Annotated in this window: 40 protein-coding genes and 1 tRNA gene (1 of these 41 running past the window's edge); 19 read left to right on the forward strand and 22 right to left on the reverse strand. The window is 38.7% G+C overall.

From position 1 onward, the window contains the following. From K5G00_RS10565 to K5G00_RS10590, 6 genes are all read right to left on the reverse strand, one after another. Positions 1-614 (reverse strand): sulfatase-like hydrolase/transferase (locus tag K5G00_RS10565; RefSeq protein ID WP_238766130.1); only part of this gene is annotated, 614 nt, incomplete at its 3' end. A gap of 45 nt (positions 615-659) precedes the next feature. Then, a complete protein-coding gene (locus K5G00_RS10570; protein WP_238766131.1) occupies positions 660-2,030 on the reverse strand; it encodes a sulfatase-like hydrolase/transferase in 1,371 nt (456 codons plus the stop codon). A 74-nt stretch (positions 2,031-2,104) separates the two neighbouring features. After that, a complete protein-coding gene (locus K5G00_RS10575) occupies positions 2,105-3,865 on the reverse strand; it encodes a RagB/SusD family nutrient uptake outer membrane protein (protein WP_238766132.1) in 1,761 nt (586 codons plus the stop codon). Between the two features lie 11 nt (positions 3,866-3,876). After that, the gene (locus K5G00_RS10580; protein WP_238766133.1) at positions 3,877-7,239 is read right to left on the reverse strand and encodes a TonB-dependent receptor; all 3,363 of its coding nucleotides are present in this window, start codon (positions 7,237-7,239) and stop codon (positions 3,877-3,879) included. Between the two features lie 128 nt (positions 7,240-7,367). Further along, positions 7,368-8,357 (reverse strand): FecR family protein, encoded by a 990-nt coding sequence (locus K5G00_RS10585; protein WP_238766134.1) that lies wholly within the window; start codon positions 8,355-8,357, stop codon positions 7,368-7,370. A gap of 142 nt (positions 8,358-8,499) precedes the next feature. Further along, the gene (locus K5G00_RS10590; RefSeq protein ID WP_238766135.1) at positions 8,500-9,036 is read right to left on the reverse strand and encodes an RNA polymerase sigma-70 factor; all 537 of its coding nucleotides are present in this window, start codon (positions 9,034-9,036) and stop codon (positions 8,500-8,502) included. A 357-nt stretch (positions 9,037-9,393) separates the two neighbouring features. Here K5G00_RS10590 and K5G00_RS10595 point away from each other — a divergent pair, with 357 nt between their 5' ends. The 7 genes from K5G00_RS10595 to K5G00_RS10625 all read left to right on the forward strand — a co-directional run bounded on the left by K5G00_RS10595 (position 9,394) and on the right by K5G00_RS10625 (position 15,467). Continuing rightward, on the forward strand, positions 9,394-10,332 hold the full coding sequence (locus K5G00_RS10595; protein WP_238766136.1) for a serine hydrolase domain-containing protein: 939 nt from the start codon (positions 9,394-9,396) through the stop codon (positions 10,330-10,332). Positions 10,333-10,807: 475 nt separating this feature from the next. Next, positions 10,808-11,362 (forward strand): GNAT family N-acetyltransferase, encoded by a 555-nt coding sequence (locus tag K5G00_RS10600; RefSeq protein WP_238766137.1) that lies wholly within the window; start codon positions 10,808-10,810, stop codon positions 11,360-11,362. A 22-nt stretch (positions 11,363-11,384) separates the two neighbouring features. Then, positions 11,385-11,996 (forward strand): GNAT family N-acetyltransferase, encoded by a 612-nt coding sequence (locus tag K5G00_RS10605; protein ID WP_238766138.1) that lies wholly within the window; start codon positions 11,385-11,387, stop codon positions 11,994-11,996. Between the two features lie 61 nt (positions 11,997-12,057). Continuing rightward, a complete protein-coding gene (gene rsgA, locus K5G00_RS10610) occupies positions 12,058-13,131 on the forward strand; it encodes a ribosome small subunit-dependent GTPase A (protein WP_238766139.1) in 1,074 nt (357 codons plus the stop codon). Between the two features lie 370 nt (positions 13,132-13,501). Continuing rightward, positions 13,502-13,888 (forward strand): DUF2255 family protein, encoded by a 387-nt coding sequence (locus K5G00_RS10615; RefSeq protein WP_238766140.1) that lies wholly within the window; start codon positions 13,502-13,504, stop codon positions 13,886-13,888. Positions 13,889-13,910: 22 nt separating this feature from the next. Further along, on the forward strand, positions 13,911-14,906 hold the full coding sequence (locus tag K5G00_RS10620; RefSeq protein WP_238766141.1) for an alpha/beta fold hydrolase: 996 nt from the start codon (positions 13,911-13,913) through the stop codon (positions 14,904-14,906). 189 nt (positions 14,907-15,095) lie between these two features. After that, positions 15,096-15,467 carry a hypothetical protein gene (locus K5G00_RS10625; protein ID WP_238766142.1) on the forward strand — a complete coding sequence of 124 codons (372 nt, stop codon included), beginning with the start codon at positions 15,096-15,098 and terminating at the stop codon, positions 15,465-15,467. Between the two features lie 39 nt (positions 15,468-15,506). Here the strand turns inward: K5G00_RS10625 and K5G00_RS10630 are convergent, their stop codons facing one another. From K5G00_RS10630 to K5G00_RS10640, 3 genes are all read right to left on the reverse strand, one after another. After that, positions 15,507-17,171 (reverse strand): nucleoside kinase, encoded by a 1,665-nt coding sequence (locus tag K5G00_RS10630; protein ID WP_238766143.1) that lies wholly within the window; start codon positions 17,169-17,171, stop codon positions 15,507-15,509. Between the two features lie 162 nt (positions 17,172-17,333). Next, positions 17,334-20,213: an excinuclease ABC subunit UvrA gene (uvrA, locus tag K5G00_RS10635; RefSeq protein ID WP_238766144.1), complete on the reverse strand. Its 2,880-nt coding sequence runs from the start codon at positions 20,211-20,213 to the stop codon at positions 17,334-17,336. Positions 20,214-20,439: 226 nt separating this feature from the next. Beyond that, a complete protein-coding gene (locus tag K5G00_RS10640; RefSeq protein ID WP_238766145.1) occupies positions 20,440-21,366 on the reverse strand; it encodes a lytic transglycosylase domain-containing protein in 927 nt (308 codons plus the stop codon). Between the two features lie 826 nt (positions 21,367-22,192). Between K5G00_RS10640 and K5G00_RS10645 the strand changes: the two genes are divergently transcribed. The 8 genes from K5G00_RS10645 (at position 22,193) to K5G00_RS10680 (ending at position 34,248) form a co-directional block, all read left to right on the forward strand. Continuing rightward, positions 22,193-25,336 (forward strand): SusC/RagA family TonB-linked outer membrane protein, encoded by a 3,144-nt coding sequence (locus K5G00_RS10645; RefSeq protein ID WP_238766146.1) that lies wholly within the window; start codon positions 22,193-22,195, stop codon positions 25,334-25,336. A 23-nt stretch (positions 25,337-25,359) separates the two neighbouring features. Continuing rightward, on the forward strand, positions 25,360-26,838 hold the full coding sequence (locus tag K5G00_RS10650; RefSeq protein ID WP_238766147.1) for a SusD/RagB family nutrient-binding outer membrane lipoprotein: 1,479 nt from the start codon (positions 25,360-25,362) through the stop codon (positions 26,836-26,838). A 91-nt stretch (positions 26,839-26,929) separates the two neighbouring features. Beyond that, positions 26,930-27,754, forward strand: coding sequence for a glycerophosphodiester phosphodiesterase (locus tag K5G00_RS10655; protein ID WP_238766148.1), 825 nt, complete (start codon positions 26,930-26,932; stop codon positions 27,752-27,754). Positions 27,755-27,765: 11 nt separating this feature from the next. Next, on the forward strand, positions 27,766-28,848 hold the full coding sequence (locus tag K5G00_RS10660; RefSeq protein ID WP_238766149.1) for a hypothetical protein: 1,083 nt from the start codon (positions 27,766-27,768) through the stop codon (positions 28,846-28,848). A gap of 234 nt (positions 28,849-29,082) precedes the next feature. Then, positions 29,083-29,718: a DNA-3-methyladenine glycosylase family protein gene (locus tag K5G00_RS10665; RefSeq protein WP_238766150.1), complete on the forward strand. Its 636-nt coding sequence runs from the start codon at positions 29,083-29,085 to the stop codon at positions 29,716-29,718. Positions 29,719-29,829: 111 nt separating this feature from the next. Then, on the forward strand, positions 29,830-31,011 hold the full coding sequence (locus K5G00_RS10670; RefSeq protein WP_238766151.1) for an RHS repeat domain-containing protein: 1,182 nt from the start codon (positions 29,830-29,832) through the stop codon (positions 31,009-31,011). 41 nt (positions 31,012-31,052) lie between these two features. Beyond that, entirely contained in the window at positions 31,053-31,529 is a 477-nt protein-coding gene (locus tag K5G00_RS10675; protein WP_238766152.1) for a hypothetical protein, read from the forward strand. A gap of 100 nt (positions 31,530-31,629) precedes the next feature. Further along, entirely contained in the window at positions 31,630-34,248 is a 2,619-nt protein-coding gene (locus tag K5G00_RS10680) for a TonB-dependent receptor (protein ID WP_238766153.1), read from the forward strand. Between the two features lie 93 nt (positions 34,249-34,341). Here K5G00_RS10680 and K5G00_RS10685 read toward each other — a convergent pair whose 3' ends face one another. The 9 genes from K5G00_RS10685 to K5G00_RS10725 all read right to left on the reverse strand — a co-directional run bounded on the left by K5G00_RS10685 (position 34,342) and on the right by K5G00_RS10725 (position 48,432). Then, positions 34,342-36,456, reverse strand: a complete 2,115-nt coding sequence (locus tag K5G00_RS10685) for a M56 family metallopeptidase (RefSeq protein WP_238766154.1) — start codon at positions 36,454-36,456, stop codon at positions 34,342-34,344. A gap of 78 nt (positions 36,457-36,534) precedes the next feature. Further along, positions 36,535-36,897: a BlaI/MecI/CopY family transcriptional regulator gene (locus tag K5G00_RS10690; protein ID WP_238766155.1), complete on the reverse strand. Its 363-nt coding sequence runs from the start codon at positions 36,895-36,897 to the stop codon at positions 36,535-36,537. A 370-nt stretch (positions 36,898-37,267) separates the two neighbouring features. Further along, the gene (locus tag K5G00_RS10695; protein WP_238766156.1) at positions 37,268-40,555 is read right to left on the reverse strand and encodes a VPS10 domain-containing protein; all 3,288 of its coding nucleotides are present in this window, start codon (positions 40,553-40,555) and stop codon (positions 37,268-37,270) included. Positions 40,556-40,725: 170 nt separating this feature from the next. Continuing rightward, positions 40,726-43,479, reverse strand: a complete 2,754-nt coding sequence (locus K5G00_RS10700; RefSeq protein WP_238766157.1) for a glycoside hydrolase family 78 protein — start codon at positions 43,477-43,479, stop codon at positions 40,726-40,728. Between the two features lie 109 nt (positions 43,480-43,588). Continuing rightward, on the reverse strand, positions 43,589-44,338 hold the full coding sequence (locus K5G00_RS10705) for a LytR/AlgR family response regulator transcription factor (RefSeq protein ID WP_238766158.1): 750 nt from the start codon (positions 44,336-44,338) through the stop codon (positions 43,589-43,591). A 6-nt stretch (positions 44,339-44,344) separates the two neighbouring features. Beyond that, entirely contained in the window at positions 44,345-45,394 is a 1,050-nt protein-coding gene (locus tag K5G00_RS10710) for a sensor histidine kinase (protein WP_238766159.1), read from the reverse strand. 9 nt (positions 45,395-45,403) lie between these two features. Continuing rightward, a complete protein-coding gene (locus K5G00_RS10715) occupies positions 45,404-46,111 on the reverse strand; it encodes a LiaF transmembrane domain-containing protein (protein WP_238766160.1) in 708 nt (235 codons plus the stop codon). Between the two features lie 96 nt (positions 46,112-46,207). Continuing rightward, on the reverse strand, positions 46,208-46,582 hold the full coding sequence (locus tag K5G00_RS10720) for a LiaF transmembrane domain-containing protein (RefSeq protein WP_158864386.1): 375 nt from the start codon (positions 46,580-46,582) through the stop codon (positions 46,208-46,210). Between the two features lie 149 nt (positions 46,583-46,731). Continuing rightward, the gene (locus K5G00_RS10725) at positions 46,732-48,432 is read right to left on the reverse strand and encodes a glutamine--tRNA ligase/YqeY domain fusion protein (RefSeq protein WP_238766161.1); all 1,701 of its coding nucleotides are present in this window, start codon (positions 48,430-48,432) and stop codon (positions 46,732-46,734) included. A 117-nt stretch (positions 48,433-48,549) separates the two neighbouring features. Here K5G00_RS10725 and folB point away from each other — a divergent pair, with 117 nt between their 5' ends. From folB to K5G00_RS10740, 3 genes are all read left to right on the forward strand, one after another. Further along, the gene (gene folB, locus K5G00_RS10730) at positions 48,550-48,909 is read left to right on the forward strand and encodes a dihydroneopterin aldolase (RefSeq protein WP_238766162.1); all 360 of its coding nucleotides are present in this window, start codon (positions 48,550-48,552) and stop codon (positions 48,907-48,909) included. Between the two features lie 194 nt (positions 48,910-49,103). Then, positions 49,104-51,323 carry an LruC domain-containing protein gene (locus tag K5G00_RS10735; RefSeq protein ID WP_238766163.1) on the forward strand — a complete coding sequence of 740 codons (2,220 nt, stop codon included), beginning with the start codon at positions 49,104-49,106 and terminating at the stop codon, positions 51,321-51,323. Between the two features lie 425 nt (positions 51,324-51,748). Next, positions 51,749-51,819: transfer RNA gene (locus K5G00_RS10740), tRNA-Cys, on the forward strand. A 37-nt stretch (positions 51,820-51,856) separates the two neighbouring features. On the opposite strand, the gene K5G00_RS10745 is transcribed toward K5G00_RS10740, so the two are convergent. After that, the gene (locus K5G00_RS10745; protein ID WP_238766164.1) at positions 51,857-54,307 is read right to left on the reverse strand and encodes a DUF5686 and carboxypeptidase-like regulatory domain-containing protein; all 2,451 of its coding nucleotides are present in this window, start codon (positions 54,305-54,307) and stop codon (positions 51,857-51,859) included. A 203-nt stretch (positions 54,308-54,510) separates the two neighbouring features. Between K5G00_RS10745 and K5G00_RS10750 the strand changes: the two genes are divergently transcribed. Then, positions 54,511-55,266 (forward strand): lysophospholipid acyltransferase family protein, encoded by a 756-nt coding sequence (locus K5G00_RS10750; RefSeq protein WP_238766165.1) that lies wholly within the window; start codon positions 54,511-54,513, stop codon positions 55,264-55,266. On the opposite strand, the gene K5G00_RS10755 is transcribed toward K5G00_RS10750, so the two are convergent. The 3 genes in view from K5G00_RS10755 to K5G00_RS10765 are tightly spaced (at most 42 nt apart) and all read right to left on the reverse strand, a layout consistent with a single transcriptional unit that may run on beyond the window. Next, complete coding sequence (locus K5G00_RS10755; RefSeq protein ID WP_238766166.1) at positions 55,263-56,612, reverse strand: APC family permease; 1,350 nt, start codon at positions 56,610-56,612, stop codon at positions 55,263-55,265. The two genes, K5G00_RS10750 and K5G00_RS10755, sit on opposite strands and share 4 nt — an antisense overlap. A gap of 5 nt (positions 56,613-56,617) precedes the next feature. Beyond that, entirely contained in the window at positions 56,618-57,259 is a 642-nt protein-coding gene (locus K5G00_RS10760; RefSeq protein WP_238766167.1) for an O-methyltransferase, read from the reverse strand. A 42-nt stretch (positions 57,260-57,301) separates the two neighbouring features. Further along, positions 57,302-57,671, reverse strand: the final stretch of a protein-coding gene (locus K5G00_RS10765; protein WP_238766168.1) for a hypothetical protein. The gene runs 809 nt beyond the window's last position; the window shows 370 of its 1,179 coding nt (coding positions 810-1,179); its start codon lies beyond the right edge, outside the window; it ends in the stop codon at positions 57,302-57,304.

The following is a 57,671-nucleotide window of genomic DNA, read 5'->3' on the forward strand; positions in this document are numbered from 1 at the left end:
TCCAGAAATCCAGAAGCTTCTTTTACCATTAAATCCGGAAAATAATCGCCGGGGTAAAAAATTTCTTCTCCGTTGCGATATAAATCATGCCGGTTGGGGCCGTTCCAGTAAAAAAAGTGCGAATAATTATCGATGCAACCAACAAAATGGCCAAAGGAATAATCAAAACCCTGGGCATTGGGTTGCTTATCTTTAGCATGCCCCAAATGCCATTTTCCGATGTGTGCAGTTTTGTATCCGGCATCTTTAAACATTTCGGCAATCGTGTACTGGCTACCTGGCATTCCGGCTTCCAGGCTGCGCGGACTTACATTTCCCGGTACGCCTGCACGCTGTGGTGTTTTTCCCGTGAGTAAGCCGGCTCTTGAAGGAGAACAAATGGGAGCGCCGTAAAACTGAGTAAATTTAATGCCGCTTTTTACCAGTTTATCCATATTGGGAGTGAGTAAATCCGTTGCACCAAAACAGTTTAAATCAATCGCACCCTGGTCATCGGTGTAAATTAGGATAACGTTAGGTTTGGAACTCGTTTCAGTTTCCGCACAATGTAGTTGATTGGAAAGAAAAAATACGATAGCTATAATAGTTGACCTTAGATAGATTTGTCTCATCATTTTTACTTTTGAGATTATTGGTTCTCCTGCTAATATAAAATATATCTATGGTTTGAACTCAACATCATTGTTTTTAAATGGAAATTCCTTTTCTTTTGAATCAAGAACTTTTTCAAACTTTTTTTTGATATTTTTCTCCTGATTTGTTGGTGAAACGATCGGATTTTTTTCATCCGGATCATTCATTGTATTGTAAAATTCACCGTTTTGATAAAGCTTATAGTATTCGTTCAAAACCCATCTATTGCTTTTAAATCTTCCCCATCTCGGGCTATAATGGATAAAAACTTCTTCCTTACTCGTCTTTCCATCTGTTTGGTTTATGACGCTAAAAAAACTTTTCCCATCCGTGTAATATGATGCAGGATTAAGTTTTGCCACATCTGCAATTGTTGGAAGAATATCAGTAAAATCAACCAGACCGCTAAATACCCTTCCTTTTTTTATTTTTGCAGGCCAGGAAACAAACAAGGGAACATGATTTCCCGTGTTTAAAGAGGAGCCTTTGCCACCTGTAACCTCCTTATCAACTGTTTCTGTTATAATTGAGGGATGTGTACCATTGTCGCCGGTAAAAATAACAATCGTATTATTCGCGATACCGGAATCTTTCAACTTATCTTCAATTTTTGAAACGACCTTATCTACGTAGCCGACCATATCATCAAAGTAGGCTGTACTTTTTTTATACCGATCCCCAAACTCGTTCCATTCAGGAGAATCCGGTGTTGGTACAAATGGATCGTGTACCAATACCATTGGGTAATACACAAAAAACGGGCGTTCCTTATTTTCATCAATAAAATCACAAATAAAGTCGCTAAAAATATCCGGCCCGTAAGCATCTTTTAATCCTTCTATCTCTTCTCCATTCCTTATGATCAAAGGATTGGCGTATCGTTCTCCTTCCGCGCCGGTTTTGTTTAATTGCCAAAGACAATATTCATCAAAACCAAAGTGTTGCGGCCTTGACAAATCCTGGTTCCCGGGCAAATCATGATAAATTCCATTTAGTTGCCATTTCCCGGCAATGCAAGTATTATATCCGGCATCTTTCAGATAATTCCCAAAGGTTTTCTGATCAGGGTTCAGATAACCAAAGTATTCATAATTTCGATAATTATACTTTCCTGTCATTATTTTAACCCTTGAAGGAGTACACAATGGTTGTGAAAAACAATTGGTAAAACGAATACCATTGTCTGCAAGCCGATCAAGGGTTGGGGTTGAATAATCCAAAGATCCATTGCAACCTAAACACTCGTATCCCATATCATCTGCCATAATAAGAATAATATTGGGAAGAGGATTTGATGCATCCTCTTTAATATCAACAATTTGCCCGCTGCTTAATTTACCCAATAAAATGAGAAGTCCTATTATTCCAATTCGAATTTTAAAATAGAAATTGCGCATAACACCTATAAATGATTCTGAGAATTGATGCAGATACTTCAAATTGCGGCACCTGCATCAATCTTTATTACGTACTAATATCCGGGATTTTGTTCCAAAACGGCACCCGTATTTTTTTCAATTTCACTGTAGGGTATCGGCCACAAATTTTGATGTTCTCCGTAAGTATTCCCAACAACCGGATTTGCCAATTTTGTTCGTTCAACCAATTTTCCTAAACGGGTTAACGTTAACAATCTGAATTCTTCAACATATAATTCTCTCATCCTTTCATCCAGGATATAGTCAATATCCACATCGGCAGAACTGACATCAGGCGCATTTGCCCTGCTTCTGACAACATTGATATCATCAGCGGCACTGCTTTTATCACCTTTCCCCAGGTATGCTTCCGCCCGTAATAGATAGGTTTCAGCCAATCTCATTTTATATTCATTCCTATATGTTTTTCCGGATGGTCCGGTGATAGAGGTTATTGAACCGGGTACAGTTTGATCCGCAATCCACAAATCATCTGGATGATCGCCCATGGAGGCAGCTTTTGCCGGTATGGGAAAGAAATTTCGCACTGTATCATTCCATGTTTTCAAAGGTATTGGTACATTATCTGCCATCACCCATTGCCCGTTATATTCTGAAGCCGGATTATTCACTTTAACATCACGAATTATGTTATACGAGGCATTTCTTATATCTTCCTGGTAACCACTTTCATCCCAAATGGTATGGTAAAAATATTCAGTAAGTCGGCATTTTCCTCCCGGACGCCCACCGTAATAAGTATTTGGAGTGGGAATTAGTTTTGCGTTAGTACCATCAGAGTTGGGAATTGTAACCTGCCAAATTCGGGGACAAAAATTGACTTCCAGCGGTACTCCCCCTGGTTCTCCGCCATCAATATTATACTCATACGGCAAAACCCACAAGGCTTCCGTATTGCCTGAAGAACGGTTTTGATTCCCTTTTCGAAACAAGTCCCAATATACATCTCCGCCCGATGCCCATGGCATATCAGGGTTAAACGCATCGTTTACACGTGTACCAAACCGTTCTGTCATTAATGTTGTAGCCGGACTATCAATTACTTTACTTGCAGCTTCAATTGCCCCATCCCATTGTTTTAAAGAAATATATACTTCGGATAATACCTGCCAGGCAACCAAATCACTGATTCTGTAATCATCCACCGATTCAATATCACTGAGATTTTCTGTGGCAAACAATAAATCAATAACACATTGCTGGTATACCTCATCTCTTGAAGCTCTTACATAATCTCTTTTGGGTTCTACAGTCTCCTGTAAAACAATCGGGACTCCTCCATATAAATCAGCCAGCATTTTGTGCATATAGCCCCGAAAGAAATAGGCTTCGCCCAGCACTTTATTTTTTTGTTCTTCAGTTAATTCATTCTCCTCTGACTGAGCCCTGCCAATAATAACGTTTGCATCATAAATGATCGCATAAGCGGGTCCCCAGAGCGCATTATACACAAAATCACTATTGGGGTTTAGCAAGGATGCAAAATCAGTATTTGCACCGGCATCATGATTATAAAAGACGAGATCGGTTGCCTGCATCATTACCCTGGGAGCTACCAGCGCATTTGCACTACCATAAAATTCATTTCTGAATTTTGTATATAATCCAATAACGGCAGCATTATAGTGTTCAAAAGTCACAAATGAATTTACGGGTGATAAAAAATCCAACGGCTTCTCTTCAAGAAAATCGTTTTCATTGCATGACATCAGGTTGAAAACAACAAGTAGCAATAAGAATTTTTTAACAGTATTCCGGTAATTTTTGATTAATTCAAAATATTTATTTTTCATAACGTTCAATTTTAAAAGGTTAGTTCAATTCCAAATGAATAACTCCTTGTTACCGGTCTTCCCCCCATAGTGATACCTTGACCTGTTTCAGGGTCCCAACCTGGCCATTTTGTGATAGTATAAAGATTTTTACCATTAAAATATAATTTCAAATTCTGGATCTCAATTCTCTTAAGAAACTCACTGTCAAAATTGTATGACAGCATTACATCCTGGAGGCGAATAAAGGTTCGGGGAATGTATGGTGACGCCTGAAGACCGGAAGGCACACTTATCAATAGTTTTTGATACTTGGCATTGGGATTTTCAGGCAACCAGTAATCCAGTCCACTCGGAAAAGTTCTGGTATATAACATCTGTGAATTAACTGCATTAAAACCAGTCATATTATCAGTACCTAAATAATAATTGTCATTCCCTACTACTGAATTGATAAAAAAAGTAAGTAACCAGTTTTTGTACTTTACTTTGTTATTCATCCCCAATCGAAATAAAGGATCCGTAGTTCCAATAATTTTTCTGTCGTCGGGAGTTATGGTTTCATCGTCATCCTGATTTATTATTTTATAACTACCTAAGGTTGCGGTAGACGGAATATCATCATCCATTTGCCATAAACTGCCATCTGTTTCATAAGTGTATATCGCATTTAGTGACTCCCCAATAAACAATCCCTCTGAAACTAAATCATCTTCAACCCCATCTCCATTATCATCTCTCCCAAGCAATTCTTTAAGTTCATTTCGGTTCATAGAAAAGGTTACTGAGCTTTCCCAACGAAAAGTTTGATTGCTTACATTAATGCTTGACAAGGACATTTCAAATCCATGATTTGCCAGTTTACCCAGGTTATCAGGGAAAGTTTCATACCTCGAAATGCCGGGAATATCGACGTTGTACAAAAGGTCTTCCGTATTGCTGCTATAATACTCAACTGCTCCAAAAAGTCTTTGATTCAAGATTGCAAAATCAATCCCAAAGTTTATTCCCGTTGTTGTTTCCCATTTCAAATTTGGACTGGCAAGTTTGTTTATGGCTTGTTTATATAAAGATGTACCATTCTCATCAAGATACCCAAATGTACCTGCCACCCGGGCTAATGTTTGGTAACGACCTATTGTTCTGTTACCATTTGAACCATACGAGACCCGAACTTTTAACAAATCCAACCAGGGCAATTCTTCTTTCAGGAAAGATTCTTCTGAAGCAACCCAGGCGAATGACATGGACGGGAAGACACCAAATTTGTTATCCGTACTAAATCCTGAGAATCCGTCTCTTCTTATCGTTCCTGTGAAAAGATATTTATTATCGTAACCATAAAAAACACGTCCCATTGAATAAACACTTTGTTCCTCCCAGGCTTGTGTTGTAACCGACTGTAATTCTGACGAACCTGATTGCAGGCTGTTGTATCCCAATACATCCGTTATGAAAGATTTTGATGCCCCTTCAGTTGCGGAATACGCTCTTTTTTCATACCCCTGCACCAAAGTTATATCAACCTTATGCTTTCGGTTAAAAACATTTTTATAGGAAAGAATATTGTCGTTGGCCCAGTTATTAAATATTTCGTGACGTTTACTGCCGGAGCCCTGAAAACTATTACCGTAAATTTTAAAAATATAATAGTTCTCTATCCGATAGTTTCGGTTATAATTGGTTTTAAACGATAATCCCTTAATAAAAGGTAGTTTTATATCGGCATACACATTCCCAAATAAGTTCATCTTTTTGTCAAAATCATCTGTGTCTTTTAAATAAAGGGGATTTATATCCAATCCATTTGCATTTTCCACATACGAGCCATCTTCTTTAAATGCCGGCGAGTAGGGTGTTTGTTTAAAAATCTCTGAGGGGCTCAAATCGTATCCAGAGTAATCGCTGGCAGTCATAAACGACTGGATGCCAACATCAAGCCATGAAGTGACTGAATTATCAATATTTATTCTCGTATTCCATCTGCTATAGTTTTCATTTATCATGTATCCTGCTTCTTCGGAAAAACCTGCTGAGATAAAATATCCACTTCGGTTTGTTCTGTTCGATATTGAAAGATTGTAGCCTTGAGAAGCCATCCTGTCGTTCGTTAATAAATCTTTCCAATCGGTTGTTTGCCCATTGTTATAAGCATCAACCTGCTCGTTTGTTCTAAATTCCGAAGTGGGGTTATAATCCAGATTTGGTTCCAGATAACCAGATTCTTCCGTTCTGCTATTAAACAAATCTGCATTAGCCATCCTCGTCATAAACTCCTCAGGGCTTTCAAGTTTAAAGTCTTTTGCCGGTTCGTTAAATGAATAAAATGAGCTAAAATTAATTGTCGGCTTTCCTTCCGTATTCTCTCCATCATTGGTGGTAATTATAACAACTCCGTTACTGGCCTGTGAGCCATATATAGCGGCAGAGCTTGCATCTTTTAAAACATCTACCGATTTAATATCATTGGGATTGATATCATTCAAACTTCCTCTGAAAATCACGCCATCTACAACAATTAAAGGAGTTCCCTGACCGGAGATCGAGGTTCTCCCCCTAATTGAGAAATCGGGTTCTTCGCCCGCCTGACTCACCTGCCCGACATTTAACCCGGGCAGCGATCCCCGCAATGACTGAAGCACTGAAATATTAGGCCGCTGTTTAATCGTTTCATTATTTGCTCTCATTACAGAGCCTGTTAGATCACTTTTTCGCATCGTACCGTAACCAACGGCTACAACTTCTTCAATACCGATAGCATCGGCTTCCATAACCAAGTCAATATTTGTTTGGTCACCAATGGCAAGTTCCTGTGTTATCATGCCCACAAATGAAAACTGTATGGTTGCACCTGCCGGAACATTTATCAGATTATATTCTCCCTCTTCATTTGTAACCGTTCCCTGAGTAGTACCTTTTACCACAACTGTTACTCCGGGGAGAGGTAAGCCCGAGGAATCGGTCACCTTCCCCGAAATCGTCTTCTGTTCAATAAACTCACTGTCAATCCTGTTTTTATTCGATGCCTCTCCTCCCGATTTAATTAAGATCAGATTATTTTCGGTGATTGAATATTCTACCTCCCTTTTTTTGAATATCTCGTCCAGAATATGCTCAACACTTTCATTTTTAAACTGAACGTTAACTTTTGTGTTTAAATCAACTTTTTCATTTTGGTAAATAAAACGGAATTCTGACATGGATTCAATCTTCTGAAGGACTTCCTTTATCGTAGTCTCCTGCATGCTTAATGACAGTTTTGTCGTCTGCGAATAGACGGAGGCAGACACATGCATTATTGAAATCAAGATTATTACAGTTGCTAGTTTCATTGCCAGTAAAATTTTTTTCAGAACCGGATCCAACCAGCTCCTGTTCTCATAATTTTTTTTCATAAGTTTGTAATACATTTAAATTTATAACTTTCTAATGTTGGTAGCATTAGATTGAAAATTTGAATAACGGGGAATGTGCGACCATTTCCCGTTTTTTAATTTTTAACGGTTATTTTTTCATAAGCACTTCACTTTTTTTCAGAGACCACAATATTTCTGCCTTCAATTTTATATTCTATTTCGCTAATTCCATCCAATGCTTCAAATACATCATAAATTGTTTTCTCCCAAAGAGTTCCTGTATAATGAATCCTTTCAGCCATTTCTTTTTCGGCAAATTTTATCTCTACATCATACCATCTTTCCAAAATTCTACAAACTTCCGCCATTGACATGTTGTCCATGTACAACCTCTTTTCCATCCAACTTAAATTACGAGATGGCGCTTCTTCCAAATAAGATAATTCTCCTGTTTTTTTTGAAAAGGAAGCAATCTCCCCTGGCGCCAAAATCAATTTTTCTCCTTTCGAATCCTGCAATTCCACTTTCCCTTCAGTTAAAGTGGTTTTTATGATAGCGTCATCAGGGTATGCAGACAGATTAAATTTTGTACCCAGCACTTTAAGTGTCAATCCGTTTTGCAGCTGAACGACAAAAGGTTTTCTGTTTTTTTCAACTTCAAAATATCCTTCACCAGTAAATTGAACACTTCGAATCTTTTTATGTCTGTCATATCGGTAGGCTAATTCTGAACCGGCATTTAACTTCACGATAGTGCCGTCAGGCAAGGTTGCTTCTGAACGACTACCCAACTCGGTTACCAGTTGTAAAGGTTCTTCTGTATTTCCGGAAACCCAGTAGAAATAGAAAGAGAAACCAAACAAAATAAGGAAAAAAGCTGCAGCTGCGGATAACAAAGAAATTTTATAACGTTCAGAAATTATTGATCGCTTTTTAATGCTTGAATCTACTTTTTCCCAGGCCTTAGAGGAGCTAAATTTATTTCTTTGGGCAAGCTCACTTACTCCATCCCAAATTCGGGTATATTCAAATAAATCCTGTTTGTTTTCAGCCGATGTTTCCGCCCATGTCTGAAGCACCGGATCGGTAATTTCAGCATCACTATTATCTTGTAAATGCTCAACAATATGTTTTCCTATATTTTTTTCCTCATCCATTTATTCACCGTTACATTAAAAACTTTGATTCTCATTTTTTCAAAAGCAAACACCTCCCGATTGTATCGTTTACTATAACGACACATCAAATAGAAAAAGGTCCTATCCGGAATTTTCTTTTTTTCTTACATTAAAAAAAATGTTAGCGGGCACTTTTGACATCCATGCAGGACTTCAAATATTTGAGCGATTTCCAAACCTGATTTTTAATCGTTTTAACCGAAATATTTAATTTCCCGGCAATTTCTTTTTGTTTTAATCCCTCATAACGATGCAGTAGAAATACTTCTTTTGAACGTTCGGGCAGTTGATTGACGCACTCCTCCAATTTTTGAAGAAATTCTTCCTGTGTTGAATATTCTTCATCTGAAAAATCCATCAACGACATTTTCTCCATGGCATTTTTGCGGTTGGTTTCTGAACGCAAATAGTTAAATGCACTGTGTTTCGCAGCTTTGAACAAATAATTTTCAATGTTTTTATGAATGGTTATCCTTTTCCTATCAGTCCAAAACTTCACAAAAAGATTCTGAACAATGTCTTCAGCGGCTGATGAATCATCAATTATAGAACTTACATAAGAACACAACGACCTGTAATACTGAAAAAACAAACGATTAAAACTCTGATAATCGCCCTGTTTAATCCTTGAAACGAGTATTTTGTTTACGTCAGTCATCCGTTTATTGCAGTGCAATATTAATCAAAATAGGTAATGTTTCGAAAGTCGAACTTTTCTGAATTAATTTTATACTCTCAGTTAGAGGCTTCTTATTTTGTAGTATCTTTTACTTTCTTTTGTAATTTTGAGATTGAACGTAAAACCGATTGGCAACAGACTTTAACAAAAAAACCATTGATAAACCGAACAAAAACCCGAGAAATGAAACGAAAATGAAACGGCACCTCAACATATTCTTTTTTTTTTGCGCTGCTGATATTCGTAATTATAACCGGTTGCGGCAATCACTCTTCGCAGCAGCTTTCAAGGGCAGCTCCCGGGGAGAAAGGATTTTCTTCAGAAAAACTGGATACATTGGCTGCTTTCCTCAAAAAAAGCGACGCCTCCTCCATGCTTCTTTTGGTTGATGGAGCTGTAATTTTTGACTGGGGAAACACGCGGAAAAAGCACCTCATCCATTCCATGCGTAAATGCCTGCTAAATTCACTTATCGGGATTGCTGTTTCCGACGGAAAAATTGACACTTCGCAAACATTGCGTGAGTTGGACATTCAGGATATCGGACCGCGATTATCGGAACACGAATTAAATGCCCGTGTGGCCGATTTACTAAAATCACGTTCCGGTGTATTTCACAATGCAGCGGCAGTGTCGCAGGGGATGTTAAAAGAGATGCCTGCCCGCGAGAGTTATTCCCCCGGAGAACATTATTATTACAACAACTGGGATTTTAACACCCTGGGGGCCATCCTCGAACAACAAACCGGAAAAAGCATTTACGAACTTTTTCACACCCAGATTGCCCAACCTCTGGGCATGCGCGACTATAAAGGCAAATACACCACCATCGACGGAGAATCAAAAGAGTTTGTCGCCATGCCCAAAACAGATGGATTTTACCAGTTTGAAAAAAGTAAATCAAAATATCCGGCTTACCATTTCAGAATGTCGAGCCGCGATTTAGCGCTTTACGGACAACTGTATTTAAACAACGGTAAATGGAACGGCAGGCAAATTATTCCAAAAACGTGGATTGAAGCCAGCACCCGCCCCTACTCCATCTATAATAAAAAATACCATCTGGCCTACGGGATGTTATGGAGAATCCGCCTCACCGAGGATAATAAGCTAAGAGCATTTTTTCACACCGGAGTTGGCATTCACATGTTGGCTGTTTATCCAGAAGAGAAAATGGTTTTGGTGCACCGTGTGGATACCGAAAATGAATATCATTATAACGGGAATGACATTTATCGAATGCTCGATTTGGTGTTTGATGCAAAGTTGAAATAACATTCATGGAACTTTACAACAAAAACAGCGAAAAATAGCAGGAACTGATGTGGTACTTATCCTTTCTCTGTTTTTGATTTTAAACCAATGTCAATATTTTTTTAGCTTTTTATTTTTTTATCAGCAAGAAAATGTACCTTTGCAGCGCATGAGAAAAAACGCAACACATTCTTCACGACTATTGAGGTCGGTTTAACAGACAGGTCTATTTATCCGGGAATTTCCGAAAATTATTCGGGAACCGATAGTACCTGTCGCACTTTTCATTTCGCGCAATTACAGTCTGTATAAAACAGGCAATAATTGATGCGTATTTTTATTTCAAATCATTACATATTTTTTACGGTGGAATTTAAAGCAGTAGACGTATTGCTAAATACATTTTAATATCATTCCTGCAATCTATTTAGGAGAGCTTCTGCTTTTGATACCTTCAAATTTGCACGAAAGGTGCATAAAATAACAAATACAAAAAATGAAATTACGAGATATCCAAATCAGAGAAACCGACTCAAACGATTTTAATTCCATAATGACTGTAGAAGAACGCGCATTTGGGTACGACAAAGAAGCCCAACTTACCGCTGCTCTTTTACAAGACAAAACAGCGACTCCAATTCTGTCGCTGCTGGCATTTTACAAAAATGAACCAGTTGGTCATATTCTGTTTACCAGGGTTTATATAAACCACAGAGGAACACAGCCTTTGCTCCACATATTGGCTCCGCTGGCCGTAATCCCGGAATACCAGAAACAAGGAGTTGGCGGCATACTGATTCAGGAAGGCCTGAAGAGCTTGAAGAAAATGGGGTCGGAAATGGTATTTGTTTTAGGACACATGGATTATTATCCGAAACATGGTTTTACCCCTGATGCAGCAAAACAGGGGTATTCAGCACCATATCCTATCCCTGAAGAATTTGCCAATGCCTGGATGGTTCAGTCTCTGAGTTCTGAAGGATTTACATCAGAAAAAGGAAAAATAATTTGTTCCGATGAGCTAAATAAACCGGAACATTGGCGCGAGTAATTAACGTATAAATTGAACAATCATGAATACAACAATAAAAAATACAGACAAAAACGAATATTTTCAAACCGAAAACATAACCAGGGAAGCGTTCTGGAATTTGTATGCTCCGGGATGTACAGAACATCTGGTGCTTCACCAGCTCCGGGAAAGCAACAGTTATATAAAAGAACTGGATTTTATTGCCGTAAGTGAAAAGCAAGTCATCGGACACATTCTTTCCACAAAAGCTTGTGTAATCGACAATCAAAACCACAAACATGAGGTTTTATGTGTCGGACCTTTTTCGGTTTTACCTGAATTTCAAGGTCAGGGTATTGGAAGTCAATTAATAAACTTCTCCATTTTACGGGCCAAAGAAATGGAATTCAGCGGAATAATTTTGTTTGGAAATCCGGACTACTACCATCGTTTTGGATTTAGAAATGCACAGGAATTCAACATCACAACCAAAGATTTTCAAAATTTTGAACCTTTTATGGCTCTGGAAATCTGTAAAAAAGGATTGAACAAAATAAGCGGCCGTTTTTTCGAAGACGAAGCTTTTTTTACAAAGGATGAAGATCTGATAAGTTTTGAAAAACAATTTCCTTTTAAAGAAAAAGGAAAAGCAAAAGTGAATATCAATCATTAAAAAAACAACACAGCGGAACAATAGAATTGTCTTTATCCGCTGTGTTAAAAATAAAAACACCATGAATTTAAAAGAATTAGGATATACTACCCGATTGCAGGAATACAGAAGGGCAAACCAATTGGAGGATTTTCAATTGGGGCGCGTAATTGCAGAACACAAAGAAAGATACGTCGTGCAAACCTCGGAAAAGACATTCAATGCTGAGATAACAGGTAACCTGCGCTTCTCAGCACAAGGCCGTGAAGATTTCCCGGCAGTAGGCGACTGGGTTGCCTTGCTAACTTACGACGCAGATGCAGCCATTATTCATAAGATACTTCCGCGTTTTTCGATGCTCACGCGACAGGCAGTGGGCAAATATGGCGAAATACAAATTATTGCGGCCAACATCGACGTGGCTTTTATTGTGCAGGCAGTTGATCGCGACTTTAATCTGAACCGGATGGAACGTTATTTATCGCTTTGTAATCATTCAGATATCCAACCGGTTATTTTACTTTCAAAAACTGATTTGGCTGACAAAATGCAGCTGGAAGAAACCATTATAAAAATTCAAAAAAGGGTAAAAAACACTCCGGTTTTGCCGCTAAGTAGTGAAACGAAAGATGGTTACGAACAGTTAGAACAGTTTTTTGAGCCATTCAAAACCTACTGTTTTTTAGGTTCTTCGGGAGTTGGAAAATCAACCGTTGTCAATCATTTGGCCGGAAGTGAGGTTCTAAAAACAAGTGCCATCAGCTCTTCCACCCAAAAAGGGCGGCACACTACCAGCCACCGGGAATTGATTGTTTTGCCCAATAAAAGTATTGTTATCGATACTCCGGGAATGCGCGAAATCGGACTGACTGATAACGCCGACGGAATTGAATTAACTTATGATGAAATATCAGAACTGGCCAAACAATGTCGTTTTAACGACTGTAGTCACACCTCTGAAAAAGGTTGTGCCGTTTTACGCGCAGTGGAAGATGAAATGATTTCGGAAGCGATGTTGGAAAATTACAAAAAACTGTTGCGCGAGCAGCTTCATTTTTCGAGTTCAGTAAAAGAAAAAAGGCAAAAAAGCAAGGAGAGAGGCAAGATGATCAAAGCCATTCTGAATGAAAAAAAACGGGATAAATTTTATGACTAAGCCGCCAAAACCTCTTTCAAAGAGTGTGTTCAAAGTCTGCATTATGTAATCCTGAATTTAATTCAGCTGTGTCTGGTTAAAGTCAGGAGTAATGGGCTAAAGCCTCTTTCCATATAAATTAAACTAACCCCGGCACTAATGCCGGGGTTAGTATTGTCCCGGCCAAACCAAAGCTTGTTTCAGAATCATCAAAACAGTAATTATCAGGCTACTTATATTTTGAGATGAATACGAAATAACGACGTATTGAAATCTTTGGGATGTAACCTTTTTTCTATTTGCGAAAAATTTTAACTGATATTTTTTACAAACAAAACCAAAGATAGGATGTTGTATTTTTGGGCAGGAAAACTATAAACTGAAGCTTTTAATGAGATTTCCACAGGATTTTTACCAACATTTGGAAACGCATACCTTAACCGGAGTAAAAGGAGGAACAGAGAGAGAGACTTTTTTAAACATCTGGTTTATTACTGTTGAAGGGCGCATTTTTGCCCGTTCGTGGAACAAAAGTAAACGAAGCTGGTTTACTGCTTTTCAGGAAACCGGAACCGGCGAAATAAAATACGGCGAAAAAATGATGCGCGTCTCCGGGAAAAAGATTTCTGCAAACAAAGAACTAACCCTTAAAATTAACGAGGCTTACCTAAAAAGATATTCGCAGCCGGAAAACATTTTCTATGCTGAAGGAATTATCCAACCTGAATATGAAAATTATACGATGGAATTCTTTTTTGAGAAAGAAATACAGACATAATTTTTAACCATACAGGAAAACAATGAAATTCAAATTACTGATTATCTTATCCTTTTTATTTTCAATCACTCAGGCTCAAAATAATGAATTAAAGTGGCTCGATTTAATGTTGAGCAATTATAACTATCCGTACCCGGTAAAATATATTCAGCTCGATATTCAGCAGCAACATCTGAAAATGGCTTACATGGATGTAAAACCGGACAATTACAATGGGAAAAACATCGTATTGATGCACGGTAAAAATTTCAACGGAGCCTATTGGGAAACTACTGCAAAAACATTAGCAGCAGAAGGTTTCCGGGTAATCATGCCCGACCAGATTGGTTTTGGAAAATCATCGAAACCGGAGAATTTCCAATATACATTTCAGCAATTGGCGGAAAATACAAAACAATTGCTCGATACGCTGGGAATTACAAAAACAGCGGTTTTGGGCCACTCAATGGGTGGAATGCTGGCAACACGTTTTACGCTGATGTACCCGGAAACTGTAGAAAAATTCATTTTGGAGAATCCAATCGGTCTGGAAGACTGGAAACTTGTAGTTCCATACAAAAACGTCAACTGGTGGTATAAAAATGAACTGGGAAAAACCTATGATAAAATTAAAAGCTATCAGTTGGAAAGTTATTACGATGGAAAATGGAAACCGGAATATGATGAGTGGGTAAACTTGCTGGCCGGCTGGACACTTAATTCTGATTACAAACGAATTGCGTGGAATGCAGCACTCACTTACGATATGATTTTTACCCAACCTGTGGTTTATGAGTTCAAAAATATAAAATGCCCTGCTTTGCTGATTATCGGAACACGCGACCGGACAGCGCTAGGGAAACCGCTGGTGAGCGATAAAGTCCGCAAAACAATGGGACGTTACGACCAATTAGGAAAAGAAACACAAAAGAAAATCCCCGATGCAAAACTGGTTGAGATTGAAAATATCGGGCATTTACCACATATCGAAAGTTTTGAGCAGTTTATCATTCCACTTGTCGATTTTCTGAACAATTAAATTATATAGATATCCCATCGGTAAAAAACATTATAACAAAAACAAAATACCGTTTAACAATGTCCGACTTTCAACCTAAACAGAACAATTTGCCCTGAAAGTCTTTTGAATAAGTAAAAATTTTAATACTTTTCCACTGATTACAAACCTTAATAAAAACTAACATAACCATTCAAAGTCTACCAGAATATGGCAAATGAAATTTCCTGGAACAACTCAAACATTATCGTCCGTTTTAATGGCATTGTAAGTGCTGATGAGATTATGAGCGTAAATGATTTAATCTATGGCGACTCCCGATTTGACTCGATGGATTATCAAATTTTTGATTACAGTAAAGTTGAAAAAATGGCGATGAACGAGATTGATACCGAAGTGATTGGGACTTTGGATAAAACAGCCTCAATGTGGAACAGGAAATTAAAAGTAGCAGTGGTGTCTACCAATGGTTTTATTGATAACTTAACCCAGACCTATAAAAAGACAATTTCAGATACCGCCTGGGAAGTCAGATCATTTTCTTCTATTAAAGATGCATTACAATGGTGTGAGGAAGAGTAAAAAGTATTCTCCGGCTCCACCTTAGAAGGCAGCTAAAAATCAATATATAAAACTACTTCCTCCCAGAAACTCACGCAACAACGACGTAGGAGGAATCTCCTCATCGTCGATAGGTTTAAAATAAGAAAGAAATTTTAACAAGCGGGTGGATTCAATGTACTCCCGTTGGTTTTCAAGTACCATTTTTAACAGCGGGTCAGCATATTTTTTTAACACTGCTAGTTCATATAAAGTTGCCGAATTAAACATAATATCAGCATTCTCCTGGTAAGGGAAGATATTTTTGTCTTCTCCCCTGCGTACCGACGGCCAGCGTTTAATCGTTTCCGAAGCCGGGTAACTCCGGTACTTGCTGTCGCGAATTATTCGGCGAATCAAACGATTGTCGGCGGTTGATATGTGGGTATGTTCATCAAACGAAATTTGTGTTAAAGCAGAGATAAATATTTTAAAGGTATTTTTCTTATCAATGTGAGGAAGTAAATTTGGATTCATTCCGTGTATCCCTTCAATAATCAAAATATCGCTTTTGTTCAATTTTAGCCTGTCGCCATTCATGTATCGTTTCCCGCGATTAAAATCAAATTTTGGAAGTTGAATTTCCCTTCCTTCAAAAAGCTCAATCAACTGTTGATTAAAAAATTCCACATCAATCGCTTCCAACGCTTCGAAATCATAATTCCCATGTTCATCCAGTGGTGTTTTTTCCCGGTCAACAAAATAATTATCCAGTGAAATCTGATAGGGATGCATTCCGTTGACTGCCAGTTGAACACCCAAACGTTTGCTAAAAGTAGTTTTTCCAGAAGCAGAAGGCCCGGCTATTAAAACCACCTTAATATCGCCATTCCGTTCATGAATCAGGTTAGCAATTTCGGCTATTCTTTTTTCATGCAAAGCCTCTGATATTTTAATGATGTCCCCACCTCTTTTATTCAATGTAAAATCATTAAGATGGCTGATTGTTGAAACATTTAGTATTTCAGCCCAATCTTTATGTTCCTGGTAAATACCAAAAAGCTTGTCCAGTTTTTCCAGTTTATACAGTTGGTTGAAATCGGCAGGTGTAGGTATTTGCAGTAATAATCCTTCAAAATAGGGAACGAGCCCAAAGTTTGAAATATATCCGGTAGAAGGAAGCAAGTGACCATAAAAATAGTTTCCAAGATCGCCCAAAAAATATAAACTTGTAAAAAGATGTCCCTGTTGTTCAAACAAATGGGCCTTATCTTGCAGCCCCTGCTTTATAAGCAAATCAACCACTTCCTCCGTCAGCATTCCCTTTTTTATAAAAGGAATATCCTGAGCAATCAAACGGTTGATTTCCTGCCTGATCTCAAAAATATCGGCATCGGTAATCATCCGCTCCAAACCATTCAATTCACAATAATATCCGTTTGAAATGCCTTTCTGAATGCGTAGCTCAACATGTGGAAATACTTCTTTAACTGCCGCATACAAAACAAAAATGAGGCTGCGAATGTACATCCGTATTCCATCGGGATGGGAAACATCAATAAATTCCACCTTTTTCGTTTTTACCACGCAAAACGAAAGTTCTTTTACCTGGTGGTTTACAATCGCTCCGCAAACTGTATTTTTGGTTCTTATATGTAAATCTTTGCTGATTTCGAATAATGATGTTCCCATCGGATAGGAATGCCCGGATCCGGTGTTTTCACAAAAAATATGTACTTGTTTCATTCTGCTGTCTGTTTTCAAAAGGAGTATAAAAGTATAAAAATAAGTTGGGAGTTTGAAGATTGGGAATTCTTAATGAGCGGGTGACTTTTTTACTTGCGAGAGTCACCTGCAAATTAAACCATACTTTGAAGTACAAAGACAAAGAATGCTCCGGACGTCCTTCTATTTTCCGGTGCCGTTCAGCTCCTCTTTCAAATATTTTGCGGTAAACGACTTTTTGTTTTTGATGATTTCTTCGGGAGTACCCGTGCATAAAATTTGTCCGCCGTTTTTGCCGCCTTCCGGTCCTATATCGATAATGTGATCAGCCACTTTTATCACATCCATGTTGTGTTCAATAACAATCACGGTATTTCCTTTTTCAACCAGTTTATTCAGTACTTCCAACAACACACGAATATCTTCAAAATGAAGTCCGGTTGTAGGTTCATCCAGAATATAAATGGTTTTACCGGTATCGCGTTTGGCCAGTTCCGAAGCCAGTTTTACACGTTGCGATTCACCTCCCGAGAGTGTAGTTGACGACTGCCCCAGTGTAATATACCCGAGACCAACCTCTTTTAATGTTTTTAATTTATTGGAAATAGAAGGAATATTTTCAAAAAACTCTACGCCCTGGTTTATCGTCATATCCAGTACGTCGCTAATGGATTTCCCTTTATAACGAACTTCCAGTGTTTCGCGATTGTAACGTTTGCCGTTGCATTTATCACAGTGCACATACACATCGGGGAGGAAATTCATTTCAATAAGTTTTAGTCCGCCCCCCTGGCACTCCTCACAACGACCGCCTTTTACGTTAAAAGAAAAACGCCCCGGTTTGTAGGCTCTGATTTTTGCTTCTGGAAGCTGGGCAAACAGATTCCGAATATCTGAAAACACTCCGGTATAGGTTACCGGGTTTGAACGTGGTGTACGTCCGATGGGGGATTGATCTACGCGAATAACCTTGTCAATCAGTTCCAGTCCTTCCACTTTCCTGTAAGGAAGCGGATCTTCCAGCGATTTATAAAAATGCTGGCTTAAAATGGGCTGTAAGGTTGCATTTATCAATGTTGATTTTCCACTACCTGAAACACCTGTTACACAAATAAATCTCCCGAGCGGAATTTCCAGGTTTACATTTTTCAGGTTGTTTCCGGAACAACCTTTTATCTTTAACATTTCCGACTTTCCATTCCTGCGTTTGGCGGGCACAGGAATCTGTCTGCGATCATTCAAATAATCGGATGTTAATGTTTTTGCTTTTAACACATCAACCGGTTTTCCTGCTGCAACCACTTCCCCTCCGTGTCGTCCGGCATGTGGTCCCATGTCGATAAGGTGGTCGGCATGAAGCATCGTTTCTTTGTCGTGCTCCACTACAATCACTGAGTTTCCGGTATCTCGCAACTGTTCCAGAGCCTGAATCAATTTAAGGTTATCGCGGTGATGCAGTCCAATGCTGGGTTCATCAAGAATATACAACACATTCACCAACTGAGAGCCAATTTGCGTAGCCAGCCGGATACGTTGTGATTCACCGCCCGACAGGGTTCGCGCTGTACGGTCGAGCGAAAGATAATCGAGCCCCACACCAAGCATAAACCCTAACCGGTCGCGAATTTCTTTGATTACTTCGGTTGCTATTTTTTGTTGACGATCGGAAAGACGTTCTTCCAAACCTAAAAACCATTCACCCAATTCTTTTAAATCCAAACGGGCAAGTTCCGAGATATTTTTCCCGTCGATTTTAAAATGCAGCGACTCCTTTTTTAGCCGCATTCCCCCGCACTCAGGACAAACCGTTGTTTTTACAAACTGGCTGGCCCATTTCTGTGCGGTTTTCGATGGGTTGTCTTCCCGCTGGCTATCGATGTATTTCACCACTCCTTCATAACTCATCATATAATTCATACTGGAGCCAAGTGGTGTATTTTTTAGTTGAATGCGTTCATTGGTTCCAAACAAAACCGCATTTAATCCTTCTTCCGAAATATCTTTTACTGGTGTTTTCAGCGTAAAATCGTATTTTTCGCCCAAGGCTTCGATCTGCCAGAAAATGAGTGAATTTTTGTATGGTCCCAGCGGGGCAATCCCTCCTTTTCCAATACTTTTATTTTTATCAGGAACAATTTTATCAATGTCGATTTCGGTAACACGTCCCAAGCCGTTGCATTTTGGGCAGGCACCCTGCGGCGAGTTAAACGAAAAATTATGCGGAGCCGGTTCTGCGTACGAAATCCCTGTGGTAGGACACATCAGCAAACGGCTGTAATATTTGGCTTCTCCGGTTTCATGGTCAAGAATCATTAAAATTCCATGGCCATGTTTCATCGCAGTCTGTACCGTTTCTTTTAATCGTTTATCGCCGGCATCGTTTACCACCAGCTTGTCGATAACAATTTCGATAAAGTGATTTTTATAACGGTCAACACGATGGTTATGCTTCAGCTCGGTTACTTCTCCATCAATGCGGGCATACAAAAATCCTTTCCGAAGTATTTGTTCAAACAGTTCCCTGTAATGCCCTTTCCGGCCTTTTACAACTGGTGCAAGTATATGAATACGCTTTCCTTTAAAATCGCTTTTTATAAGTTGAAGTATTTTTTCGTCGGTGTATTTCACCATTTTTTCGCCGGTATTGTAGGAAAATGCTTCACCGGCACGGGCATACAACAGTCGCAGAAAGTCGTATATTTCCGTAACCGTTCCCACTGTTGAACGGGGATTCCGTGTGGTAACTTTCTGTTCGATAGAGATTACGGGGCTCAAACCGGTAATTTTATCCACATCCGGGCGTTCCATATTCCCCAGGAAAGACCGTGCATACGCTGAAAAAGTCTCGATGTAACGACGCTGGCCTTCTGCATAAATGGTGTCAAAGGCAAGAGACGATTTTCCGCTTCCGCTTAAGCCGGTAATTACGGTTAGTTTATTTCTTGGGATATCAACACTAATATTCCTTAGGTTGTGGACTCGGGCACCATGCACCGATATAATTTCTTCCTCCTCAACAAAGTCCTTATACTCTTCTGTTTCTATTACTCTCGGATTAACCATAGAAAGATTTACTGTTTCAACTACAATTTTAAGATCTGTTCCTCATGTATGTGCAAATTCAACTCCGTTAAATCAAAAATTTAAAAATTCCACAACACAACTCAAACATGCATTTTCTGCTTCATCTCACATCAGAAACTAATTTTGTTGGTGCAGTTGCGAATATTCATTTTTTATAAATTAGTTAATCAAACGTTCTTTTGTAATGCACATCGAAACAATTATCCTAACTTTCAACTTTTTCCAGCACCGGAATTTCGATCACATATTTTTTTGCACCCGGATTTTTTAAATAAGTCTGGCGAAGCCAGGGATTAAAATCCTTAAGCAATTTATAATTGATTCCCTGCTCTTTGGCAAAATCGGCAAAATCTTCCACTGTGCCATTGATTTCGACACTGCGGGTAGTTATCACCGGGTATTTTTCGTCTTCCGAAATATAAAAATTATATAACTCAGGATTTTCCATAATGAGTTTTAAAGCAGCAATCCGGAACACATATCTCCCGGTTTCTTCCACCAACAGCAAATCGAAGTACGATTCATTTTTCTGGCGTAAAATCTGTCGTGCCATTCCTGTTGGTCCAGCATTATAGGCCGCGGCCACCATGGTCCAGCTTTGGTACTTTTGGTAGGCCTTTAACAAATAATCGCAGGCTGCATAAGTTGCTTTTTCTACATGATAACGTTCGTCAACCTCACTGTTTACTAGCAAACCATACTCCTGGGCAGTTCCTTTTAGAAACTGCCAAAAACCTACAGCACCAGCCGGTGATACCGCACGGGGATTTAAACCGCTTTCTGCAACTGCCAGATATTTAAAATCTTCAGGTACGCCTTTTTCCTTCAAAATGGGTTCTATAATTGAAAAATAACGCGGTGCAAGTTTGATGTACCGCATGGTTTGCGAGTGAAAATAGGCATTGGAAAGTAACTCCCTGTCAAGTGCTTCCTTAACATCAAAACGATTGAGAGGCAGCCACTCACCCGCAAAAGCAACCGAATCGGGTATAAAGGGCGAGCGGTATTCTGTATGTTTTACCACTACCACCTCCTCTGGGTCTTTATCGGTTGCCGAACTAAAAACTACAATTACAAAAACTACTCCTGCCACCAGAATTACCGGCAGAATAATCCTCCACCACAATTTCATTTTCAACTCCTTTTTAATTGATTTTTGAATCCGCTAAAATACATTTTTCGTTGTTGCATTACAACTCCAACAAACGGAAATTCATTTGGTTGTAAAAAGATTTTTTGAGGCATTACCCTGATAAATTATCAACATACAGAACCACCTTTATTTTCGTTGTGAAAAGGCTTGTCGCTTTGAATTTAAATCGCTGTCCGAACCTTAAAACACGAGCAACATTCACGTTATAGCAGTTTTTGAGCCCAGCCTGTATTTTGAGCCAAAAAAAAGTTAGCTTTCATACAAAAAGAATAAGCAGCGAAGTTAATGTCATTTTGGCCTCAATGCTCACCCCGCACACAAAAATATCGTATGAATGGAGGCAAAACAGAAGCTGTCTAATTTTGTCTTCCATAATCCTTCACTATTTAAATCCAATATTTTCACCCTTAATTTTTATTAAATCTTTGTAAACATTTTTTAACAGAACTTACACCGGATAGCAACATTTCTTTCACATTTAAGGCTAACCTTTGCGGCCAAATGGAAATGGAAAAAAATGGGAAAAAGATATCTTATAAATAAGGCGTCAGACAATCGTTTAACCTTTTTGCTGACTTTATTTATTACCGGTAATTTTATCAGAAGTATCAAATGGAATAGATTGGTTTAAAAATGAAAAACGATACGACTTTAAAACCAGCTATTCCTAAATCAGGATAAACCCACACCCAACAACCTTCTAAAAAATAAACGATTGAAAGATATACATCTGTCAAAATGGTATTGATATGCCTCAAAAAAAGAAAACTTGAAAATTCACATTATAACCAAAATTTATTCGTGTATGAAAAAAATTCTATTCATTATTGGATTTTTAATTTGGGCATCGTTTTCGATGGCTCAAAATATTCAAATCAGCGGAAAAGTAACCGACGAATCCGGAGTCTCGCTTCCTGGCGTGGCAGTCATGGAAAAAGGAACAACCAATGGTTCAGTAACCAATCAGGACGGAATCTACCAAATCGCAACAGCATCAAACAGCACATTGATATTCTCGTTTATGGGTTACAACACAACAGAGGTTGCTGTTAAAAGTCAAAACCAAATCAATGTCGTTCTGGAAGAAAATGTTCGTGCAATTGATGAGGTAGTAGTTACGGCACTTGGAATCAGCCAGGAGAAAAAATCGCTGGGATACGCGACACAGGAAGTGGATGCCGAAGTCATTACCAGCGTTAATGCACCCAACATGGGAAACATGCTTAGCGGACAGGTTGCCGGACTTACAGTAAATACCAAAACCGGTATGTTTCAAAATCCGGAGTTTGAACTTCGGGGAAAATCTCCTTTAATTGTAGTGGATGAAATTCCCGTTGAAACCGATTTTTTTGATATCTCTGCAACCGATATTGAAAACATAGTTGTACTTAAAGGCCCTACTGCTTCCTCTCTTTATGGCTCCAGAGGGCGAAACGGTGCTATTCTTATCACTACAAAAAATGCAAAAAACGAAGGGCTTGAAATTACTGTTTCAAACTCCACGATGGTGTCAGCAGGCTATACAGTCTTCCCGGAAACCCAGACCGAATACGGAAACGGATCAAATGGCCAATATGAATTCTGGGACGGGCAGGATGGAGGTATCTCAGACGGCGATATGATTTGGGGACCAAAATTTTCTGATAATCTTGAAATACCGCAGTGGAACAGCCCGATTTATGATAATGTTACCGGTGAAACCATTCCCTGGTGGGGTGATGTTTCCGGAACGCAATACGACGACAAATCTCGATATTCCAGAGTTCCAATACCATGGGAATACCACAATAACCTCAAAGACTTTATGAGAACCGGTATCATTTCAACCACCAATTTCTCCATCGCATCAAAAAGTAAAAAGGCTTCAACACGGCTTTCGGGCTTTTATCAGTCAGAAAGAGGAAGAGTGCCAAACTCCAATCTTAAAACCGGCGGATTAACATTTAATGCTGCCTATAATTTAAGCGAAAACCTCACTCTTGACGCAAAACTTTCCTATAACAAAGTCTACTCGCCCAATTATCCGCGCTACGGATACGGCCCCAAAAACCACATGTATACCATTTTGATCTGGATGGGTGATGATGTTGACGGACAAGAGCTTCGTGAGCATTTTTATGTTCCAGGCCAGGAAGGATACCGCCAGGCCAACTACAACTATGCCTGGTACAACAATGTTTATTTTGCTGCTCACGAACTAAATCAAAAACACGACAGAAATACTGTAAACGGCCAAATCAAATTAAAATGGGATATCACTGATGAATTGAGTATCCAGGGACGATCTTCTGCGGTATTAAAACATCTTTTTGAAGACAGAGAAAGCCCAAAAACATATCTGAATTATGGGGACCCCAGGGAAGGTGATTACAAAACCTGGAACACCGACTGGTTAAACGTTGATAATGACCTGCTTCTTTCGTATAGCAATGATTTTTCCGAAAACTTCGGACTAAGTGCTAACGCCGGAGCTTCAATGTTTTACAGAAAATACCAACAGGAATATAATGCTACCGACGGACTTGTTGTTCCCTGGGTTTACAGTTTGAACAATTCTTTGGGAAATGTAAAAGCGTCAACCAACTATCAGGAAAGAGAAATCAGAAGTGTTTTCGGAACGGTAACAATGGACTTGATAAATTCGTTCTTCCTTACTCTGACGGCGCGAAACGACTGGTCTTCAACGCTGCCTGAGTCTAATAATTCATACTTTTATCCATCTGTTTCATTAAGTACACTTGTTTCAAACCTGATTGAATTACCTGAGACTTTTGACTACTTGAAACTATATGGATCCTGGGCTGAGGTTTCAAGCGATTTGTCTCCATATCAGACTTCATCTTACTACTCCAATGCAGGAATGTATAACGGAAGTTCAAAAGTAAGCTATCCGGAAACCATTGTAAACCCGAATATAAAACCCGAAAAATCAACTTCCTTTGAGCTGGGTCTTTCTTCTGTATTTTTCAAAAACAGGTTGAGTTTGGATCTCACCTATTACAACATTGTTGACGAAAACCAGATTATTGACCTTCCTACTTCGGAGGCCAGCGGTTTTAATTCAAGAAAAGTTAACGGTAACCAATATACGACCAATGGTTTTGAAGTAATGCTAAACGCAAATCCGGTTCGGAACAATAACTTTAGATGGGATGTTGGTCTGAACTGGACAACAAGTGTAAAAAAACTGACCGAAATTTACGGAGGAGCAGAAAAATACGGGAACTATTCGTTAAACGAACGTGTTGATAACTATTATTCCACCGGCTGGATGAAAACTGCCGATGGAGAATTAATCGTTTCAGAAGAAACAGGGTTACCGACAAGAGATCCTTATCCTCAAATGTTTGGGCATTTGGCTCCGAACTGGAGATTTGGATTGCAAAACCATTTTAAGTATAAAAAACTTTCGCTTGATGTTGACATCGACGGAGTTGTTGGAGGCGTAATCCGTTCTCTTTCTGTTGAAAAAATGTGGTGGGGTGGAAAACATCCAAATTCAACAAAATACCGCGATGAAGAATACGCAGCCGGACACGCGATATATGTTCCTGATGCGGTAAATGTTGTTAATGGCGAACTCACTACTGATACCGATGGAAATGTAATTTCTGACACTCGAGAATATAAAACAAATACCACCGCAGTAAGCTGGCAAACCTGGGCACAAAACTACCCGTATCGTGCGAAAGTTACTGAAGAAGAAAGCAAAACATTCGCCAATGTGTTTGACAGAAGTTATGTAAAACTCAGAAAAGTGGCTTTTAACTACGACCTGACCGATTTGATTGGCTCAAATGTGTTTAAAAAAGTTGAAGCTACTGCCTACGGATATAACCTGTTAATGTGGAAAAAAGCCCAGATTATCGATCCTGATTATGGGAATGATGATGATTTGCAGGATCCATCGACAAGATATCTTGGACTGGGATTAACCGTAACATTTTAATAAATCATTTAAGACTTTTAGAAATGAAAAAATATATTTTATCAGCCATTCTTCTTGTTTTGATATTTAGTTCTTGCAGCGATTTGGAAGAATTGAACATTAATCCGAATAATGTACCGGAAACACATCCTCAGCTTTTGCTTACCAACATTGAGTGGAATGCTTTCCAGGTAGAAGGGGTAAATCCCATGTTTGCATCGAGAATGATAGTTCAAACTGACGGAGAAAACTCAAATCAGTTTTACAACTGGACAAGGGCTGGTTTCGATGATTATAACCAGCTTCGAGATGTTACTAAAATGATAGAAGAAGCTGAGCGTATTGAAAATACAGCGTATATCGCTTTAGGGAAATTTTTTCGGGCCTTTTATTTTTTCCGGCTCACACTGACTTTTGGCGATGTTCCTTATTCCGATGCTTTAAAAGGAGAATCGGAGGAAGTTTATACTCCGGCATATGATACACAAAAAGAAATTTTTGCTGGAATCTTAGATGAACTGAAAGAAGCAGACGAATTACTTTCAGACGACAACAGTATTATTGAAGGAGATATTATTTATGAAGGAAATACAGCTCAATGGAGAAAGCTGATCAACTCCTTCCGCTTGAAAATCTTAATGACGCTTTCAAAAAAAGTATCTGATTCTGATTTGAATGTAGAAAATAATTTTGCCGGAATTTTTAACAACTCTCCCATTATCGAATCGAATGAAGACAACGGGCAACTGGTGTTTATTGATGAATTGGGAAGTCGTTACACGGAATATAACAGTAGTAGTTATGGTTCGGCCCGCTATATGGATTCAACTTTTGTAAAAAGGCTGCAAGACAGGCATGATCCGCGTTTGTTTATTTTTTGCGGACAAACACGTGCAGCCAAAGAAACCGGTTTGGCAATTAACGACTTTACAGCTTATGAAGGTGGCGACCCAATTGCACCATACAACGATGTAAACCTGAAAGCTGTCGATGGCCTGGTTTCAAAGGTAAATCTCAGGTACACCACCGAACCGACCACCGAACCACATACATTTATCGGATATTCTGAAATGGAATTAATACTCGCTGAAGCCAGTGTCCGCGGATGGATTACCTCTTCGGCACAGGAACATTATGAAAATGCAGTTAAAGCATCTTTTGAATTTTACAGAGCAAACGCATCCGATTATGCAGATTACGTGAGCGAAACTGCCGCTGAAAGCTACCTGCAGGAATCACTGGTTGACTTTTCATCTGCTACTTCAAATGAAGAGAAGCTACGACTGATAATGATGCAGAAATACATTCCCTCTTTTTTACAGGGAGGCTGGAGAATGTATTTCGACCATCTGCGTACCGGTTATCCTGAATTCAGGATTAATGAAGGGCTTACACCTCCCACCCGCTGGATGTACCCAACAAGCGAATACCAGGAAAACAGCAACAATGTAACTGAAGCAATTACCAACCAGTTTGGTAGTGGAAACGATAAAATCAGAGCAACCCCCTGGTGGCTGCAATAAGTTCATTCTTTTTTCATAGATCTACTTCAAAGTTGGTCTGTCGGCTCTTTGTCGGCAGACTTTTCTTTTGTTATAAAATACCAAAATTCTGATGAAAAGAAGAAAATTCATAAAAAATACAAGCCTGACTGCCTTGCTTGCGAGCCCTCCTTTGTTTGTAGAAACAGGCTCTCAGGAAAAAAATATAAATTCCCTGAACCGGGTTATGCGCGAAAGCCACCGTGGATTCAGCCAGCTTTATCCTGAAAATACAATTCCTGCATTTGAAGAAGCAATTAAAACTGGAGTTGACCGCATTGAAATGGATTTGCGTTTAAGCTCCGACGGAGAACTTATGGTTATCCACGATGAAACCGTTGATCGAACAACCAACGGTAGAGGGAAAGTCATTGAGTTGACATTTTCCGAGCTTAGAAAACTTGATGCCGGTTCGTGGAAATCGTCAAAGTTTAAAGGATTAAAAATACCTGCTTTAGAAGAAGTGTTTAAAATTGCCAAAAACAATTGTTTTGTAAACATCGACTTAAAAGATGCAAACGCTGTTGAAAAAATGGCAAAACTGGCGGTTCAAATGGATATGATTGACCAAATTGTGATTACCGGGAAGATACCTGAATGCACAAAAACAATCCGCAAACAAAACAATCGGATTACTATGTTTCACGAGTTCTCTGATGATTTTGTAATTCAACACCCCAGACTTGCCGTTCAGGCAATTCGTGAGCAGCAAATCCCCGGAAGTTTAATTAACTTTAAGGCTGCCAGCAAAACCTTTATCCGGGAAAGTAAACTCCATGGTCTTTCTGTATCGGTATGGGGTGTGTTGGAAGAAACTGATATGAAAAACCTGATTGAAATGGGAGTTGACTCAATAATGACCGACAACCTTCTGCTTCTCAATAAATTATTATCGTAAATCAAATAAAAATGAAAGCAAAACTAATTTTTTCTTTACTCATTATGTTTCACGCTGTAGCTTTCGCACAGAACGTGAATAATATTCAGATGCCCGAACTCCTGAATGACAATGCCCGAAAGACCATTCATATTCCCGATATCCCAGGCTACAAAACATTAAAGTGTGATTTTCATATACATACCGTATTTTCTGATGGCATTGTGTGGCCAACCGTCCGTGTTGATGAAGCCTGGCAGGAAGGACTCGATGCGATTGCTATTACCGACCATATTGAAAATAATCCGTCAAAAAAACATGTAGGGGGCGACGACAATTCATCTTTTGAAATTGCAAAACCACAGGCCGAACAAAAAAATATTATTTTAATTCACGCAGGCGAAATTACCAGAAGTATGCCTCCGGGACATTTTAATGCCCTGTTTCTGAATGATGTTACAAAACTGGATACTCCTGATTATATGGATGCATTTAAAGCAGCCGCAGATCAGGATGCATTTATCATTTGGAACCATCCGGGCTGGAAGGCACAACAACCCGACACCTGCAAATGGTGGGAGCTCCATACACAATTGTATAAAAACGGATGGATGCACGGAATTGAAGTATTTAACGAAAAAGAATGGTATCCCATCGCGCTCGATTGGTGTATGGATAAGAATCTGGCTTCAATGGCCAATTCCGATATTCATGGAATAACTGCCGGAATGTACAATCTGGAAAAATACCACCGCCCAATGACGCTTGTTTTTGCCAGAGAACGAACAGAAGAGTCGATAAAAGAAGCCATGTTTGACAAAAGAACAGTTGCCTGGTTTGGAGATAATCTCGCCGGGAAAGAGGAATTTTTATCGGCTATTTTTACAAATGCAATTGATGCAGAATTCATAAAAGAATCAGAAAAAGGGAAAGTCTATCTTCTGAAAAACAGTTCCGATGTTCCTTTTCATTTGATTTCGGACGAAGAAACTTTTACCATTCCCAAAAACGGAGAAGTAATAGTAACCATTCGCGATTCCGGCAAAAAATACAAAATAGGGAACCTTTTTATCAAAGGGACTGAAAATCTTAATATTTCGCTCCCCCCGAAATAAATTCCTGTACAAGAAAATTGAAATAAATGTTAAAAAGATAATAAAGTATAATTCACATCGTTTTGGATACAGGAAGGCAGAAAAACAATCAATTTTAACATTACTAATTTATTTAATTCGGTATTGCCTTCCCGGAGGGACGCCAGGCGTCCCTCTTTTATTTTTGGAAAGGTTAAACTATCTGTGTTATAAAATAGCTCAATCTGTTTATAAATACTTTTCTATTTTTGGAAGATGGATCGAATTAAAAACCTGAAGGCTTTTTATAAACACTGCGACTTATGCATTCAAATTGAACCCAAATTAAAACCCGTAATCGCAAAATACGGTTATCCTCCAATGTGGCACCGGCAACCCAACTTCGCCACTTTGATTCTTACCATTTTGGAACAACAGGTTTCGCTGGCTTCAGCAAAAGCAGCCTTTATTAAACTCGAAAACCCAATTGGAGAAGTTACCCCGAAAAATATTTTACAACTGAGCGATGAAGACTTAAGAGCCTGTTATTTTAGTCGCCAAAAGACAAAATATGCCAGAATACTCGCCACCGAAATTATTGAAGGAAAGCTGGACCTTGATTCTCTGAATCAAATGGACGAACCAGAGATCCGCTCGCGGCTTATTACCATAAAAGGCATCGGTCATTGGACCATTGATATGTATGTTTTAATGAGCCTGCTGTTTGCCGATATTTTTCCCCCTGGTGATTTGGCCACCGTAAAATCGGTCTTTGAAACTGAACTTGTAGCACCAGAGAGTTCAAAAGAAGACATCATAAAATACATGGAAAAATTCTCGCCCTATCGTTCGGCGGCGACATATATTTTATGGCATAGTTACATAAAAAAACGAAATTTGATTTTGGAATAACTACAAACTTACTTTGCCGATTTTTTCTTTAACCTGGCAGAATGGAATTCACTCCTTGTCAACTAAAAAAACATAATAATTCCCTTTCTTTTATTTTTATAAGAAAATACCATGTCGGCACAAAACACTTTTATGCTTCTTTTTTTATCGTTGTTCGTTCATATCAATACAATATCAGCACAAAAAGAGCGTCCTGTAATCCTGAATTACCAAAACAGTTCAGGAGAAAAAGGAATTTCGTTTTTTGAATATGACGGAAATCAACGAATAGTAAAAGGATATTGGCAGTTACTCGATTCCAGCAGGTTTTCAAACAACTACTATTTCTACAATCATTTGGGACAATTGACAGAAAAGTATCGCGAATTTTCCGATTCAGTAACTTCCAGTGTAAAATATACATACAACAAAAAGGGATGGAAAACTGCCGAAGACTTTTCACGTTCCGATGGAGTGACAGGCAAAACTGTTTTTGAATATAAACCAAACGGCGTTCTCCAAAAAATCCGTTGCAAAAAATACAATGGCTGGTTTGACGGCGAGATCGTTTATAAAACCCGGGAAAACGAAAATCCACTTTGGGGCGAAATTTTCAGAGACAATAAAAAGCTCGGCGACATTCATTTTTACTACACTAAAAATGGAAACCTGAAAACAGAAAATTGGATAATCGAAAACTGGAGCCAGACTTTTGAATGGGAATATGTATTGTTGCCTGTTAGTTACACAAGTCCCAACGTTTTTATCACCGAAAACAACCGCAATCGATTGATAGAAGAAAACTATTCATATAACAACAAAACCGGTGGTCCCTCCTATTTTAAATACGACGAAGCTGGAAAACTAACGCAAAAAACCTTTATCCGCTCTGATGGTATAAAAACCGTTACAACTTTTGAATATGATAAAAACGGCCTGTTAAAAAAATCTTTTCGTAAATACAACGATGGTTCATCCGCAACTTTCAATTATAACTTTAACAAAAAGAGAAAGTTAATAAAGCGGAGTTTTATTCATTCCAATGGTACACAGGGCGAGGAAAACTATTTCTATTCGAGTACCGGTGAACTGGAAAAAGCTGTCTGGAAAAATTTCGACAACTGGCTAAGCGGTGAAATTACTTTTGAACATGCACAAAACGGCACAATAAAAACCGGAATTTTCAGCGGTGAAAAGTTTGACGCTACACTTGCTTTCAGCTACAATAAAACAGGAAATACCGATTGTATCATTTGGAATTTTTCTTTTGGTGAAAAGCAGGAATACCATTTCAAATACATCAATTTGTTTTAGTTTTTATGATTTTGAGTTATTTTTGAAGAAAAACCATAAAATTGATAATCAACAACAAACTTGATCATATTTTATCCGGCCCCAAAGCATTTGCAGCTACTCTTTTTGTTATTACAGGAATTTTTATCGTTTTTATGGGGCACATTATTCTGGGGCTTTCCATTGCCATTTTTGTACTTTTTCTTTTGACATCGTATTCCGGAGTTGAAATTGATACCGTCAATCACAGAATTAAACAATACAACAAATTTTTTGGGATAGTAAAAACCGGGCAATGGAAAAATATGAATTCGTTTATCGGGCTTACCCTTGTTCCGATGCGGAGAGTCAATACCATAGCCAGCCGCGCCAACATAACAAATACCACAGTAAAACGAGATTATCGGATTTACCTGGTGAACAAGGCAAAAAAACCAGCTTTTGCCATCAAAATTTGCAAAACCCGTCACGAAGCCCAAAATAGTATCGATGAATTCTCAATTTGGTTGAAACTTCCTGTCTATTCGGCAAAAAAATAAACCATCAATTCCCTTCCTTGTTAAAATCGAAAAAGAAAAAATGGAGGATTGTACATCAATTTTCTATCTCTGTTCGTTTTAGTTATTGAAAATTAGATCCATGAAACAAATATTGACGCTTATTTTAATTTTAGCGGTACTGGTTCCTGCCGGTGCCCAGCAAAAGAAAAGAGGAAAAGTAAAACGGAAATACCGCAATCCGGAGCGCGTTGAAGTTCCTGTGGCTCCGGTATTCTTGCGTGGGAAAATACGTGATGCTGATGACAATTTACTTCCGGGTGCACATGTAACCGTTTTGGGCACCAAAAAAAATGTTCATGCCAATGAAGACGGTGAATACTTTTTTTACGGACTGGAACAGGGAATTACGCGAATACAGGTTTCCTTTGTCGGTTTCCGGACAAAATCAGTCGATTTTCATCTTCAAAGCGGGAATAATTACCTCAATTTCACCCTGGATGAAGACAATATCCGGATAGATGAAATTTCGGTAACGGCGCAAAAACGCAACCAACAAATTCTGGATGTTCCCATCACCGTAAGTGGCATCGATGCAGAGTTTATGGAGGACAATAATATTACCGAACTGAGTGAACTCTCTGAATTTGTTCCCGGATTACAGGTAAGAATGCAGGGCAATAACCGGCCAAGCTTTGTCATTCGCGGATTAACCAGCGACGAGGTAAGTCCTGCCGCCCAACCACGTGTTTCGGTTTTTTATAACAACGTTCCGGTAAGCCGTGCCAGCGGCGCCTCACTCGAACTTTTCGACATGCAACAGGTGGAAGTTTTAAAAGGCCCGCAAAACACTCTCTTTGGCAGAGGGGCGCAAATCGGAGCAATTCACTACATCACCAACAAACCAACGAGCGATTTTTACGGAAATATAACAGCGGGAATCGGAGACTACAATCAACGCGAAATTAACGGAGCGATAAATATTCCGGTTATTAAAAACAAACTTATGGTGCGGGCCGCCGGAGTTTATGATTATTATGATGGATACATTGACAACACATTGGGAGGTAAACTAAACGGAAAAAATACAGCTGCCGGAAGATTCTCTGTCCGGTTTCTTCCCACTTTCAGACACAAGATTGATTTGGTTTTAAACTACCAAAAAGACGATGCTCCCGGCCTTGGTTTTATGAGCATGGATTATCCAAATACAGAAGGCAGTACCAACCCGTTTGATTACACAGCATCGTTGGAACAGGGAAACAATCTCGCCACGCAGCGGGATATTTTTGATGCAACACTTACGATGAAACAATTCAATAACGAAAATAATTTCTGGACATCAACCAGTTCGTACCATACAATTGGTGCATTTTCGCGTTGGGATGGAGATGGAACGGCCGCCGCTGCCATCGACATGAGTGAAGACATTAGTGCCCGCCAGTTCTACCAGGAACTGCGGTACAATTTTTCAAAAAACAACCGACTGAACGGAAGTTTGGGTGGAAGTTTCTGGTTGGAAAAAGCATCTCAGGATTACTGGTTTTCTACTAATGAACAGGATATGTTTCATTTACTTTTTACTACCGGTTCACTTGTTGATACTACCGGACAACCTGTTTCGATTTCCAATTTGCCTTCCGATCCCAATCTGGGAGATTTGGGAGGATTACCTCTAGCAGAAAATCACGAGGAAGAAAACATGAGCGATGCAACCAACCGCGCACTTGAAGGATTTCTGGATTTTACCTATCATTTTACACCCAAAATAAGTGCAACTGCCGGGGCCCGGATTATTTCCGAAAAATTTAAACTTTCAAACCAGGCACAAATGACAGGAGCTGATGCGTCGACGTTAGGATTTTTAACAGGAAATTATCCCAATCTTCTTTTTGCTGAAAGTGATCAGAAAGAGATAAAAGAATCGTCGTTTGCGTATACTTACCGTGGCGGATTAAAATATGCCTTTAACGAAAATACCAACGTTTTTTTCAACTACTCAAAAGGCCGGCGCCCCAAAGTTTTACAGTTTACCTCCACTGGCGAGGAGCAGGTGTTAAATGCCGAAACGATTGACAACTATGAGCTGGGCTTTAAAACAACTGTAAAACAACGTGTTTGGTTTGACGCCGGAATTTTTCATCAGGAATACAAGAATTTTCAGACTTCGGCATGGGTAGCTGAAGCCGATTCCGGTGAATTTAACTATCTGGTGAAAGACGCCGGAAAAGCAACAGCCTACGGTGCAGAAACTTCGTTAAAAATAGCTGTTCTAAAAGGCCTCGATATGTTTGGAAACTATGCCTATATTCACGCCCGGTTTGATAGTTTGAATGTGAACGGAGAGGAACAGGAATATGCGGGAAATATGTTTCGCCTGACACCCGAGCACAGTTTTGCAGTTGGCTTGCACACGCGCACCCAAATTGCGCCGGGATTATTTTTATTTGCAGTTCCTTCTTACTCCTGGCGCTCAAAAATATACTTTGAAGATGCCAACACTCCGGGCCTGGAACAAGCAGAATACGGATTACTGAATTTCAGAGGGGGAGTTGAATTGCCCGACCAGGGAATTACCATCGCCGTTTTTGGAACCAACCTTTTGGAAGAAGAATACATTGTAAGCGCCGGAAATACAGGCAGCTTGTTTGGTGCCCCGACCCAAATACCAGGTGCTCCGCGGATGATTGGCACAAAAGTAACCTGGAAATTCAAAATGAAAGAAAAACTATATTACCAGCGTAACAGGTGGAACAGATAAATATATGCTTTATGAAATCAGGAGCCTCCAATCCAAAAAAAGACCGGGTTTCACAGGCTCCATTGACCACAAAATTGTGAGTGCAAAATATACTTAATTCAATTTTTTTACACTTATTTGTGCTTCTACTCCGCCATCCCTAATTTTTTCTTTCAATTGTTGTATCCTTTCCTCTGATACATTTTGATGAGCGTAGATAGCTGCTAAATATTCCGACCTGACTTTCTCCAACCAACTCGTTGTATATTCAGAAACATCTTCCATTGAAATCGTATCTAAAAAGACGTTTTTTACTTCATTTGGATAAAGATGTATTAACAGTAACGGGAGAGAAGGTCGTTCATATTCTTTAGCTGATATATTTTTTACTCCCAGCTCCTTGTATATATCTTCAACTGCTTTTATTTGTTCTTCTGTAACTCCGTCAGCATATTGAATCAGAACATTAAATTCACCATTATACTTTTTAAAGTTTTTTTCAGCCTTTTGCCGAATATCCTTCAAATCGGCTTCATTAGAGTCTGATTTTATTTGTATAATTACAGATGTAAATTCCACATTACTTTCTAAATGCTCAACATGAACATTATTCTTATACAAAATATAATCTATATTTTTCTGCTCAGACCTTGGAATATCTTCATAAGTAACGTTTGCACGATAAAATCCTTGACTTCGTCGATCTTTATTGAACTCGTCTAATTCTCTGGTCCAATATTTTAGATTTTCTTCAAATTCTTCAAACGAATCAAATTTATGATTCTCAACAGTTACATTTCCATTTCCTTTAAAAGTAATTTTAATTGGCCCAGGTGGCGATGGTTTTCTTTCAAAAGGTAACCAGACATTTGGGGTTGGTGATTTGGGTGACATATACGAGAACCAAATGGGAACAGCTTTGTCAACAGCTTCCTGTCTTTCATCATCCAAAGCAAAATATTCCCGGTCAAATAACACCTTTGCTTTTTCATTTCTAACTTCCATACAGCCTTCCCCAATGGCTCTTATCGTGTTATTCACCATTTCAGAGGAAGAGGCAAGGTCATGTTTGTAAGAAATAATACCTTGTGAGACTTTTAATTTTCCAATAGCCGGAATTTGTTTTTCCAAATAATCAGGACCTTTTTTGCCATCCGGATTTTTGCCATACAAAAAGCTTTTCACAATTGATTTTATTTCAACTGCTTTATGATATTCTCCTTCAATCAAATATTCATCATTAGCATTCATTAAAATCACCAAAACATTATTGTCTTTTTTTAACGAGCTTTCTGTTCTTATATCAGGATCAAAAAAACCCTTCCCAATCTCTTCTGAAGTCCATTTCTCCAACCATTTCTCCTGTTCATTCTTTTGAAAAACGGATGGAATCAATTCTTCGGTTCTCTGAATCAGATCAGGCCGGGTAAAAGCCTGTAACATCAAAATAATCAGCGGGAAGAAGTACATCAGCTTAAGTCCGCCCCAACGATTTGTTTGATTATTTTTCATCATTTTCATGCGTTTAAAAATTGGTTTTTGTACAAAATGGTTTGCCATGGCAAAACGTCTTTCGCCAACAGCTTTTTTAAGAACCAACAATTGGTATCTTTTGGCATCGATGCCTTTTTGCAGAACGGCCTGGTCGGCCTGGTACTCGTGAACTAATTTTAAATCGCGCCGCAACAACCACACAAAGGGATTAAACCAGTGAAACAAAGTAAAAGCCTCAAGCAAAAACAAATCGATATGGTGTTTCTGCCTGATGTGTTCCGCTTCGTGCGCAATTAATATTTCTTGATTTGATTCGTAATCTTTTTCAGAAATAAAAATGTGTTTAACAAAAGAAAAGGGCTGGATATGATCTTTTACCACCGCCAATACAAACCGATGAAAACCAATTCTTTCAGAGCGTCTGTACAACTGGAAAATCCGAGAAACCGATATCGCCAGCCGAAGCACTAAAAAAGAAATTGCAATCAAATAGAAAACCAACCATGGATTTATATGAATCCCGGTATTTTCAGGTAAGGAAGCAATTTCTATCCCGGGCGCAAAAACCTCAACAGATGGACTTACAGGAATAAAAACTTCGCGCACAAATTCTACGGGTTTAACTACCGTTCTTTTATAAAAAAAAGGAACCTGAACAAAAGGAATCAGCGCCGAAACAAACAATATTCCCAGCAGTAAAAAACGGTTTAATTTGTGCGTTTTATCCCTGCTCATGGCCAGTTTGAACACGATAAAAAATAAAGCCAAACAAGCTGAAGATTTCAAAATATAAACAAAAAAGGGAGTCATTTTCTATTTTTTACTGTTCTCTATTTCTTCAATTAACTTTTTTAATTCTTCCAGCGAAAGATTTTCATCTTCTACCAAAAGAGAGACCACATTTTTATACGAATTATCAAAGTACTTTTTCACCACTCTCCCGAGTGTTTTTTTGCTGTATTCCTGTTTGGTAACAGCTGCAAAATATCGGTATGTATTTCCAAACTGTTCATGGTCAATAAATCCCTTTTCCTCTAAACTTCGAACAATGGTGGAAAGCGTGTTATAATGCAGTTTCTGTTCGGTGTAAAATTCCTTTAACTCTTTTACAAACATTGGGCCCTTCTCCCAAAACAGGTACATAATTTCCTCTTCCTTTTGCGTGAGTTTTTTCATAGCTAAACAACCTTCTATTATGACTCCTCTGTTTCATCCGGCATTCTTTCAAAATATCCGGCGTCAATTGCACCTGCAATAATCTGAGGCATTTGTTGCCGGAAAGCTCAAAGACGTAACGACAAAAACAGAGGCTATCTTTAAATTTGAACTATCATTTTTCAGGAACAACAAAACAAATATAACTATATTTTATAGTTTATCAACTATAAATAATAGTTATTTTACTAAAAAGAATAGTTTTCATTGATGTTGTCGTCATCAAAATTGAACCAGAACAAAGACTTAGAGACGGTTTGAAAATCGCTGACTCCAAAAAAAAGCCCGGCAAAACCGGGCTTTATAGCTACTCTACAAACAATTTTGTACTTTATTTATTCCAAACCGGCATCCTTCCGGGAGTCCATGGAGCATTTATTTTATTTAACTCAGCTTCCAATGCCGGAATATCTTGTTCAACAATTTTTTTCAAAGCATTTAAAACGGGTGGGAATTCCTCAGCAAGAATTTCATAACCTTCTTTTTCAGTTGTGGTTATTCCGCTTGTTGAACCGTAATGTGCATAAGTAATATTGCCTAACCTGTCGTTGATTGGCACCTGGGTCGGCGGAACTTCTTCACCGCTGGCTTTGGCCGGAACACCATTCATTTTGAAATTGAGTTCTTCCAGTTCTTTACCCAGCGCCCGCGCTTTATCCATCAATTCCTGACTGGCAGCCGGCGTTGAATAAATGGCTTGTTTAATATGCTCCACTCTTGAACTCATATCCTCAATCATCTGCCCGGTTCCAACCACTGCAATCGCAAGTTTGCTCACTTTTTGTGCAAATTCAACATTCTCCTTATAGTTTCCTGCCGGCAGAGTAGTATTGTTCAATTTTTTACAAACAAATTGAACCGGCTCTGCCAGAGTAGTCAACTCCCCTTCGTGCCACATCTGCAAGCCTACTTTGTATGTTCCCGGCATGGCCAGAATTCCACCTCCGCGACGGCCACCACTTGCTACAGAAGCCGGATTAAAACTGCCGTTTACTCGAACGCTTGTTGGCATAGAATAACGTAAATCCCAATTGATTCTGTTTATTCCTTTTGATGGGGAAGTTGTGATTTGTCTGACTTCATTATCATTTGCGTCATAAATGGTAAAAATCAGATGACTTGGTTCTTCCTTATCTTCCAGTTGCAGTTCTCTCCAGGTAGGTTGCGGAATCGGTTTTCCTTCTTTAAACAATTTCTTTTCTTCTTCCTTTCGAAGTTGTTTTTTAGTTTTCGGAACTTCTTTCAAATAATAGGTAAATGTGGCTCCGTATTCCGGATTTGGTGCCTTGAAGTATGTACTCCCCTGGTTATCCTTGTTACTGTCCTGAATATACAACAGCGCGTCTTTTACGGGAAATATTTTTGCCTCCAGTGCCGCCATTTCGTATGAAACGTCGCGCAGCGGGCTGTAATTATCAAGAATATAAAATCCACGACCAAATGTAGCCAGCACCAGGTCACTTTCACGTTCCTGTATAGCAATATCGCGAACGGCAATGGTCGGAATTCCGGATTTTAACTGCACCCAGTTTTCACCGTTATCAATTGTAAAAAACACACCAAATTCAGTTCCCGCAAAAAGTAATTCGGGGCGAATAAAATCCTGAACAATGGTATGAGCTGTTCCGTTTTCAGGAAGATTGCCACTAATGGAAGTCCAGGTTTGTCCTTTATCGGTACTTTTATAAACGTAAGGTTTAAAATCGTCACGTTTTAAATTATCAAAAGTGGCGTAAACCACATTTTTATCAAAACGATCGGGCCAAATGTCACTCACATAAGTATACTCCGGCACATCGGGAAATGATTTTACCTGTGTCCATGAATCGCCTCCGTTTTCGGTAACTGAAATCACTCCGTCGTCGGTTCCTGCATAAAGTAAACCTTCTTTAACAGGCGATTCTGCCAGCGATACAATGGTTCCCCACTGCGATGTTGAAACGTCTTTTGCAACTGCGTTTGCCGGCCAGTATTTTCCCATTACCGGGAAACTATTCCGATCCACCTGAGCTGTTAAATCGTCACTGATAACTTTCCATGTATCACCACGGTCTTCGCTTCTGAAAACTTTGTTCGCAGCCATATAAACACGAGTTCCCTTGTGCGGGCTTACAAATAATGGAGCATTCCAGTTCCATTTGTACGTCAACTCTTCTTTTCTCTCGCGTGGTTTAATATTAATGGATTCTTTGCTCTTTTTGTCATAACGATATACATTTCCATATTGGTATTCGGTATAAACGATATCGGGATTTTCCGGTTCGGTAGCCACCCAAAATCCATCGCCGCCTAATGTAACAATCCACTCATCATTGATCACACCATCGCGCATAATATTTTGAGAGGGCCCTCCCATTGAGTTATTATCCTGCGTACCACCGTACACATTGTAAAAAGGTTTCGCATTATCCACATGTACACGATAGAACTGAGTAACAGGAAGATTTTCTTTGAAATCGAAAGTAGCGCCTGAATCCCAGGTCTCATAAATACCTCCGTCTCCACCTATCAAATAATGTTCTGTATCAGCAGGATCTATCCAGATGGCATGGTCATCAACATGTCTTCCGTCGGTACTGATTCGATTCCAGTTTTTTCCGGCATCAGTTGTAACCCTCGACACAGTTTCTGTTGAATAAACCTTGTCCACATCCTTGGGATCGCAAACTATTTCGTTATAATATTGCCCGCTTGAATGATAGTCGCTCATTTTCTCCCAGCTTTCTCCTTTATCAGTCGAGCGAAAAAATCCACCTTTATCTTCGGCCGCTTCTACAATTAAATAAACAACATTGGGGTCAACCGGCGAAACATCAATTCCCATTCCACCAATGTCAACGGATGGAAGGCCTTTCATAACTTTTCTCCAGTTTTCGCCACCATCGGTTGATTTATAAACTGCTGATTCCGGGCCACCTCCGATTTTTGTAAACGATGTTCTGCGACGTTGTTCTGCCGTAGCGTACATAATGTCAGGATTGGAAGGATCCATAAGAACATTGTTTACTCCTGTATTCTCACTTATTTCAAGAACTTTATTCCAGGTTTCACCCCCATCAACGGTTTTATATAAACCACGGTCGCCACCGGCGCCCCATGCAGAACCTTCAGCAGCAACAAAAACAACATCTGAACTCCGGGGGTCAATCACAATTCCACCAATCTGACGGCTCCCTTTCAATCCAACATTTTTGAAAGACTTACCTCCATCCAATGATTTGTATACTCCATCTCCATATCCTAATGCACGTTGATGGTTATTTTCACCGGTTCCAACCCAGACCACATTTACATTATTGGGATCAAGTTCTACAATTCCAATAGAATAAGCTCCATAACTATCAAAAATGGGTTTCCATGTTGTTCCGTTATTCGTTGTTTTCCAAACATTACCGCTTGCTACACCTACATAATACTCTTTGGGATTGTCGGGATTTACGGCAAAATCGGCAATTCTTCCACTGGCCCAGGCTGGTCCGATATTGCGGAATTTTAAACCGCTCACCAAACTGCTGGTGATAATGGTATCACCCTTTGCTTTCGTTTCTTCTTTCTTTTTTCCAAAAGTCACTGTCGAAACAAAAAAAACAGCAACCAGAATAAGTACAAATCTTCTCATAATCATTTATTTAGTTTAATATTTTTTCGGGATATTCAGCAAATTCAAAAACAAACTCAAAAAATACAAATGAAAAACTAAGTCAAACAGGACGAATGTCACGATACACACATTTTTTTCAGAAAAATATATCTGCATCGAGACACAAAGCTTTCGTATTTTGAAAATGCTTAAAAACCGGAAACAAAATCATAAGTCCCGGACCCAATCCGGTATACAACCCTGTTTTTGTCCAATTTTATGAATTTAAAAATATCGCTGTTATTCAAAGGCAAACCACCTTCCGTAACTGCAGCAACAGAATTACCGGGAATATAAACAATTGCTGAAGTATTGGCGGGGATTTCAACTTTCCAGCGAAACTTATTGTTTGTTTTTTCCCAACTACTTTTGATTAAACCATAATTTGAACGGTAACTTGCGTTTACAAAATCAAGTCCGTCAATTATTTCAGGTTTCATAATAATTTGCTTAAACCCGGGAGCCTCAGAACCGGATTTTATTCCTGCCAAATTTTCGTAATACCAAATCAATAAATCGCCAAGCATCATAACGTGGTTATACGAATTCATATCGGGTGCTGCCGAGTTTCCATTCCATAACTCCCAAATTGCAGTTGCTCCGTTTTCGATCATATATCCCCAACTCGGATAAGTCGTATTTGTTGCCAGTTGATAAGCCAGGTCTGCCCGGCCGTTTTCCGTTAATGTCCGCATCAACCACTGCACTCCAATCATACCAGTGCTAAGATGTCCGTCATTCTCTTTTTCAATTATTTCAACAATGGTATTAAATACTTTTTGCTCATGACTCCCGGGAACCATGCCGAAATAAAGAGGTAATAAATTTTCAGTTAATTTATTTTCACCATAAAACGAACTCCGGGAATTAAAAAAATGCTCGTTAAACCCTTTTTTTATTTTTTGGGCTAATTCTTCATGTACCTCCATATCTTCAACTTGTCCGGAAATGAGAGTAAATTTCTGCATTAATTGCATAAAATAATAATAGTATGCTGTGGCAATCAAAGTGCTAGGGTATTTTACATTAGCTGTTTTTCCCATTCCTTCTTCAATGGTAACAGGGGGCTCACACCAGTCGCCATAACTATCTTTGGTTACTATAAAATCATTATTCATGTACCTTTCTTTCATATACTCCAGCCACTTTTTCATGGCAGCATAATTCTCCACGATTCCGCGTTCATAACCAAACTGAGTGTAAAGCATATCGGCCACCATTAAAAAAGTGCCGGGCCAGGTCATGTTATCAGAGTAGTATTTCCAATACGCCGGAGCCACATCGCAAATGCTGCCATCTTTTTTTTGCGAAAGACGAATATCATCAAGCCATTTTGCATATAAATTCTCATTTCCAAAAAGGAAACTTTCTCCGTAACAACCAATTGCACGATCGCCCAGCCAGGGCTCCCTTTCATTTCGCTGCGGACAATCAACCGGAACTCCTTTGTAATTCCCGTTTATTCCCCACCATGCATTTTTAAAAATCTGGTTAAGTAATAAATTTGAACTCTCAAAAGTTCCACTGTTTTCAACGTTATTGTAAACAACTTCGCCGATAAAATTTGTCAAATCCGGTTTTCCAGGGTAACCGGTAACCTCGACATAACGAAAACCATGGTAAACAAAAGTCGGATTCCATTCTTCTGTCCCTTCACCTTTCAACGTATAAACATCAGTTGATTTTGCATCCCTCAGGTTGTCGGTCGCAATTTCATTTTTGTCGTTTACAATTTCGGCAAATTTCAAGCTTATCTGTTCTCCTCTCTTTCCACGCACTTTAAACCTTATCCAGCCCACCATATTTTGCCCCATGTCGAGTACGAATTTCTCTGGTGTCAGATGTGTGATTGAAACCGGTTTAACAGTTGTCATTACACTCATATTTTTATTCATCTGTGCTTCTATGTCTCCCGGAGGGCCATCGACCACCTCGGCTGCCAACCAGCTTTTCTCGTCAAAACCTACATTGTTCCATCCCGGCATTTCTTTACGTGCGTCATATTCTTCGCCATCGTATTCGTTGTTGCTTCGAATCGGCCCGTCGGCAGTTCCTTTCCACGTTTCATCAGAAACAACAAAATCTTTTGTCCCATCGGCGTAATCTATTTCAAGCTGAAACAGCATTTTAGGATAACCAAAATCCTTTATTTTGTAGAATTTATATTTACGGCAAGAATAAAATTTGCCGTTTCCCAGAATTGTACCGATTGCGTTTTTGCCCGGTTGGATCTCCCCGGTAACATCAAAAACATTGTATTTAACATTTTTTAAAAAATCGGTTGGCGTGGGAGCCAACTCCTGGGTTCCAATTTTTTCGCCATTAAAAAACAATTCATACAAACCAAGCCCTACAATGTAAGCTTTTGCTGACAGTACTTCTTTTTTTACTTCAAACTCTCTGCGAAAATATCTTGCTGAGAGTTTTGAAAAAACAGCCTCCTCATCCCAGGGAAAAGCACGCTCAAAACCAATCCATCTACCCGTCCAACTATTTTGATACCTCAAGCCCACCGACCAAAATGCCGGCTCGCTCCATTTACTTTCACCTATTGGAGTCCAGACCTTTACCTTCCAGTAACAGGTTTCGCGTTCTTTTAAGTTGCTTCCCTTGAATAAAACGTTTACCGACTTATCCGAATATACCTTCCCTGAATTCCAGACATCGCCAATATCTTCCTTCAACTTTCCGGGACTGGATGAAACAATAATTTGATAATGTGTTTGGACAATTCCTCTTTGTTCGCCTGTAATTTCCCAACTCAATCGAGGGTTTCGGGCCTCAACAGCCAGAGGATTGACACGCATCTCGGTTTTCAGGTTTTCAACCTTAACGTCAAATGCCAGTAAATTTTGGGCTGCTAAATCAAAAATCAGAAGAAAAATAAGCCAGACTTTTTTCACGATTCAGGAATTTAAGTAGTTATTCCCAAATGTAAAAAATTAGTTTATTAAATCGAAGCGTTTGTGTTCGGCATAAAATCCAGGGAGAAAAATCTTAATAAAATACAAACTAAAAGTTCAGCACCTCTTTCAGGTTCTTGTAACCGGTTTTACTTACTTTCAATTTTGTTTTATCATGTAAAATAACAATATAAGATTCCTTTTCATATTGCTGTATCTCACTGATTTCATCAACTTTAACAATATAGGAACGGTGAATACGAATAAAATCATTGGGATTAAGAGCGGCCTCAAAATACTTCATCGTTTTTTGTTTCATATAACGCCCTTCTGTTGTATAAATCATTACATAATCGTCCATCGATTCTATATACCGCACCTGATCGACCGGAGAAATATGAATTTTGTGGCGATCTTTCACCACAATCCTGTCCAGATATTCTTCTTTTGGAAAATCGCTGACTTTATCCGCAACATCGGAACTTACGCCCTCTTTTTGAATTCGTTCGACTACTTTATCAACTGCTTCGATCAACCTGTCTTTTGAATAAGGTTTTAACAAATAATCGGCGGCATTATATTCAAACGCTTTTAACGCATATTGGTCATAAGCAGTAGCAAAAATTATATTGGGTTTGTGTTCCAGTAACTCTAACATTTCAAATCCGGTAATTTTGGGCATCTGTATATCAAGAAAAACCAAATCCGGTTTTAGTTCGTTGATCACCTTTACCCCTTCAAAACCATTTTCACATTCTCCAATAATTTCAACTTTATCAATCGATTTTAAAAATGATTTTAACAGATTACGGGCTAATTCTTCATCCTCTACAATTACAGTTTTTAGTTTGTCAGTCATAACACTTTATTTTTGCGGAATAGTTAAAGTTACTACAAATTCTTTTTTGTTATCTGAAATTTTTAATAATCCCGGGTTCCCGTATATAATCTGAAGTCTCTCCCGAATATTTCGAAGTCCTATTCCCTCTCCTTTTTTACTGAGTACATTTGGATCGTAGGTGTTTGATATAATTACTTCCAGTCCCTTTTCCGTCATTGTACTGACCGTTTTTAGATCAACGGGATCGGTAGCTTCGTAAACACCATACTTAATTGCATTTTCATACAACGGCTGCAAAATCATATTTGGAATCTCGGCTTTAAATGACTTTTCATCAATTTCAAACGAGGGATTCAGTTTTTTCCCAAACCTCACTTTTTCAATATGCAAATACAATTTGTTATTTTCCAGTTCCTGTTTAAAAGAAACTTTTTCATTTTGATTATGTTTTAAAGAATACCGCATCAATTGCGACAAATTGATAACCATCTCCTGCGCCTTTTCAGGATCGGTCATGGTCAAAGACGAAATACTGTTCAGACTGTTAAAAAGAAAGTGAGGATTTATTTGAGACTTTAGTGCATGGAGTTCAGCTTCTTTTACAAGCGCCTTTAGTTTTCCTTCGCTTCTTAGTTTTTCTTTAAACCCGTTGTAATAATTAATTGCATAAAAAAATACAACATATATGGTATACATTGCATACCCGGTAAAAATACCGTTGGCCATTCTGTTTTGCTCGAACCAACCAACCGGATCGGGGTGGAATAACTTGATGGTAACAACACCAAAATACATCCATATAAATATGATAATTGATGCAGCAATTGCGTGGGCAAAAACAACCCTCCAAAAACTGTTATTCTCGAGCGTACTGAATTTAATAACATACCAGATAGCTGCACCGATAACTGCAAATGAAAGCATAAAAGCACATACCTGAACAATTGCCTCAACCGCATTAAAATTATTACTTATTGTTAAAACAAGAATATTTGCCACTGCCGCAGCTACCCAGAAAAGACCGTAGTAGATTGCTATTCGGGAGTTGGTTATAAACGGATGCCGAAAGTCCATCGTTGATGTTTAGTAGTGTTTAATTTCGACACCGCCAAAAGCAGTAAAACCTTTTATAATCAATGTTTTTGACGGATCCGAGCTTACCTGATGGGGTGACGCTCCACGCTTGTCCGAGAAACCGCCAAAAACAGCTGTTACTTCGTTTTTGACAGTCCAGTCGGGCGGAACTTTAAATCCACATCCTCCAAAAACCGAAACAGAATCAATTACTGCGCCGTTGGAAGATAATTTTGCATTCCGAAGATCATATTCAGCTCCTCCGAAAATCGTTGTTATTTTACCTCCGTAAAAATTCAGGGAGTTAATAAAAACCTCTCGCCCTCCAAAGACAACAAAATCGTCGAAATAATCCATCCCCAGATTACTTCTGTCGTGCATAACCGGCTCATTCTTCTTTCGGTGCGTAACTAAAAGAATGACCCCCAGAGCAATAATCAAAATTGGCCATCCAATACGTCGCAATTCATAAGGAATGGTTACAATTTCAGGAATAAGGAAAAAGCCTCCAAGAACGACCAGGATTGTCCCACTGGTTCTGTTTCCTCCAATCAGGGAAAAAACACCAATACCAATTAACAGCATTTGCCAAGATATAAATATGTCGTCCCAGATGTCAGGAATCAAATCCAAACGTTCCAAAATCCAGAATCCCCCAATTGCAATCAAAAATAATCCGAAATAAATTCTTTTCCCCGATGAATTATGATGTTCCATTTTTTTCTTATTTACTGTTTCAAATATACCTTTCTTGCCAAACTAATCATTAAAAAACTTTAGTAAAATTGAAGATTGTGTATTATCGACACAACTTCAAATTCGTTTTACCACCATTGCCAGCCCTATTCCAATTAAAAGAACCGGAAAAATCAAAGAAAATGTTAGCCCGGGGAAATAAAATAGTTTTGGTAATATAAATATCCCCCCGATAACGATAAAAACAATCCCAAGAGATCGTTTTCCTGCAAGCAAAACCAAACCTACAATTATTAAAATCATCTGCCAGGAGAAAATAAAATGTCCCCATCCGTGAAAAAATTGTCGGATAGGAAAGAAGATGTTCTGCCAGTTAATATCAGGCAGATTAATATAAAACCCCAGTTTTCTGAGAATCCACAAAACTCCTATTCCAATTAAAACGAATGCTAAAACGATTCTCGAATTGTCTTTTTGTGGTTTATTTTCCATGTTGCGGTATTTAAACTATTTATAAAAACAAAAGTAAAACACCCACCTCAACGAGTCACTTAACATTCGGTTAACACGGGGAATGAATCGGTAAAATGTATTTTTCACCGTTAGGAAACAAAAAAGCGGGTACAAATCCCGCCTTCAAATTATTTCTTGTTTTGAGCCCTGGCCCATGAGTCTCTTAAAGGGACAGTGCGGTTAAACACCGGTAATTCTGTTGTTGAATCATAATCAAGATTAAAATATCCTAAACGTTCAAACTGAAAATGATCCAAAGGTTTTGATTCCCTGACAAAGGGTTCCAAATAACATTCATTTAAAACCTTTAAGGAATCCGGGTTCATAAAATCCTTGAAATCAACATCCTTATGCCCCCCAGGGTCTTCATCTGAAAATAAACGATCGTATAATCTCACTTCTGACCTGACAGCGTGTATCGCTGAAACCCAATGGAGGGTAGCTTTCACTTTTCTTCCGTCTGGTGAATTCCCACCTTTTGATACAGGATCGTATGTACAGTGTAGCTCTACGATTTCACCATTTTCATCTTTAATGACCTTTGTACAGGTTACAAAATAAGCATAACGCAGACGTACCTCCCTCCCCGGAGCCAGGCGGAAAAATTTCCGCGGTGGTTCTTCCATAAAATCATCACGCTCAATATATAATTCACGCGAGAAAGGAACCTTTCGTGTTCCCATTCCCGGATCTTCCGGATTATTTATCGCCTCGAGTTCTTCCGACTCATTTTCAGGATAATTTGTAATAACAACTTTTAGTGGATTCAGAACCCCCATCACCCTCTGCGCAGTTCTGTTCAGGTGCTCACGGACACTGTACTCCAGAAGCGACACATCGATCATTCCGTCCACCTTCGTCACTCCTATTCGGTCGGAAAAATTACGAATCGACTCCGGGGTATAACCTCTTCTTCTGAATCCTGAAATGGTGGGCATCCGAGGGTCATCCCACCCGTTAACATGTTTGTCTTTTACCAGTTCAAGTAATTTCCTTTTACTCATCACGGTGTAAGTTAAATTCAAACGTGCAAATTCAATTTGACGCGGACGGTAATCTGAATCCTGTAACTGATCAACAAACCAGTCGTAAAGTGGCCGGTGCACTTCAAATTCCAATGTGCAAATGGAGTGGGTAATTCCTTCCCAGTAATCGCTTTGCCCGTGTGCAAAATCATACATCGGGTAGACCTTCCATTTATCGCCGGTACGATGATGATGTGCTTTCATAATCCGGTAAATGATCGGATCACGCATGTGCATATTTGGCGATGCCATATTTATCTTTGCTCTCAGAACTTTGGAACCTTCATCAAATTCACCAGCGGTCATCCGCATAAACAAGTCCAGATTTTCTTCTATCGAACGGTCCCGAAAAGGGCTCTCTGTTCCCGGACGTGTTGGCGTTCCTTTTTGATTACTTATTGTTTCAGAATTCTGATCATCAACATAAGCTTTTCCCTCCTTTATTAACTGAATAGCGAACCCATGCAACTTTTCAAAATAATCTGAAGCGTAAAACAAACGATCTTCCCAATCAAAACCAAGCCAACGAACATCTTCCTGGATTGATTCCACATATTCTGTTTCTTCTTTGGACGGATTAGTATCATCAAAACGAAGATTACATTTACCTCCGTATTTTTTTGCAATACCAAAATTCAAACAAATTGATTTTGCATGTCCAATATGCAGATAACCATTAGGTTCCGGGGGAAATCGAGTATGTACCCGTTCGTTATTTTTCCCTTGTTTCAAATCTTCATCAATTTGAAGATGTATAAAATTCACTTTCTTTGGTTGTTCCTTCATTACAGAATTATCCGCCATTTTCTTTGATCTACTTAATTTATTAACACAAATGTAAAAAATGATCTGTGAGTTTAATTAATACTACTTTGAATAATTATGAATGGTTACTAATTTTTAATTTCGTCAAAAAAAAGAATGGGAATAATTGAAATTGAAAGAATGCAATTTTATGCATTCCATGGTCATTACAAAACAGAAAGAGTTGTAGGGAATAATTTTGAAGTTTATTTACGTTTTGAAACCGATTGCTCAACAGCAGCTATTTCTGACAATTTGAACGACACTACAAATTATCAGGAAGTATATAATTTGGTAAAAAAGGAAATGCAAAATACTTCGCACCTTTTGGAGCACGTTGCACAACGAATTCTGAATTCTTTATTCAAAAACTTTCCTGAAATAAAAAATGCACAAGTAAAAATATCCAAGATAAATCCACCTATGGGAGGAGAAATTGAAAAAGTGAGTGTAACGCTTTCTCAAAAAACAAAATAAAAGCCTTCATACCCGCCTCCTACCACAATAGTCCCAAAAACAAACTCAGACCCAAATAGAGACAAATTTGTCCCAACATGGGGCGTTTTGTTTTTCAATCAAAGAACTTAAAACCTCTAAATCAACACATTAAAACACATGGCATGTTTTTAGAGCAACACCCAATGAAAACACAAAACAAAAAGTAAAAAATTATGGACAACACAAATTACAGAAAACAACCCCAAAAAAGAATGAAGGAACGGTTCTACATCTTGCCTATTCTATTAACCTTGATTGTCTCTTTTTCATCGTGTCTGAAAGAGCCGGACGAAATAGTCACTAACCCGGAATCGAAAAAAACAATGGACAATCTGAATGTATCTGAAGATTTTTCATGGAAAACCTCCAAAACCGTAACGCTGGTAATAAATGCCATTTCCGACAATCCGGAGTTAAATTCAAAAGTTTCCGTTTACAATGGCAATCCTGAATCAGGCGGCAAACTCATTATTAATTGTGGATTAAACGAAGAAACCACTTTTGAAAATGAAATTCAAATTCCGACTTACATTTCTACTCTATATTTAAAATGTGAATTCCCGTCAGGAAATTCGGCAATAGATTCGGTAAGCACACGCAACATTATTGATTACACTTTCACCGAAAGCTCTGCAACCAAAAGCGCAGCAATTTTAAGCGCAGAAGCTCCAAACAGCCCTGGATGTGCCGGAGACGTTAGCATTACCGCCACATCCGGAGGAATAACTGTTGAGAATGACAAGATATACGTGATTACCGGAAACTACATCGGCGACGTTACGTTTCAAAACGGTGGCGGAACTTTGAGAATTTGCGGAAATGTCACTCTGAGAAATACAAATTTCAATGGCAACCTTTCAACCGTAGCAATTGAAGTTACATCTTCAGGTTCACTTACTACTTCAAACTTAAACTTAAATAGCAGCAATTACAAATTGAGCAACTGGGGGACATTTAACTATCCCAATCAATTTTCTCCGAATGGAATTATCAACAACTTCGGAACAGCAAATATTTCAGGATTAAATATAAACTCTGGTGGCACACTGCTTAACACTGGAAGCCTAAATATTTCAGGAAATTTTAATAACAATGCGTCCAGCGAAAACAACGGTGCGATGAGTGTTTCAGGACACTTCAACAATAACGGAACCAGCGAATTTACAAACAACTGCAAATTAATTGTTACCGGTAATTTTGCACAAAACAGCACTTTAGAAAACAGTGGATACATTTCCTGCGGAGGAACTTTTACTATTAATAGCAGCAACTCTACAACTATGACAGCTGGCGCGATGATTAAAACTGTCAACCTAACAGTTAATGATGAAATTAACGGCATAGGTGACTACTCAAGTTTGAGCGTTTCTTCCACAACTCATATAAATGGAGGAGGTGCTCTTACTGGAAATATTGATATTTGCGACGAAGGAGGAATCGAAGTAAACAACGGAACAATCGCATCAACTGTTACCTATTGTCAAAATTATATTGCAAAATCAGATTGCAACCCCGTTGGAATTGGAGAGGCCCCCACTTCTGATAGCGACGGCGACGGTGTACCCGACGGACAAGACGACTATCCCGACGACCCAAATACATCGTACAATTCCTATTTTCCAAACGAAACAGATAGTGCAACACTTGTATTCGAAGATCTTTGGCCATCAAAAGGAGATTATGACTTCAACGACCTAGTCGTCTATGTAAAAGGAAAATATGCTACAAACAGCAACAACAAGGTTGTTAAAGTTGTTTTGGACTTCAAAGTAAAAGCAGTTGGTGCTTCAAATATGAATGGCTTAGGTATCCAATTTGACGATGTCGCCTCTTCTGAAGTAACATCAGTATCAGGGGCAGTTAAAAATTCAGCAAGCGGAATTTCACTAAATAATAACGGAACAGAAGCAGGCCAAAGCAAGGCGGTTATTATTGCGATTGAAAACGTAAACGATGTATTAAACAGAACCGGCGGTTCGATGTTCAACACCGTCAAAAACGGACATATTGGAACTTCAGACTTAGTTACAATTACTGTTTCTTTTGAAAACAAACCTATAAGTCTGGATAAAATAAATTCTGCAGGCTTCAACTTCTTCCTTATTAAAAATCAGGAAAGAGGAACAGAAATACACCTGGCAGACAGAAAACCTACAGATTTAATGACTTACGAATTCGGAGCTTCTGATGACACTTCTGTTCCGGGTAGTGGAAGACTCTATAAAACAAGCAATAATCTTCCATGGGGATTGCTGATACTCGAACCATTCGACTATCCAATGGAAAAAATTGAAATCACTGATGCCTACTCTAATTTTGCAAGCTGGGCTGAATCAAATGGAACGATGCATGCCGACTGGTACAAAAACCCAAATTCTTCCAAAGTTTGGTAAAGGAAAAAATATTCTTCAAAGAACCTTGTTAATTTTAGCAAGGTTCTTTTTATATATTGTTTGGTTAACTCCATTTTCAAATTAAAAAAATATTACCACATCTTACTTCGGGCCTATTAAAAACACTTTTCAAACTTTTTATTCGTAAATTCGAAACAAATTTAAAAGCTTTTGAAAGATGTTTTTTAATGTTGACAAACTAAATGAAGGGAAAGGGAAAAACAGCTTTTCTCACTCAAAAAAAGAGGAACTGAGCCAAGGAAAAGATCCTAAAATAAATCTTAATACCTGTTCAAAAAACTGGCAGGAAAATAATACCCACTGTCATACGAACAGGAAATGGGAAAAACTAAGGAAATAAAATCTGAATTTACATATTGCCGGAAATGCATTTTTTTATAGATTTGCAGTCCGAAACGAAACATGGTTCCTTGGCCGAGTGGCTAGGCAGCGGTCTGCAAAACCGTGTACGGCGGTTCGACTCCGCCAGGAACCTCAATTAAAGCTGAATTTTTTTCAGCTTTTTTTATGCTCTACAAAGTCAGTTTCAACATTACAAAAATACCAAACTGGTGTTTTACATCGTCGTTGTAATTAAAACGCCAAACGCCGTCAATACGAATAACTTTTAATATATTTTCCAAACCAAGCGAGAACTCGGTGTAAGGCATTCCGCCCAGGCCTTTCATGTCGCCGGGCAACAAAAGGCTGTTGTCGTGGTTCCCATTATAACTTCCCCACAGGCTTCTCATCCCGGCAATTTCGCGCCATTTCAATTTTCGAAATAAAGGCGTTTTATTCAGAAAAAAACCAACAAAATGATGTTCCCAGAAAATACTTGCATAAGTATCGCTGATAAATTCCTGGTAATTCATCATGTTAAACGCGTAGGTATCGTAAGCATAGGTTTCATTTCCTTCATGAATTTTAAGAAAAGGAAAAGGAACATCGCCCCATATTTTTCCGGCCTGCAGATAAACCACACTAAAACCGATGGGATTTATTTTGATTCTGTCGGAAAATCCGGCATTTACTTTCCAGTAATTGTAGTCGCCGCCTAAAAATCCTTTTATTCCTTTTGTTGCAGAAAGCATAAAAGTGGGGTCGTAATTCGCAAAAGAAGATCGGTCAAAATCATCCTGAACGATATCTTCGCCCGGAGCATAACGCACTCCTAATTTTAGCTCCCCCGATTTTAGGTACGGCACTTCTTTGCCGGATTGGTTTAAAAACGGCACGTAGGGAGCTGAATTAAATTTAGCATACGAAACACCAAACTCGGATGAAACGCCTAAACGCCACTCGTGTTTTGCCAGGAAATCAATTCGGTCGGTCATGTTTAATTTCGAATTGAGGCGTTTACTCAGTAGAGTGGTCATAAAATTCTCTTCCATAAAAGCATTGTCGCTTTTTCCAAGCATTTCCACGTCGTGTTTTGCCTGCAGTGAAATTATATTCAAAGGTTTCACAGAGAAAAAATATTCCACACCGCCGCCATATTTGAATTTATCGTCGAACATTCCGTAAGCACCGTAAGCATTGAACCTAAAATGCGTATCGAAATCGTAGGTTGTGCGGGCGCCAAACCGAAAGCGGTTACCTTCCACCTTATTTTTGCTGTACATATAGTAATAAGGTCCCAACTCTATTTTCCCCAAATCGACATAGCCGTAATACAAGGTGTGAATAATTTCCTGAGCAGTATTATATATTGGAAGATTCACCACCGAATCAACCATTTCGTAAATATCAGACTCGCGCCGCTGCAACTCTACCGGGCGCATTTTCTCCCAATAATCATCGCCTTTATCCATCACGCCATCGGTAACCGTAATGGGTTCTTTTAAAACTTCAACCTTTTCGGCAACCGGCCCAAATTTGAAATGCTCATAAATATTATTCTTCCTTACAATTATACCAAGGTGTTTTGAATTTTTATCCTTTTGCAAATCCACATCGGCAATAATCGATTCGTTGCGCGGAGTCCAAGTGCTGTCTGTTTTCTCAAACTCAATTTTGTATTGAAGATTATTAACGAAGTTCACATTCGCTTTTTCTGAAAGCTGCATTTCCAGTTTGCTTAAGGCAAAACTTCCATCTTCAACCCAAAATTTTCCTTTAAAAACTGGTTCCTGCGGAAGTTTTGGTTTAAACGAAACTTCGTAAATTTTGCTTCCGTTCACCTGAGCGCTGTCTAACAGGTAATATTTATAAAACTGCAAACCGAGATTATTCACCGGCGAAATCAAACCGATATCGGAGAAGGTAATGTAGTTTTCATAAATATTTACGTCTTCATACATTTTCCCGGTAAACTGCGAAAACATATCAATGGTCATACCTGACGCTTTGTTGGCAATAATTTCTTCTCGATCTTTTTTGTTTTCAGCATCGTGATAAAAATTCGACACGGTTTCGTTAAAAAACACCGGCAAGAATGTTTTTCCTTGAATTTCCATCGAATCGATATAGTCAAAAACAAAAGCAAACTGCTCCAACAGCTTTTTATCTTTCAAGCTGCTTTTTACATTTTTTATATCGAATTCAATTTTTGAATAAATCTGGCTGTTCCACGAAGGAAAATTATCCGGGTTGTTACGGTCTTTATTATCAACAATTTTCCGAAGTAAAACATTGGCCGGATTTTCGCCTGGCAGAATTTTAATTTCGCCCAACTCAACAACCTCTTCCTCCAAAGCAAAATCAATTTTATTGCTTTCGTTCATTTTTATTGAAGCAGATTGTTTTTTGTAACCAATGGCAGAAACGTCAATTTCCCCTGTTGGTTTAGCTGTTGTTATCTGGTAATTTCCATTTACATCCGACATTGTTCCTATGTAGGTTCCCTTAAAAATAATATTTGCATAAGGGATTGGCTCTCCGGTTCCTGCGTCGGTAATTTTACCTGAAACATCAGTTTTTTGTCCGACTGCCGACAATGTCAGGAATAGAAATAATACCTGCGACAGTATTTTTTTTGTCACGTTCTCCGTTTTCTTGTTTGTTTTCGAAAGTAAAAGTAGGTATTAGTTGAATCGAACGTTTGGATTTGCCTCAAATTATGACAAGAATTAATAATAATTAAGTAAATCTGAACATTATAAATTTTACTTTTGCCGACAAAAATGTTTTTCTGCATCAAAATATTTATCTGCGCAAACAGAGAGCAAAACCTTTTTCCCTTATTATGAAGTTATTACGCACGATATTTTTTTCCCCCTTAACACTTCTCCGGCTAATGGTTGTCGTATTCATGTCGGGTTATGTTGTTGTGGTAGGTTGGTTTTGGCTTAACCTTTTTGGTTTTAGTCAACGTCTGCAACAATGGGTTATGAGAACCTGGGGGAAAAGCATCATTTTTTTTCTGGGAATAAAAATTGACCGAAATGAGCTGCCTGCAAGTAACAACTTTATTTTAATGCCCAACCACAGAAGCTATCTTGATATATTTATTGTTGCAGGACTTACGCCTGCAGCTCTGGTTGGTAAAGCAGAGCTAAAAAAATGGCCTTTTGGTAAACTTGGAGCTAAAGTAACCAACTCCATTTTAGTTGATCGTTCAGAAATAAAAAGTATGCTTAAAACCATGCACCAAATAAAAGCTTCAGTTAACAAAAATATACCGGTTACACTTTTCCCCGAAGGAACCACCTATAAAGGGCCACTAACAAAACCCTTTAAAAACGGAAGTTTTAAGATTGCTGCAGACACAGGAATTTCAGTTATTCCGATGGCCATTCATTATAAAGATGCAAACGATGCCTGGGTTGGCAAGGACACTTTTCTGGGGCACTTTTTCAGACAAATGGGAAAACCTTATTCTAAAGTATTTATTCGTTACGGAAAACCTGTAAGTCACTCTGAATACAAAATTCTGCAATCTGAAGTAAAGTCGCAAATCGATAATATGCTGAACGAACTAAACCAGATTGCATCGCACTAGCTGTTTCGTTTTCTTTTAAACCAGTAATAAACAGGGATTCCGGAAAGCGCAGTTAAAACAGCAATCGTAGACTCAACAGGCTTTTCAAAATAGGCCAAAACCAACATTACTATTCCGGTTAGGATATAAAAGATGTGAACAAAAGGGTAACCTGGCAATTTAAGTTTACTCTCTTTCTTCGAACGCAATTTAAAAACCCCAAAAACAGCAATAATCGGAAATATGCCCAATGAAAACCCCATATAAACCAGAATTTGCTCAAAAGTACCTGAAAGTACTAATATTATTGCAATACTACTTTGAAGTAAAACAGCCAGGTGGGGCACTTCAAACCGGGGATGAATCCTAGACACAAAGTTAAAAAAGTAACCTTCTCTTGCCATTGAATAGTAAACCCTTGGACCGAGCAAAATAAACGCACTCAATGACGAAAAAAGAGCAAACGAAATCAGGAGAGAAATAATCGTCTCTGCAACTTTACCAAATGCCAAGCCAGCGGCAAGTCCTCCAATTTCTGGTTCGTCAACCATTTTTCCCGGAGGCACCGCATAAACAAAAAAAACGTTTAACAATAAATACAGTACAATAACAATTACAGTAGAAATTAAAAGAGAGCCGGGAATTACTTTTTTAGGATTCTTTATTTCAGAACCAATATATGTTGCAGAATTCCATCCACTATAAGCAAACATTATAAACATAAGTGAAAGCCCGATGGATTTCCAACCGCCAAAATCAAAACGGAACTCTTTTGCCTGAGCCAAATTTTGAAAACTTCCCTCACCTAAAGTTAAACCGGCAACGATAAGCCCAACAACTAAAATGACTTTCATCACAGTTAGTCCGTTTTGCACTTTTGCTCCGAGAACAATTCCCCTGTAATGCACCGCGGTAAATGCAAGAATGATTAAAATAGCCAGCAACCGATTAAACATATCTTCGCTAACAAAACTTTCCATTTGCAACCACTGCTGAAACTGCGGGAAAGCCCAGGTAAAATAACTGGAAAAACCAATCGCTGATGCTGCAATCGGCGCTGAAAAACCAACTATTAACGATAACCAGCCACTCAGAAATCCCGGAAGCGGATGAAAAAGTTTCGAGATAAAAATATATTCGCCGCCTGCTTCGGGGAAAGTAGCTCCCAATTCACCAAAAGCCAGCGCTCCGCACAAAGAAATAACACCTCCTAACAACCAGAGTGATAACATGACCATTGGATTGCCCAAATACCCCATTAAATATCCTGTAGTGGTAAAAATACCGGCACCAATTATGTTGGCAACAACAATATTCACTACCGGAAATAATCCAAGCTTTCTCTGAAGTTTATCAGGAAGTTCCAATTTAATTATTTTTCCCAGGTTTTATAACTCATAGATATCCCCGCTCTGCTATCCTTTGTAATTGATGTTTCGTAATTGTTTAAACTTTCAACATACTCTAAAAACTCCCGAATTCCACGCGAACGCTGAGCAGCATTATGAGCTGTATAACATCCCCCTCGTTTCATTTTAGGATCCATCGCGATAAAATAGTTTTTAAACCAATACCTATCTGCATCGCAAAAAACAAAATCGTATTCCCCGGGAAGTTGCGGAACCAACTCATGAGCATCGCCCAATCGCGCATCAATAAAATCAGAAACTCCGGCTTTTTTAAAATTTGCCCGAGCCTGTAAATAGCGGTTTTTATCAATCTCAATGGTAGTTAACTTACCCCCTGTTTTACTAAGTGCCCATGCAATCCAGATTGCAGAATGACCGGTTGAGGTACCAATTTCAACCGCACTTTTATAATTATTCTTAACTATTATATCATAAAGAATTTTGCCATCTGAAAGGGGAACATTCATATCGCGCCAGCTATGAGCATTGTCCACAATAAAGGTTTTCACTTTTTTATCCAGTTCATTTTCAACCTCCGGATATTGAGCTCTAACACCGACACCAATAACACCCAAGGCTACAAACAACAAGAACTTTATTTTCATAAACAAGCATTTAAGAATGCTGATAAAGTTATAATAAAATACTTAAAACGCCTTGATTTTTTTTATCCACCCGTCAGTATTTTGCAGTTGCAAATTCATTTCTCCTGGACCGACCAATACAAGCCCCCCATCGGATGTATTGATTATTTCTGACGCTTTGTCATTTCCAAAGTTAAAAGGAAAAACAGCTTCTGACAATATTGAGCCCTCAGAATCGGTAACCACCAGCCATGTTCCTACCCTGCCTAAAAATGAAGTTTCTTTTTTACCGGCTACTACTATTTTACCGTCCGGGCGGACAGCTATTGCATTTCCACCTTCAGAGCCCTCACTATCAATATTCTTTGACCAGATAAGTTCTCCCTCCGGCGATATTTTGGTTAAAAAAAGGTCATAATCAAAAATCGGATTG

Origin of the sequence: Maribellus maritimus, from assembly GCF_022267315.1 — a bacterium.
Lineage (GTDB): Bacteria > Bacteroidota > Bacteroidia > Bacteroidales > Prolixibacteraceae > Draconibacterium > Draconibacterium maritimum.

Coding starts and splice junctions, on each gene's coding strand:
- K5G00_RS10580 (WP_238766133.1), bottom strand. CDS start 7,239: ATGAAAAAAAATTATGAGAACAGGAGCTGGTTGGATCCGGTTCTGAAA.
- K5G00_RS10570 (WP_238766131.1), bottom strand. CDS start 2,030: ATGCGCAATTTCTATTTTAAAATTCGAATTGGAATAATAGGACTTCTC.
- K5G00_RS10685 (WP_238766154.1), bottom strand. CDS start 36,456: ATGAGCAGGGATAAAACGCACAAATTAAACCGTTTTTTACTGCTGGGA.
- K5G00_RS10630 (WP_238766143.1), bottom strand. CDS start 17,171: ATGAAACAAGTACATATTTTTTGTGAAAACACCGGATCCGGGCATTCC.
- uvrA (WP_238766144.1), bottom strand. CDS start 20,213: ATGGTTAATCCGAGAGTAATAGAAACAGAAGAGTATAAGGACTTTGTT.
- K5G00_RS10600 (WP_238766137.1), top strand. CDS start 10,808: ATGAAATTACGAGATATCCAAATCAGAGAAACCGACTCAAACGATTTT.
- rsgA (WP_238766139.1), top strand. CDS start 12,058: ATGAATTTAAAAGAATTAGGATATACTACCCGATTGCAGGAATACAGA.
- K5G00_RS10735 (WP_238766163.1), top strand. CDS start 49,104: ATGGACAACACAAATTACAGAAAACAACCCCAAAAAAGAATGAAGGAA.
- K5G00_RS10590 (WP_238766135.1), bottom strand. CDS start 9,036: ATGACTGACGTAAACAAAATACTCGTTTCAAGGATTAAACAGGGCGAT.
- K5G00_RS10615 (WP_238766140.1), top strand. CDS start 13,502: ATGAGATTTCCACAGGATTTTTACCAACATTTGGAAACGCATACCTTA.
- K5G00_RS10640 (WP_238766145.1), bottom strand. CDS start 21,366: ATGAAATTGTGGTGGAGGATTATTCTGCCGGTAATTCTGGTGGCAGGA.
- K5G00_RS10625 (WP_238766142.1), top strand. CDS start 15,096: ATGGCAAATGAAATTTCCTGGAACAACTCAAACATTATCGTCCGTTTT.
- K5G00_RS10665 (WP_238766150.1), top strand. CDS start 29,083: ATGGATCGAATTAAAAACCTGAAGGCTTTTTATAAACACTGCGACTTA.
- K5G00_RS10655 (WP_238766148.1), top strand. CDS start 26,930: ATGAAAAGAAGAAAATTCATAAAAAATACAAGCCTGACTGCCTTGCTT.
- K5G00_RS10670 (WP_238766151.1), top strand. CDS start 29,830: ATGTCGGCACAAAACACTTTTATGCTTCTTTTTTTATCGTTGTTCGTT.
- K5G00_RS10760 (WP_238766167.1), bottom strand. CDS start 57,259: ATGAAAATAAAGTTCTTGTTGTTTGTAGCCTTGGGTGTTATTGGTGTC.
- K5G00_RS10680 (WP_238766153.1), top strand. CDS start 31,630: ATGAAACAAATATTGACGCTTATTTTAATTTTAGCGGTACTGGTTCCT.
- folB (WP_238766162.1), top strand. CDS start 48,550: ATGGGAATAATTGAAATTGAAAGAATGCAATTTTATGCATTCCATGGT.
- K5G00_RS10690 (WP_238766155.1), bottom strand. CDS start 36,897: ATGAAAAAACTCACGCAAAAGGAAGAGGAAATTATGTACCTGTTTTGG.
- K5G00_RS10645 (WP_238766146.1), top strand. CDS start 22,193: ATGAAAAAAATTCTATTCATTATTGGATTTTTAATTTGGGCATCGTTT.
- K5G00_RS10705 (WP_238766158.1), bottom strand. CDS start 44,338: ATGACTGACAAACTAAAAACTGTAATTGTAGAGGATGAAGAATTAGCC.
- K5G00_RS10575 (WP_238766132.1), bottom strand. CDS start 3,865: ATGAAAAATAAATATTTTGAATTAATCAAAAATTACCGGAATACTGTT.
- K5G00_RS10585 (WP_238766134.1), bottom strand. CDS start 8,357: ATGGATGAGGAAAAAAATATAGGAAAACATATTGTTGAGCATTTACAA.
- K5G00_RS10750 (WP_238766165.1), top strand. CDS start 54,511: ATGAAGTTATTACGCACGATATTTTTTTCCCCCTTAACACTTCTCCGG.
- K5G00_RS10660 (WP_238766149.1), top strand. CDS start 27,766: ATGAAAGCAAAACTAATTTTTTCTTTACTCATTATGTTTCACGCTGTA.
- K5G00_RS10710 (WP_238766159.1), bottom strand. CDS start 45,394: ATGGACTTTCGGCATCCGTTTATAACCAACTCCCGAATAGCAATCTAC.
- K5G00_RS10720 (WP_158864386.1), bottom strand. CDS start 46,582: ATGGAAAATAAACCACAAAAAGACAATTCGAGAATCGTTTTAGCATTC.
- K5G00_RS10605 (WP_238766138.1), top strand. CDS start 11,385: ATGAATACAACAATAAAAAATACAGACAAAAACGAATATTTTCAAACC.
- K5G00_RS10695 (WP_238766156.1), bottom strand. CDS start 40,555: ATGAGAAGATTTGTACTTATTCTGGTTGCTGTTTTTTTTGTTTCGACA.
- K5G00_RS10650 (WP_238766147.1), top strand. CDS start 25,360: ATGAAAAAATATATTTTATCAGCCATTCTTCTTGTTTTGATATTTAGT.
- K5G00_RS10620 (WP_238766141.1), top strand. CDS start 13,911: ATGAAATTCAAATTACTGATTATCTTATCCTTTTTATTTTCAATCACT.
- K5G00_RS10725 (WP_238766161.1), bottom strand. CDS start 48,432: ATGGCGGATAATTCTGTAATGAAGGAACAACCAAAGAAAGTGAATTTT.
- K5G00_RS10715 (WP_238766160.1), bottom strand. CDS start 46,111: ATGGAACATCATAATTCATCGGGGAAAAGAATTTATTTCGGATTATTT.